We start from the raw sequence: 57,671 nt of genomic DNA, 5'->3' as shown, positions 1-57,671 counted from the left end.
GGATAGGAAGCACTGAACTTCTGGTCATCCTTGTGGTGGCCCTCATCGTACTTGGCCCCAAAAGCCTTGCCAACGTGTCGCGCACGCTGGGCAAGGCCATGGGCGAGTTCCGCCGCGTTTCCACAGACTTCCAGCGCACGCTGAATGCTGAGGCCGAGGAAGAGGAACAGCGTAAGCGCAAGCAGGAAGCCGCCAGAGCGGCGAAAGAAGCTGCTGCCGCCGCCAAGGAAGCCCGTGCCGCCGAAATGGCCGCCGCTGCCGCTGCGGCAACCGAGGCCCAGCCTGCCGCAACGGCACAGGCTGACAATATTCCTGCCTCAGAGGCGGTTATTGACGCCACGGCTACCCGGCCTACTGGCGATGCGGGACAGGACACAGCCACTGCATCGACAGCAACGGCTCAGCCAGAGGCCCCCAAGCCCACGGTTGCGGACGTTCCTGTTGTTGATGCTCCGATTGCCGATGCTTCGGTTGTCGAGGCGGCCCACACCGCAGAGACCAAGCCCGAGGCCCAGCCTGTCGCCCAGCCTGTTGCGGGCACGGCAGCATCCGCCGAAGGGGCAGCTCCGGTTGCACCGCCTGCTGGCAGCCCTCTGGCTGAAGCCCTTGCCAAAACAAAGGCAGAGGCAGAAGCAGCAGAAGCCAAGCTGGCCGCTGCCCCCTTGGGCGCGCCCCAAGCCGCCGCTACCCTTGACAATGGCGGCAAGGCATGAGTGCGGATAAACCCTTGAGCCCCGAGGTGGCCGCATCCCCGTCTGCCCCTGAGACCGCAGGGGAACATTCCGACCTCAACAAGACAAATGAAACCGCAGCGGAGCCGCCCATCCAGGGGGCGGCCCCTGCGGATACACCTGTAGACGAGGCAGAAGCGTCTGCCGCTCCTACACCCGAAGCCCCTGCTCCATCAGGCGCAGTAACTGCACCCGAACATGTGGCGGAACCTTTGGGAGAACCCACCGCAGCAACTGCGCCCGAAACTGCGCCGGAAGCAACGCCGGAAACACAGGCTGACGGGCAGCCTCCTCTCCCCCCGGTTCCCCCGGCTGGAGCGGTGCAAAGCCCTGCGGCAGAACCTGAAAATCTGCCCATCCAGAGCGAAAACACGCCTCCTGCCACGCCGGAAGACAAGGTGGAGGAAGAAGAGGCCGACGACAGGCCCATGGGCCTCATGGATCACCTCTCGGAGCTGCGTGGTCGTCTTGTGCGCTGCTGCCTCGCCGTCATGGTGGGCTTTATAGCCTGTTGGGCCGTGGTCGATCCCATTTTTGACGCCCTTGTGGCCCCCCTGCTGAGCGTCCTGCCTGATGGCTCGCACGCCATCTACACTACCCTGCCCGAAGGCTTTTTCACCCGCATGCACATTGCCTTTGTGGCTGGCGTGTTTGTGAGCAGCCCTGCGATTTTTTATCAGGTATGGGCCTTCATCGCTCCCGGCCTGTATGAAGAGGAAAAACGGAGCATCATACCCGTTGCCGTCATGTCGGCCTTCTTCTTCGTCAGCGGCGGAGCCTTCTGCTACTTTGTGGTCTTTCCCAACGCCTTTGCCTTTTTCATGAGCTACGCCACAGACTCCATTGTGGCCATGCCCAAGATCAGCGACTATCTGAGTTTTGTACTCAAGCTCATACTTGCCTTTGGCCTGGTGTTTGAAATGCCGCTGTTTGCCTTCTTTCTGGCGCGTATGGGCATTATCACGGCGGAGCTCATGCGCCGCGTGCGGCGCTACGCCATCTTGGGCATCTTTATTGTGGCGGCCATTCTTTCGCCGCCCGATGTGGTTTCGCAGTTGCTCATGGCCGCGCCCATGCTTGTTCTTTATGAAGTGAGCATCTTTGTGGCGGCTGGCTTTGGCAAAAAAACTGCGAAGGAAGAAGACGAGTCTGAAGAAAAGCCCGAAGGCGAAGACGGCGAAGCGGCCGATGCCAAGGCAAAACCGGGCAAGGATGAAAATACCTCGGAGAAGCCATGAGCGACACCGCCCCCAGAACCTCCACGCAAGAACGCAAAAGCGCTGAAACCGACATCCGGCTTGAACTGAACGTTGACGGTCAGGGCATTACGGACGTGAAAACAGGTTTTGGCCTGCTCGACCATATGTTGACGCTGACAGCTTTTTGGGCTGGTATGGATTTGCGGCTGGTGTGCGAAGGCGACATGGAAGTGGACGCCCACCACACCACAGAAGACGTAGGGCTGCTGCTCGGCAAGGCACTGCTTGAAGCCCTTGGCGACAGGGCGGGCATTGCCCGCGTGGGCTATGGGCGTGTTCCCATGGACGAGGCCCTGGCAGAAGCCACTGTTGATATCTCGGGCCGCCCCTGGCTTGAGTGGCGAGGCGGCGAATTGCTGCCCCCGGTTCTGGCCGGGGAAGAAAAAGACCTCTGGCGGGAATTTTACAAGGCATTTGCAAGCAGCGCGCGCTGCAATCTGCATGTGGAGTTCCGCTATGGCCAGAACGGCCATCATCTGCTGGAATCGGCGGCCAAGGGGCTGGGGCTTGCCCTGGCCCAGGCAGTGCGCCGAAACGGCACAACCATCAGAAGCACAAAGGGAGGTCTTGATTGATGCAATCCCGACTTCGTATGCTGTTGCTGCCCGCGCTCTGCCTCATGCTGATCGCCTGCGCCTGCAGCCGCCGTCCCACAAGCACGGCGGACGTTCCCCGCGTTATTTCGTCTTCATATGTCATATCGGTTGCGCCCTTTACCCAGCCGATCAACGCAAGCCAGCTCATCACCGGGCGTATCCCTGAAGATCAGGGCCGCATTGCCGATGAACAGCTGCCCTCGCTTGACCGTCGGCTCCGCAATGTGCTCACCGCCGATTCCAAACGTCAGTTCAAGTATATTGACGCCGTTGATCTGTCCAAGGATCTTACGCGCTTCCACAGTTCCGAGCAGCCGCAGGCCCTGCCGCTCTGGATTGCCTATGGCAAAAAGCAGGGCGCGCAATTGCTGCTGGTGCCACAGATTCTTGACTGGCACGAGCGCCAGGGTTCCACTGCCGGTGTTACCGAGCCAGCCCATGTGCGCGTTGAGTTTTTTCTCATCAACATTGCCAACGGCTCCATCATGTCGCGCTCTGTCTTTGAAGAAAGACAGGAAGGCCTTGTGGACAATCTGATGAACGTCGGCGCGTTCTTCAAGCGGCGCGGACAGTGGGTCACAGCCGAAGAACTGACCGAAGACGGTATGCGCAAAGCAGTAAAGGATATGGGTTTATGATTCTGTTTCCCGCCGTGGACATTCAGGACGGCAAGGCCGTGCGCCTCAAGCAGGGCCGCGCTCATGAAAGCACCGTCTTTGCCGAAGACCCCACAGACGCCGCCAAAGCCTGGGAAGCGCGAGGCGCTCAATGGCTACACGTGGTTGATCTGGACGGAGCCTTTGACGGCGCGGCCAAAAGCCGCGAGATCGTGCGCCGCATATGCACCGAGCTGTCGATTCCCGTGCAGCTTGGCGGCGGTATCCGCGACATGGCAACAGCCCAGGCCTATTTTGATGCGGGTGTTTCACGCCTGATTATCGGCACCCTGGCTCTGGAACAGCCCGAGCTTTTTGCCGAGATGTGCCGCGCCTTTCCTGGCCGCATTGGCGTTTCGCTGGATGCGGAAGGCGGCAAACTCAAGACACGTGGATGGGTTGCCGACACAGGCCTGACCGTTGACGGGGTTCTGCCCCGCCTGCTGGCCGATGGAGCTGCATTCATCATCTATACCGATATCGAACGCGACGGCATGCAGTGCGGCGTCAACGTGGCTGCGCTTGAGCATCTTTCGCGCCTTTCCACGGCGCCTGTCATCGCGGCGGGCGGCGTTGCAACGCTGGCGGATGTGCAGAAGCTCTACCCCCTCACCCGCACTACCAGCCTTGCTGGCGCTGTGAGCGGCAGGGCGCTGTACGAGGGCACCCTCAACCTTGAGGAAGCCAACGCCTGGATCGCCGCCCAATGAGCGGCACATAATTGCAGATTCAAGGCGGACCGCATGGCCCGCCTTTTTTTATGCTGAACTTTTGCTCGCTTACGCCTTCAAGGCGCAATCATAGGGCGGCTTGAAGGATCCTGCATCAGTGAGTATCGGGAATAGTCAGCGCATACTGCAACCTTGACTCCCCCATCTCGCGGCCTTATGATCTATCCATGTTATGCTTCAACTCTGCTTTTATGCCTCTTTTACGCCCATGCGTTTCAGGCTTTCCTGAAGAACGCTACTGGCGTTCGCTGCTCTAGCATCTCTCGCTACTTCCTCTGGTCATAGCCATTGTTGTCCTTCAATGCTGAAGGATTGTCTTTCTATTTTCCGCGAGAGATTTTTATGCTTAGATCAAAACCGTACCATTGGTGCTGCCTTCTTGCCTCCGTATTTCTGGAGGTGGGCGGAACACTTGTCATGAAGCTGGCGCAAGGCTGGGCTTTTCCTCACGCACAGATTTTGGGGCTGGTTGTCATGTGGCTGGCCATCGCCATGTCCTACTTTTTTTTGTCCAAGGCCGTTACGGGCATCCCCGTCGGCGTGACCTTTGCCTTCTGGGAAGGGTTGGGCCTGACCTGCATCACCCTGGGCAGCGTGCTTTTTCTGAACGAAGCCCTGACCTTGCGCCGCGCGTTGGGCCTGGCCTGCGTGCTGTCTGGCGCTTTGCTGGTCAATTACGGGACCGGGCACGGAACTCCCAAACCCACCCGCGAGGAATCCCCCACGGCCAGCGGCAAGGCTGAAGCCCGCAAGCCACGCGCAGAAGGGCCTGCCCTGAATAGCGGCCTTGCCGCAGGAGGGAACAGATGATGGATATTTCAAGCCTGTTCCAAAACGCCGCCCTGCCGCTGGTTTTGCTGGCCGCCGCGCTGGACGTGACCGCCAACATGCTGCTGGTGCGCTCAGACAGCTTCCGTCGCCGCGCCGTGGGCCTGCTGGCCCTTGCGCTGGTGGGGCTGGCTTTCTATTGCCTTTCACTGGCAGTTCATCATATGGATTTGGCCGTGGCTTACGCCATGTGGGGCGGTTTTGGCGTGCTTGGCACATCCGTAGGCGGATGGCTGTTGCTGCGCCAAAAGCTCTACCCCTGCGCATTTGCAGGCATTGCCCTGCTTGTCTGCGGCATGGTGCTGCTGCACACAAGCTGATGTAGGGCCGGATAGCTGCTTTCAGGAGAACGTATGAGCAAAGGTTTTTGGGACTACCTGTCGCACTGGCAGAAGGTCTTTCCCCGCCGCCGAGCCGTCAACTGGCGTGAAGGCTGGCTGCAAAACGGCTATTGCCGCGATTGCCGCTATTGCTGCGGCCCGCAGGATTCCAACGAGCTTTTTCCCATGGGCCTGCTGCCCGAGCAGTTGCGCCCCGGTCTTGCCAACGATTTTTATCTGCTCAACAAGGATACGGCCTTTATGGACGGGCGGGGTTGCCGCTCGTGCACAAATCAGGGTTGCCGCCTGCCCCGGCCAGAACGGCCTGTGGCCTGCGGGCTTTTTCCTTTTGTGCTGAACGCGGGAGAGATGTACCTTTATCAGATTTGCCCGGCGTCGCTCTTTACGCCGCAGGCGCGCATGGCGGAACTGGGACGCGAAGCGGCGGACTGGCTGGCAAAATTCAGCCAGCACGAACAGGAGCATATCGCCCTGAATCTTCCCGCAGAGGTGCTCACAGACCGTTACATCAAGCTGCACATCCGTGTGTACAACCCCACGGCCTGGATCTGAGGCGAGAGGGAGTGCTGCCAGCGAGTACTGGTTGCGGCTAGCAGACTACCATTCCGGCACAAAGGCGCGGCACCCGTAGTATTGGGGTATGCGCAGCACATCCTTGAGCGGCAGGGCAAGGTAGTGGGCCAGCAAGCTGCCCAGAATACCCGCATGCGAAACCATGAGCAGGGTTGCACCGGGGTAAAACCTCCTCCAGCGCGCCACAGCCGCCAGAGCGCGGCGCTGGGCCTGCATGAAGCTTTCGCCATGCGGGGGGCAAAAGTGCGCCATATCCTGCCCGCGCGCTGCATGCGCTCCGGGCCATGCGAGCTCAATTTCCGCCTTGGTCATTCCCTGCCAGAGGCCAAGATCAATCTCGCGCAGACCGGGTTCCACATGCAGGGGGGGCCGCCCCTGCGGCAATGCCTCCATCAGGATGCCGGCAGTCTCGCGGCAGCGGTCAAGATCCGAGCAGATGACCGCGCCAAGCGCGCCCTGCACTTCTGGCATGAACTGCCGCGCCAAGAGGCGTATCTGCTCCCGGCCCGCAGAGCTTAAGGGAATATTCCGCGCGCCGACCATGCGTCGCTCTGGATTGGGCGGCAACATGCCGTGCCGCACCAGCCAGATGCCGCTCATGCAACCTCACGCCGGGCGGTGCCGCGCGCAGCATTGCAATTACGCACAAGGGCGCGTTCCGCCACCAGGGCGGGTTCTTTGCCTATTTCGCGGGCAATGCGCTCTTCCAGCGCCTTGACGCGACCAAGCCGCCCCTGGATGGCCTCGCAGGCCGGAGCATCCTGGGCGTAAGCCTCCAGTTTGAGGCCAAAACGCCGCTGCACGGGCACAAAGTTGCCGCCGTAGCAATACTTGTCCGCCAGATAGACCAATTCGCGCTCTGTGACCGGCTCGTCCTCCGGCAGGGACAGATCACGGTGATCCTGCACCAGCCGCGCCATTTCCGGCAATTCCAGCCGCCGCAAAAATTCCCCAGCAGCAGCCTCATGCCTGGGCTGGCCTTTGCAGATATCATGCAGCAACCCGCCAGCCAGCGCCAGGCGGGGATCCACCCCGGCGTCATACCCTGCGGCCTCACGCGCATGGGCCAGAGCCTCGGCCAGGCAGCAGGCCACGGCCCCCACTGCCCGCGCGTGACGCAAGCCTTTTTCCGGCACATTGCACGTGTGCAGCAGGCATTCCGCCTCCACAGGCGAGAGGGTATGCCGCTCACGGGCCAGCACGCGCAGGCGCGCATAGTCGTCGGGGGTGTCCATATCTTCCAGAATCAGGGCGTCAGCCACAGGTACATGCCGCAAGGGCGCGCCTTCCAGCGCCCCGCGCAGCCCGTTGTGCCCCTGATGCGCCAGAATATGCGGGGCCAAAGTCATGGGAATCAAGGGAGGATGCCCCTCCTGGTCGTCAAATGTCGGCACAAGCACCGGCATGAGCGCGGCCTTGCCACTCACAGCCAGCGCTGCCGCCTGGTTGGCCTCTTCCTGCCCGATGGCGTCGAGCAAAGCCCTGATGGTCAGGGGCCGCACCAGCGGAACATCCACAGGCTGCACAAAAAACTGTCCCTCAAAACCGCCCTTCAACAGGGCCTCCACACCAGTCTGCACAGATGAAAACATGCCCCGCTGCGGGTCGGGATTCCGCACTGCGGTCAGCCCCTGCGCCAGTGCCTCGGCTTCCACAATTTCGGCATGAAAGCCGCTGACGATCACCACATTTTCCACACCAAGGGAACGGTACAGACTGACCAGCCCCCTCAGGGCCGAGCAGCGCCCGCCTTCGGGCAACGAGGGCAGGGAAAGCAGGGCCTTGGCTGCGCCCATGCGCGAGGCCATGCCTGCGGCAAGAATCAGAACGGCTGGTTTCATGTGCTTTCTTCTTCGCGTTTCTGCGCTGAAAACAATCAATGTATGGAGCAGATGCAATAAGCCCATTGCCGGGACATGCCATCAGGCGTTAAACACCCCGCCCCTTGGCGGGACGCACGATGCGCGGAGGTTGCCCGTTTTTGCGTTCAATGCGGCCACGCACAGGGCCAAGCCTGCGCAAAGGGCTGCCGCAGGCGCAAGGGGCTGGCAGCAGACAGGCCACATCACCGGTTCGATATCGCACCAAGGGCATGGCCTGACGTTGGAGCGTGGTAATGACGACCTCGCCCTCCTCGCCTTTGGCCAATACTTTACGCCCTGAAATATCTACTATTTCTATCAGAACGTCCAGTTCGCGCACATGAAATCCCTGATGCGCGGGGCATTCCACCGCGCAACCATAGGCGGTTTCAGTAAGGCCGTAGTGATCCAGAATCTCGCATTGCCACGCCCGGCGCAGAGCCTGCCCAAGCGCATCGTCCAGCGGCTCAGCGCTGGTGAGTATACCCACAAGCCCCTGCGGCCCCCGGTGGGGAAAGTGCTTCAGCAAAAGGGCGAGTTGCGCTGGCGCGGCCACAAGGCAATGGGGCTTTGCCTGCTCCAGCCACAGGGCAAGGGCTTTGCCCGGCTCCGCGCAAGAGTCTGTATCTGCCGCTGGAACCGCGTGAACTTCCGGCGGCGGGGCCAGCACATCCACACACGCCGCGCTCAAAGCCTGCCGCAGCAGGTCGGCCACGCCGTCAGGCCGCTCCGCACCGGGCAACAGCACTGCCAGCCGCTGCCCCGCGCCCACAAGCTGGCTCATGCCCACGGCAAAAAAATCGCGCGTGCGGGCCAGATCCGCATCAGTAAAGGCAAGCCGCTTGGGTTGCCCGGTGGTGCCTGACGTGTGCAGCGTGACCATACGCTGCACATCCCCCTGAGAAACGCACAAAAAATCACCCCAGTGGCGCAGGTCTTCCGCAGTGGTGAAGGGCAGGCGCTCCAGATCATCCACACTGGTTATATCCAGATCGCACTCCCGCAAATGCCTGGCATAAAACGCCCCACGCAAGGCCTGCCGCAAGGTGCTGCGCAGCAAGGCCGTTTGCGCAATCGCCAGCCTGCCGGGCAGCTCCCCGGAACTGCGCGCCCCACACTGACGGGCCAGCCAGAGATCAAGCGGGCAGGAGCCGAAACCTGTTATGGAAGGATGATTTACGTCATCTGTCACTAGGCGTCACCATACAGGCGCGTGCCGTCGCTGGCAGTGAGGTTGTGCAGGCAGAACGGAATCATGCGCCCGTCAGGCCGCACTACATGGATGCAGCAGCCGCGCACGCGGTCAAGGTCGAGGCTCAGGGCATCCTGAAAGGCCATGGCCGAAAGCGTGAAGCGCTGCTCTGCCCCGGCCTGAGCCAGAAACCGACTGAAGCCGTCCGCACTGGCATTGTTGCCTGCGTTGCCAGAGTCAGGGCCAGATGCGCCCCCACAGGCGCAGGCAGATTCCCCGCCGCTGTCGCCCTTCCAGTGCAGGGCCACAAACTGCTTGGCCTTACGCGCCCCGTCCTCAGCGGGCGGAGGCACTTCCGCGCCAGCGGCCCTCGGTGCTGGAGAGCAACACGACTGCCCCGCATCGGCCAGCCATTCCAGCGAAGGTGCGCCGTTTTTCTGCACCCGCCGGTACACTGCACTGAAGGAACACAGCTCGTTCTCACATCCGGGTGGGTGCAGGTGACTGGGGCTGACCATTTCCGGCGCCTGCCGGGCAAGCGCGCCCATCACTTCGGGCAGGGTCAGGCGCGGGGCTTCCTCCAAACTCCAGGGGTAGCGCCCAAAAAAGGCGGCTGGTTGCATGTGCAGACCCCGCACCGCGGGGCCAAGTTCCAGCGCCATGCGCAGCAGATCGCCCAGTTCACCATCGTTGACGCCGCGCACAAGGGTTGCCACCAGCACCACGCCAAGCCCGGCCTCTGCGCAGTTGCGCACGGCGCGGCGCTTGAAATCGAGGCATTCCCTACCCCGCAGGCTTGTAAAGCTGCTTTCGCGCACGCCGTCCCATTGCAGGTAGACGGAATCAAGCCCCGCCTCGCGCAGTTCATGGGCATAACCCTGCTCGCGCGACAAGCGCAGCCCGTTGGTATTGATCTGCACCAGCCCAAAGCCGCGTTGCCGCGCAAGCGTGATGATCTGTGGCAGGTCATGGCGCATTGTCGGTTCCCCGCCGGATATCTGCACATTGCAGGGGCCGGACGCGCCCTTGAGGGTATCCATCTGCGCGGCAATCACGCTCAGCGGCACGTCTCCCGCCTCTTCAAAACTTTGATTCGACATGGAACCAGCAGATGCATAGCACACAGGGCAGGCCATGTCGCAACGCATGGTCACCTCAAACAGGCCTGTGCAGGTATGCTGTGCGTGGGCAGGGCAAAGGCCGCAGTCAAAGGGGCAGCCATCGCGGATGGGCGTGTGCGGATTGGCCGGGTAGGAAGGGCTTTTGGGCCGCGACCATGCTGCAAAGGGCGGCGTGGCAACTGCACCGGGCTTGGCTTCCCGCCATACGGGGACACTGAACGTGCCGTGATCCGGGCAGGTTTTGCGCAGTACGACAGTGAGTGCATCCTTGACCGATCGCTCGTAAGTGGCCTCTACCCGGCGTAGGCACACGGGGCAAAGACTCTGAGTGCGGCGTAAGGTCATGCCTTTTCCGTCAGATCCAGCTCGTAACTCTGAACCAGTTCCATGATTTTTCCCCAGCATTCCGCCAGCAAGTCGCCGCAGGCCACAGGGTTTGGCTGCTCGCCCGCAGCGCCGGAAGTCGCGCCAAGCCCAGCCGCAATCTGCCCGCAACGCTGACCACCGTAAGCTTCCGTGCGGTCATAAAACCATGTGGCGTAATCATTGAGCAGAGGCGTGAGCATGGGATGCGGAATTTCATCTTCCGCTCCTTTACCCGCAACCAGAGCCAGGGCGCAGGCACCTCCCGTCAAAAGGCCGCAAGGGCCGTCCGATTGACCGATGCCATGGCACAGCCCCTGCGCGGCGCGCACCACGCCGGGATTCTGCCTGTCCTGAGCCTGCAACATGAGCAGGAGCAGTAACTGGCTGCAACAATAGCCCTGATGCACCAGGGGTAGCAATTCCATCATCATGGGATTCATAGCGTCTCCTTTCGGGCAATCCAAAGACCGTATCCATAGGCTCGCCAAGCTTTGTCGGGAGATGCGCCCCCGCACGCGCAACCATTGCTGCCGTGATTCGCCGCGGGCCGGGTTGCGTCATCACCGTACCAGATCATGCGGGCGGCCAGCTCCACCAGAGCGCGGCTGTTGTCCTCATAGTGCAGCAAGTGCAGGCCCGCCGCTTCCACAAGCCCGCGCCACACTGATTCAGGCCGCGCACCCGCAAGGCACGATGAACCCGGCGCAGTGTATTCCACCGGAAGGGCTTGAGCCGTCTCTGATTTCAGCGGGCTGGATTGGGGCGAGCTTGACTGCAATCCGCTTGCGTGACCGGAACAGGAACAACCGGAGCGGGAAGGACCTGTACCAGAGCAGCCAGAGCTAACAGGGCGTTCATAGCCTGGCCGCAGCATGAGGTCGCTGATCACCATCGCCCCGCCGGGGCGCAGGGCGCGGCAGGCGGCGCGCAAGGCCGCAAGGGGATTGCGCAACAAGGAAAGAACGCACTCGCACACTATGCCGTCGCAGGAATCCGCAGCCAGCGGCGGGCGCTCAAGGTCGGCCCGCACAATGCGACAATCATCACTATGTGGCGCGTTGACTGAGGGGCTTCCACCGCTGGGAAAGCCCGCTTCGGCGCATTTGTCCAGCCCCACGGCGCGGTAGCCCATCTGCGTAAGCAGGCGTAATGTCGCCCCTGCCCCGCTGCCAAGGTCAAGAACCAGCCCGCCGGGCGCAAGCAGGCCCCCAGAAGCGCACCACGCAAGGGCGCGGCGCGTCAGTTCCACGCCACCGGGACGCCATGCGTCACCAGCTGCGCGGCGAAAGTCCGGCCTTTCCCACAGTGCGTTCATTTATCTTCCAGCAGTGCTTCCACCTCAAGCATCTTGCCTTCGGCCAGAGACTTGGGCACCTGCGTCAGCCCGCACTTGGGGCAGCGCGGCAAAAACACGTCAAAGGCGCTGTTGAGATAAAAAACCGGAACCTTCACCTGCTCAAGGGCAACGTGGCAACGCCCGCACACCCACTGGCCGCCGTCCGGCCCGTAGTTTGGCCCCATGCTCATGACTGTTCACCTCTCTGCCCGCCATTTTGCGCACCCAACATGTTGGGGCGCTGCCCATCGGTGCAGCACTGGTGGCTGTTGATGACATCCGCAGCTTCCTGACCGCCGGAACCCGGCACCACCATACGGTGGCACCACGCATCGTGCAGGACAAAGGCCTCGCCCTGCGCTTCGTATTCCACCCAGAAAGTCACCTTTCTGGGCCGCCACGAACCAAGACGATGCCCGTCGTCCAGATTTTCAAACCAATGCCCGCTGGTCTCAGCCCCCACAACGGCCCCTTCCACGTCTGAAAGCAGAATATGCCGCTCTTCCAGCCGCGCCAGCACTTCCGCCGTCACCAGCACCCTGCCCTTTCCCTCCTGCTCAGGCGTGTCTGCAAGCAGGGTCTGCTGTCCAACGGCGCTGCCGTATTTCTCCAGCAGTTTGCGGCGCAAGGCAGCCCTGTTGGCGCGGCGCGCCGAAAGACCGGGGCCTTGAGCCGCGCCGGACTGCGCCCTGGCCGACGCTGGCAGCAGCAGATCAAGCAGATGCCAGCATTCCTTGCCGCTGGCCGCCATGCGGTCACGGCACATGATACACGAGGCAAGGCCGGGGTGCTCAAGCTGGGCGGCCCGGTGATCGCTCATGGCGCGGGCGGTTTCCGGCTGGGCGCACCACACAAGGCCACCGTAACCGCAACAGGCTGTGGAAGCGCCGGAAAGGCGCGGTTCTTCAATTTTTGCCCCACATTTGCCTGCCAGACTGCGCACAGCGGCAAGCCATGCCGCATCGTGCCGGGCGGTGCAGGGATCCTGAATGGAAAACACCGAGGGCAGGGAATTACCTGCCGAAGGAGCCTCAAACGGCAAGCCGTCCAGCACTTCCCACACGGAAACGGTCTGCGCTTCCGGCAGGGCTTCCCTCAAGGCCGTAAGGCAGGAAGAACAGGCCGCCATGATGCGCGGCTTGCCCAGACCCTCCCAGGCCTTGCGCAGTTTGTCCGTATGTTCCCTGAACAGGGCCGTTCTTCCGGCCCAGCGCGCCGGGATGCCGCAGCAGGAAAGCATGATGCCCACGCCGGATTTCAGACCATTGCCAAGCTTTTCGCGCAGCAGATCATAAAGCGCCGCCGTTTGTTCCACGCGCGCCGCAGCCAGCTGGCAGCCGGGAAAAAACAGCCACTGCTCGCTTGCATCCAGATTCGCGCCAGCGCTCTGGGATTCTGCGACTGGCAACAAGGGCGGCAGCACAAGGGCGCATTCCGGCCCGGAGGCGCTTTCCATATCCTCAAGTGCAAATTCGTGGGCCGTGGGCGGCATAAAGCCACGTTCCACCATGTCTTCCCGTGCGGAGAGGCACAGTTCAGCCATGGAAAAATTCTCCGGGCACAGTTCCTCGCACTGACCGCACAGGGCGCAGCCGTTGATGAGGGTATTGGCCGTGTGCAACCCCTTGACGATGGACGCGTTGTTATTGACCTGACGCGCGTAGAGGCGCGGATAGCCCTTGTATTTCTGCAAGTACACGCATTCGCGCACGCAGATCATGCACTGGCATTGCAGGCAACGCTCCGCCTCGCGCGCGGATTCCTCCGCCGAATAGAGAGGCTCGCCGCAAGCTGCCTGTGCGGCAGGTTCCACACGCGGCACTGGGCTTATGCCCGTCACATCGGTGTGCAGCGGCCCCTGAAATTTGTCCCGCGCGGCTGTGAGTGAAACGCCGCTGGTCACACGCTCCATGGTCTGCGCCGCATGCCGCCCCTGCCCCGCCTGACGCGAAGGTGAGGCGAAAGTGTGGCCTGTGGGGGTGCTGCTGCGCCAGCCAGCGCAGCAGATATTGTCCCGCCAGAGCAGGGTTTCCGCATCCACCTGCGCTTCGTCTGGTACAAGGTCGGGTGCAAGCTGCTGCAGGGCATCGGCGTCCACCAGCACGGCGTCGTACTCCGCAGCCAGCTTTTCCAGCAGCGCGGCATCAAGCGTTGCCTGCGTAAAACTGACCTTCTGGCGGCCAAGAGCTTCCATGTCTTCTGCCAAAAAATTCTTGGCAATGCCCGCCGTATTGTCTGCCGCCAGTGCAGGATACGCTTTGAGCAAAAATTCGCCCGGCGCTCCCGAGTGAAAGACTGTAACAGGATAGGCCTTGCGCGACAGATCCCAGGCTGCCGCAAGCCCGGCAAGCCCGGCCCCCATCACAGCCATACGGTATTTTTTTGGCGGCAAGGGCAGCATACGGCTCTGCGCGCCCACAGCAAGCATGCACGAGAGTTCAAGCCCATGCATGGCGAGGCTGCCGCCCAGATCCTGCCGCAGACAGGCGTTTTCACAGGGGTGATCGCAAATGCGGGCAATAATGCCGGGCAGGGGCAAATGCCGCTCAAGCACCTTGCGGGCCTCCCCCTGCTTGCCCTCAGCCATACGGGCCATGAAGGCGCGCACATCCAGATCAAAGGGACAGGCCACCCGGCAACGGGGCGGGCTTTCCTGTGTACAGTGCGACTCTATTTCGTGCAGACGTTGTTGATCCATCATGGCGATTGTTCTCGCTGGCTTGGTGCAGACAGGCGCTGCGGCAAGGGCAGGCGGCGTGGATTGCCGCCGAAAATACAAACAGGGCTTTCAGAGATACCCCCGAAAACCCCGCTGCAAAAACATTGCACACCGTGGCGCTCATGGCCCGGCGCGCGGAAGACCAAACGAATAAACATGGGGCTGGGATATGGGGAGAATCCCTTTCAATCAGGATTCTCCCCAGTGTCTCCAGATGTTTACCGCAATCTTACGCTACTTGGGCATGGCCGCCAACACCTTTTCGGGGCGGGCGGGCAAGTGGCGCACACGCGCGCCGCAAGCATTGTAGATGGCGTTGATGATGGCAGGATGCGGCGCGGTAAGGGGCATTTCGCCCACGCCGGAAGCGCCGAAGGGGCCAGCTTTGCGGGGGGTCTGCACATAGACGATTTCCATGTCGTCAGGAATCATCTTGATGGTGGGCACGCCCGCGCCAGCAAGGGTGCTGTGCTTCTTCAGGTCTTCGTAGTCTTCGGTCAGGGCAAGGCCAACGCCCTGCGCCAAGCCGCCGTAGATCTGACCGTCAACCACCAGCTTGTTGCACAGGGCGCCGATGTCGGCCACGCACACAAGCTTTTCAACCGTGGTCTTGCCGGTTGCGACCTCAACGGCCACTTCGGCAAGGAACAGACCGTACATGTAGCAGGCAAAGGGTTCGCCCTGGCCCTTGGCGTCGCAGTCCTTGGCCGGAGCAGACCACTTGCCGTCATAGTGCACGGGGCGGCCTTCGGCCTTCATTTCCTCATAGGTAAAGAAGCCGCCGCTGGGCTTGCGCATGCCTTCAATAAGCATTTCGCAGGCCACGCGGGTGGCGTTGCCCGTGACCACCTGAGAACGCGAACCGCCAGCAGGACCGGAATTGGGGGTCTTGCTGGTATCGTTCATGACCAGATGGATGTTTTCGGGCTTGATGTTCAGGGGGCGCAGGGCTTCATGGGCGGTGCCCAGGGTGCCGGAATCAGCGCCCTGACCATGGTCTTCCCACGAGTTGCCCACAGTTACGCTGCCGTCGGGGTTCAGTTCGGCCCAGGCTTCGGAGGTGTCCGGCCCGTCAAGGCCAGCGCCGTACACGCCAAGGGCAATACCCACGCCGCGCTTGACTTCGGCGGTGGACTTGGCTTTGACGTTCTTTTTGGCGGCCTCGTAGTAGGGACGCATTTTCTGGAACATTTCGGGCAGGCTCATGACTTCAGGCACCTGACCGGAGGGGTTGGTATCGCCCTCGCGGTAGCAGTTCAGCTCGCGGATGTCGAAGGGATCCATGCCCAGCTTTTCAGCCAGTTCGTCCATGAGCACTTCGGAGGGGAATTCGGATTCCGTCGAGCCGTAACCACGGAAAGCCGCACCCCAGCAGTGGTTGGTGGCAACGGTGCGGCCCTTGCCGCGAATGTTGGCGATGCCGTAACCAGCGCCGATATACTGCGCGCCGCGCAGGGTGAGCAGATCGCCAAATTCGGAATAAGGACCGTGGTCAACGCTCCAGTCCGTTTCCATGGCAAGAATCTTGCCCTGCTTGTTGGCGGCAAAGCGCACGGTCGTCCAGAAGGGCGAACGCTTGCCGGTGTAGTTCTGTTGCTGCTCGTAGTTGTAACGCAGGTGGCAGGGACGGCCCGTAGCCATAACAGCCACGCCCACAAGGGCTTCCATGGTGGGGCTGAACTTGTAGCCAAAGGTGCCGCCCGTGGTGTTCTGCACCAGCACGAGATCCTTGGGGAATTCCAGGCCGAGGCCGGGGGCGATCATCAGCGCGTGCAGATGGATGGCAACGGACTTGGAGTGGATGACCACCTGGCCCTTGTCGTTCACATAGCCGTAGCCCACATCGGGTTCGATGGGCAGGTGGGGCTGGCGCTGAGTGTAGTAATCGCCTTCCGCAACAACGTTTGCCGGATCATTGAAGAAAGGAGCGGTATCCGCGCCTTTTTCCTCAATCTGGTCATAGTAGATGTTGGGGGTGCCGGGGTGGATTTCGATGGCGTCCGGGGCCATGGCCTCCGGAGCGCTCATGTATTCGGGCAGCAGCTCCAGGTCAAACTTGACCTTTTCAGCCGCGGCGCGGGCGTTGCATTCGGAGTCAGCGCAGACGATGGCAAGCGCATCGCCGTACTGGAAGATTTTGGTATCGTTAAGGATGGGACGTTCCCAGCCGTCACCCTTGTTGGTGGGGAAGGTGATCAGGCCGGTGATGCGGTTCCTGCCCTTCACATCCTTGTGGGTCAGCACCTTGTACACGCCGGGCATTTTTTCGGCTTCAGAGGTGTCGATGCCCTTGATGTTGGCATGGGATACCTTGGCCTGGGCAATGGCGAGGTGCAGGGTGTTGGCGGGCAGGCGATGCGCTGCGTCCGCGCCGAATTCGGCGGTGCCGGTCACCTTGGCGACGGCAGAAGGACGGGGCATGGTGGAACCCCAGATGCGGCCATCGGCAGGCATCTTGAAGGTAACGTCGTCCAGCGTTTTATCGCCGCGCATGAGGGCGGCAGCGTCCATGACCGCGTCCACCAGAGGCTTATAGCCCGTACAGCGGCAGACGTTGTGATTTTTCTGGAACCAGTCGCGCACGTCTTCACGGCTGGGATTGGGATTGGAATCAAGCAGGGCCTTGGCCGAAACGATGAAGCCAGGAGTGCAGAAACCGCACTGGGCCGCGCCGTGGTAAATCCAGGAATGCTGGAGCGGATGCAGGTTGCTGGGGGTGCCCACGCCCTCAAGCGTGGTCACGGCGGCGTTTTCCGCCACGCGGCTCATTTTGACCACGCAGGCGCGTACAACTTTGCCGTCAAGAATCACCGTGCAGGCACCGCACTGCCCCTTGCCGCAGCCAACTTTGACACTGGTGAGCTGCAACTGATCGCGCAGCACGTCCACAAGCATATCGTCGGGGTTAGCCAGCAAGCGCCGGGGAATGCCGTTAATCACAAGGGTTTTTGTTTCCATGCGCGACTCCTTTTAATAATGAACAAAGGTATATGCCTGCGCGGTAAATCCGCGCCCGGGGTCAAATTGCCCGCCTCCTATTTCCCGAACGGACAGATCGGATAGCGGCATTCTTCACACTGGGAGCAAAAGCCCCCGTGCCCCAATGCCGCCACATCGGCAGCCGTCACCTCAATGCCGGCCAGCAGGCGCGGCACAACGAGATCAAAAATGCTGGCCTTGTGGTACATGACGCATCCGGGCAGCCCCAACACGGGCACCCGGCCTGCCGCCCCCTGGGCATAGGCCAGAAGGAACATGGCGCCCGGATACACCGGCGCGCCATAGCTGACCACCTCCGCTCCGGAAGCGCGGATGGCAGTTGGCGTACGGTCGTCAGGGTCAACAGACATACCGCCTGTTACCACAATAAAATCAGCACCTTGTTCGAGAAAATCCCTGATTGCTCCGGCAGTCATGGGCACTTCGTCGCTGGTAAGGGTCTGCCCCACCACCGTGCTGCCCAGAGCGGCAAACTTTTTGCGCAGCACAGGGCCAAAGGCATCCTGAATGCGCCCGTAAAACACTTCGCTGCCCGTTGTGACCACGCCAACTCTGGCGCGGCGCAGAGGCAGAACTTCAACGACCGGACCATCGACGAATGATTCAAGCTGCCGCAGTTTTTCATCCTCAATCATCAACGGCACCACGCGGGCTCCCGCTACCGAGCGCCCCTTGGTTACGTGCTGCATGGTGTGGATGGTTGCGACAGAAATTTCGCCAAGGCTGTTTATGCGGTTGAGAACAGGCACATCCACCCGCAGCAGTCCATCACAGGCGGCCTTGAGGTCGATGCGCCCTTCCTTGGGTTCCGTGCATGTCAGGTTGCCGCCGGAAACGGCAGAAATCACGCGCGCGGCGGCATCATTTTCGTGAACCATGCCGGGCAGTGATTCAAAAACATAAAGATGCTCTTTGCCGACCTGCAGCAGCACCTCAACGTCTTCTTCCCGCACGACATGGCCTTTGCGAAAAACAGGCCCTTTGCTTTCACCAGGAATAATCCTGGTGATGTCGTGACACAAAATACTGCCCACGGCGTCATGCACATGGATGGTTTTCATTGCCAGTTTGGACATGACCTCTCCCGAAGCTGACTTCTAGATTGTGCATAAAATACCACCCTTACAACAAATTGCAAAATAAAATTCCTTATTTATTAATTGTGCTTTTGCTAACCATCTGGCTTACCATGGTATCAACAGATAAATTCCTGTTTTTTGCAAAAAGCGTGACTATTGTCCCCCCAACGATTACTCAACCAAGGGCACAAGCGCGTGCGGCATTGACAGCCGCGCGTTTCTTTGCGAGAGGGAAAGGAAAAAGCCGCTGTATTTACCAAAAAATACGGCTGCCATTAAAAGGAAATGCCATGCAAACGCGTTCAGCTCATTGGCCGATGGCTCTGCCCGGCAAAAGCCGCCTGGGCCTTTCCGGTCTGGCGGTCCTTACGGCCCTGCTGCTCGGCGGGTGCGGCTTCGGCGGGGCTCCGGCCCAGCCCGAAACGCCCCCCGGCCCTGTCACTGGCTTCATGATCGTCTCCGCAGTGGGAGAAACCGCTACTGTTGACGACCCTGATTTTGGCAAGGGGGTGCGCGTGAGCCTGGACGAGCTTTTCACCTCGGCCAAGGGCGAGGACTGCAAACGCGGAACCGTACTTTCAGGCCAGCGTGAAGCGGAAGTTATTGTCATCTGCAAAGACGACAAAGGCCGCTGGATCATGGCCCCGCGAGTGTGGGGACAGGGTCTTTCGCAGTAGCAAGACTGAGACTCCGGCTTAATGACAGCAGGCCCTTTGGCAAAAAACGATCAAGGGTGCATTGCCTCTGGCTAAACCGGGCAAATGTGATTATTTATGGAAGCGCACGGCGAATACCACGCACGTGCGCTTTCCTAGTTGCAGTTGCAGCCTCGCAAGCCCTGTTGAACCGCCTTGCTCCGAGCAGCCACAGCGCCTCCATCTACTGGAGATACAAGGCATTACGAGGACATTGACTACGAAACCCTAGGGTCATACAGCCTGTTTGCGGAACCACCTCTGGGGGCCATGCAAGCCCGAATCCATTGCATCAAAACTGCCATGTCGCACAGAACTATTTTCACTTTTCTGCTGATCTTTTTCGCCCTGTCCAGCGCGGTCAAGGCCGAAAATGCACCCCAGCCCTACGCTGCCAACCTGTTTCAGGGCAATTTTTCGCAGAGCAAGGACGCCGCCAAGGACGCCAAGGATGCCTCCATCATCGCACCGGGCGACCGGGTGGTGCTGCGCCTGTGGGGCGGCGACCTCAAGGTGGACAGCACCCTGACTGTGGCCGCCGACGGGCATCTGGACGTACCCGAGGTGGGGGCCATACCCGTGGCTGGCCTTGGCTACGACAAGCTGGCCGAAGCCTTGCGCAGCAAACTCGCCGCCAATGGGCACGCTGATGCGCAAATTTACGCTGCGCCTCTGGATGCTCGGCCTGTGGCAGTTTTTGTCACAGGCGGCGTTGCCAGACCTGGCCGGTACACCGGCACCCCCGGCGACCCGTTGCTGAGCTTTCTGGACAAGGCCGGAGGCCTTGACCCCATGCGCGGCAGTTATCGTGACATCCGCCTGATGCGCGATGGCAAGGCTGTTGCCAGCCTCGACCTCTACCCCTTTGCCCGCAAGGGCGTGTTGCCCGCAGTGCGCGTGCAGGAAGGCGACACGCTTGTGGTGGGCGACAAAGGCCCCACCATCACGGCCATCGGCGCGGTGCGCACCTCTGCAAAATTTGAATTCCCCAAGGGCAAATCCACGGGCACGGCTCTGATTGAACTGGCCGAACCGCAGAACAGCGCCTCGCACATCGCCCTTTCCGGCACCCGCAACGGCGCGCCTTACAGCACCTATCTGCCGCTCAAGGAACTGCGCAACCTGATGCTTGAAGACGGCGATCAGGTACAGTTTATTGCAGATGCGCCCGGCAATACCATGATGGTTGAGGTGCAGGGCGCAGTGCGCGGGGCTTCGCGCTTTCCCGTGCGGCGCGGCGCCCGCCTGCAGGAAGTGAAGAACTTTATTGCCGTTGAGCCTGGCCGCGCCAACCTTCAGGCCATGTACATCAAACGCAAGAGCGTTGCCGCCAGGCAGAAAAAGGCCATTGCCGATTCCCTGCGCAGACTGGAGGAAACAGCCCTCACGGCTTCCTCTGCCAGCGCGGACGAAGCCGCCATCCGAGCCAAGGAGGCGGAGATGGTCTCCAAGTTCGTGGAACGGGCCAAGACCGTGGAACCGGAAGGCGTGGTTGTGCTTGACGGCGGGCCGGACAAAGCCGACCTCTCGCTGGAAGACGGCGATATTATTGTGATCCCCGCTAAGAGCGACGTTGTGCTGGTGAGCGGCGAGGTCATGATGCCGCAGGCCATGCTGTGGGGCAAAAAGAAGGATGTGGACGATTACATCAAGGGTGCTGGCGGCTATACCAACCGTGCCGACCACGACAAGGTTCTGGTGCTGCACCAGAACGGTTCCGTGTCGCAGAACGGCGATGATATTCTGCCCGGCGATCAGGTAATGGTGCTGCCCAAGGTGGAATCCAAAAACATGCAGGCAGTCAAGGACATCACCCAGGTTATCATGCAGGTGGTTGTTTCCGCCCGGTTGCTGCTGGGCATGCCGTCGTTGTAAGCTTTTGCGCTATTCAGCAGAAAGGGGGCTTTTGCCCCCTTTTTTATTTCATGCATAAAATCTTGCAAACGTGCGGTTGCGTCACAAGTACAATTTGCGGTATACTGAAATAAGGATTCATACTTCTTTCAGAGGAGCATATGGAACGCGCATTGGAAGCATCACCGCTGTTTTCGGGCATGACCGGGCACGAAGCCAGACTGTGTCTTGCATGCAGCGGCGCTTTTGAAGAGCAGCATGGCAAGGGCGCGCTGATTTTTGCAGAATCCGACCCGCCGGAGAGGCTGTATGTATTGCTTGAAGGTGCGGTGAACGTGTGCCGTGAATCCACCGAAGGCAGACGCGCCGTGATGGCACGCGTGGACGCCCCAGGTGACCTATTTGGCGAGGTACACGTTTTTCTGGGCCGCCCAAACTATGGTTGCAGCGTCTTGGCCGAAACGCCTGTGAGGATACTTGGCATTCCCGCCCGTTTTTTCTACGCCACTTGCGAAAAAGCCTGCTCAGTTCATTCACGCATGATCCGCAACATGCTCGGAATTTTTGCGCACAAGGCTTTTTTTCTTACACGCCGCATTTCACTGCTGTCATCCGGCAGCTTGCGGCGCAAGCTTGCAGCCCTGCTGCTGGAACACCGCCGCCCTGACGGCGCTGTTTCACTGGCAATGAACCGCGAACAAATGGCTGATTTTCTGGGTGTAACCCGCCCGTCACTTTCACGCGAGCTCGCCGCCATGCGCGACGAGGGCCTTCTGCAAATGGAGGGTAGAAGCATTCGCGTTCCTGACATCGCCTCACTGAATTTTTTATGCGAGTATTTCCCAGCCTGATTGAATTTATTATTTTTCATAATTAATTTCAGGCTATTGAACATTGCCTCTTTTCTCTCCCCCGCCCAAAATATTTTCATTTTCTTGAGCATCCGTAACATTTGTTACAGAACCATTGTCCCAGCCTTGATAGAACGGAATCGTCAACACAAGGAGGGCCTCATGGACCGCATTCTCAAAAACCTTGAATTCGCCGTAGCGCTGCCCCTGGCCGCGCAGGTAGAGTGCCAGCCTGGCCAGATCGCCAGCAAGACCCTTATCCAAAACGCCTCTGTCAGCATTACCCTGTTTGCCTTTGACGCCAACGAAGAAATCAGCGCCCACACCTCCACGGGTGATGCCATGGTTCTCGTGCTTGAAGGCGCGGCACAAGTAACCATCAGCGGCCAGTTGCATACGGTTCAGGCGGGTGAAGTGATTGTCATGCCCGCCGGTCAGCCGCACGCAGTACGCGCACAAGAGCGCTTCAAAATGCTGCTTACCGTTGTTTTTCCTACCCCCAAGACCCCCGCGTAGGCGGATCACCCCCCAGCCTCCGCTTTGCGGAGTATCAGGAGACATCCCATGAGTAACGCCATGTTCTGCTTTCAGTGCCAGGAAACCGTGGGCAACAAAGGCTGCACCCAAGTAGGCGTGTGCGGCAAAAAGCCCGAAACCGCCGCCCTTCAGGACGTGCTGGTATATGTGACCAAGGGCCTTGCGCAGGTTGCTACCAAACTGCGCGCCCAGGGCAAGACCGTGACCCACGAAATCGATCGCATGGTTGTGGGCAACCTTTTCTGCACCATTACCAACGCCAACTTTGACGACGACATGATCGCCGAGCGTGTGCGCAAGACCTGTGCCGCCAAAAAAACCCTGATGGCCGAGCTTGGCTCGCGCGACGGGCTGGCCGATGCTGCCCTGTGGGAATCGGACGACAAGGCCGCCATGCTTGCCAAGGCTGCCACTGTGGGCGTTCTTGCCACCAGTGACGACGATGTGCGCTCCCTGCGCTGGCTCGTGACCTTTGGGCTCAAGGGTATGGCCGCCTATGCCAAGCATGCCGATGTGCTGGGCAAGCATGATCCCGCCGTGGACAACTTCATTCAGGAAGCTCTGGCAAAGACTCTGGACGACAGCCTTTCCGTGGCCGATCTCGTGGCCCTGACCCTTGAAACCGGCAACAAGGGCGTGAGCGTTATGGCTCTGCTGGATGCCGCCAACACCGGCACCTACGGCAATCCCGAAATCACCAAGGTCAACATTGGCGTGGGCACCAACCCTGGCATCCTGATTTCCGGTCACGATCTGCGCGACCTGCAAATGCTGCTTGAGCAGACCGAAGGCACGGGCGTGGACGTGTACACCCACTCCGAAATGCTGCCCGCCCACTACTACCCCGCTTTCAAGAAGTTCAGCCACTTCAAGGGCAACTATGGCAATGCGTGGTGGAAGCAGAAGGAAGAATTTGACACCTTCAACGGCCCCATCCTGCTGACCACCAACTGCCTTGTGCCGCCCAAGGACAGCTACAAAGACCGCGTGTATACCACAGGCATTGTGGGCTTCCCCGGCTGCAAGCACATCCCCGGTGAAATCGGCGAGCACAAGGACTTTTCGGCCATTATCGCCCACGCCAAGACCTGCCCCGCACCCACGGAAATTGAGACCGGCGAGATTGTGGGCGGCTTTGCGCACAATCAGGTGCTGGCCCTGGCCGACAAGGTCGTTGACGCAGTGAAGTCTGGCGCCATCAAAAAGTTTGTGGTCATGGCTGGCTGCGATGGCCGCGCCAAGAGCCGCTCCTACTACACCGAGTTTGCTGAAGGCCTGCCCAAGGATACCGTCATCCTTACCGCTGGTTGCGCCAAATACCGCTACAACAAGCTTGACCTCGGTGATATCGGCGGCATCCCCCGCGTGCTGGACGCCGGTCAGTGCAACGACTCCTACTCCTTGGCCGTAGTCGCGCTGAAACTCAAGGAAGTGTTTGGTCTGGCCGACATCAACGATCTGCCCATTGTGTACAATATCGCCTGGTACGAACAGAAGGCTGTTATCGTGCTGCTGGCCCTGCTGGCCCTCGGCGTGAAGAATATCCACCTTGGACCCACGCTGCCCGCCTTCCTTTCGCCCAACGTGGCCAAGGTGCTGGTGGAACAGTTCAGCATCTGCGGCATCAGCACCCCGCAGGACGACCTTAAGGCTTTCTTCGGTTAATCCCCGTTTCAAAGGGGCGGCTGATTGCCCTGCCGCACCTCTCATTGATAAGGCGGCGCACCTTTAGTGGGGCGCCGCCTTTTGGCGTTTATACGGCTGGGCTATATGTGCAATAACTATTAATTGTGCCGCAGCAAATGCAGCAACCGGATTGACCACAGCATGGTGACGCACTACCTGGATGCCCCTGGTTGAGACATATGACGCTCGTCAACAAAAAGATCATGGAAATGCCGAGTTGGATTAGCTAAAGGGGGTGTGCAGTTCATACTACGCACAATTGCCTGATGTCCCGAGCTGTTTACCACCTCCATGCTGCAAGTAGCTGTGGTCAATAGAATGCCAGATCGTGAAACGGCAGCACATCGCCAAGCATTGCAAGTACAGCGGGAAGGGACAAGGATAAAACAAGCAGCGTCCCTGCAGCCCGCATGGCTAATACCACTGGATTGCACACGCTGGCCGCAGGGCAACAAAAAAGGGGAACCCGAAGGCTCCCCTTTTAATCGTAAGGCTAGGTACTCTTAGAAGGAGTACACGAAACGGACGTTCACGTTCCAGGGATCACGTTCCTGGTCGCTACGGCCGTTCATCTTGCTGGTGCCCCACACGCCCTTGGACTGGTCAAGCCAGGTGGCGATGTAGGCGGCGTCAAGAGACACGACAAAGTTGTCATACATCTTGTAATCGTTGGACAGACCGAATTCCAACGCGGTGTCGTTGGTGGTCATGTACAAGGGGTTCATGCCAGCGGACTGGGCGTTGGCACCCTGATCGGTGATCTTGGTGTAAGCACTGTTGTGACCAGTCAGGTAACGGGTCATGGTGGTGCTGTTGGTGCCGCCGATGAGGTTCAAGCGGAAGGTGTGCTTCAGGTTTTCGATGAAGCTCATATCCTTCAAGCGGGCGCCGATACCCCAGGTGCCGGACATGTCGTAGCCAAGGATGGCTTCGCGGGCGATCATGGGTCCGCCGTTGAAGGCGAAGTCAGAGAAGCCGTTGTTGTTGTTGTTCACGCTGATGGAAGGCATGCGTTCGGAACCGTTGGCCGGATTGCCGTCGTCGCCGGAAGCGTACCAGCCGTACAAGCCGGGGATGGCCCAGTCAAGCTTGTATTCGAACAGCAAAGAACCCAGCCAGCCAGCGCGGTTGGCGCGGCTGTCATCATAGGAGACGGAACCGTAGTTGAAATCCCACGCGATGCGGAAGGGATCAAACGCGGTCACTTCGCCGGTCAGGCCAGCCCACACGGCGTTGCCGTAGCTGCCCATGGCCTTGGTGCTGGTGGTGCCGTCCTTATGCAGGGCGCCGCCAACGGGCATCATGCCAGCAACAGGGTACTTGCCGCTGGTGGGGATCGAGTTGTTGAAGTACTTGTTGTAACCTTCGCTACGGAAGGTGTTGGGACCGATGGCGCTGTACATGGCCCAAGGGGTCACTTTCACGCCGTCAAAGGTCAGGGGCACCAGCAGGGCAAACACGTCCATGTTGTCCATGTAGTTGGTGCGGTTGCCGCTGTGGTCAGCGGTATTGACGTAGTTGTCGTTGTAAGGACGGGCCCACAGGGCGGTCACGCCAACGGTTTCGTTGAACTGGTAAGAGGCGGTGATGCCGGCCACGTCATCGTTGAAGACGTTGCTGCCGGTGGTGAAGCTGGGCAGAGCCATGCCCTGAATGCCCATGCGGAACTTCAGGTCGGTCTGGGGGACCATCCAGTCGATGTAGGCGTTCTTCACTTCGACAACGTTGTTGCCGTCAGCGCCAAGGGAGCCACCCTGGTCGGAACGGCCCCAGGTCTGGTCGCCAAGTTCAAAGAACACGGTGCCGGACAGGGCTTCAGAAGCCACTGCGTCCAACTGCAGGCGAACGCGCTGACGAGCTTCAAATTCGTCTTCGTTCTTGTACTGCTTGGAGGCACCGTTGAAGCCTGCCTTGCCGTTACCGCCGGTGAAACCGCCGTTCTGGCCGTAGTCGAAGCTCATGATCCACTGGCCCTTGGCCTTGAAGTCGATGGCGCTGGCGCCCGTGGCAACGCCGAACACAAGGCCGGCCGCCAACAGAAGAGTAGCGATCTTTTTCATGGTTATCCTTCCTTTCTTTTGCCCCGCTTGGGACTATGGTTTCTTACAAACGCCTATGGAGCGGTTTCCCGCTTCGGTGTGAATATATGGAAGGCCTAAACACTTTGCAAGCCCTATCGTGCAAAAATTTTTACCAAAAAAGAGCAAATTTAGCCTAATATTGTATATTTATTTATATTTAAGCAGGTTAAACAAGATCTAGATATAAAAAAAATTTCTGGCACACACCTGTCACAGTGTCATTTTTTTGCAGAACGCGGCTAAATTTCCGCGCTGCTGGCTTACAATCTGTCAGAAGGTCGTCGGTTAAAAAATTTTTCACCCCCCTTTTCTCTGCCGCCGCAGATGCAAATCTGGACTTTCATGGCGGCCACAGTCTCCATGATGCAGAACGGCCATGCGCATCTTCCAAAAGCGCATGGCCGTAAACAGCGGTAAACAGATCAAGCGTATTGGTGAACCACGCTGTTAGCTGGCGGCATCCACGGGGAACCACAAGGGTTTCAAAAAGTGCAGGCGGCAGGTTTCACCTTCCTGCGGACCGCGGGCATAGCGCCCCTTCTGCACACGCACGCTCTGCTCGCCCACGCGTACCTGATAGTCAAGCTGCTCACCCAGAAATGTACGCCGTTCCACAATGCCGGGTACGCCGCCTTCGTCCACAAAATCAATTTCGTTGGGGCGGCTTGCAACAACGCCGCGCCCTGCCTGCACAATGGCGGCATCAGGAACGCACCCCGCCGGAAAGTCGGCACTCACGCCATCAAGCTGCATATGTGTTGCCGTTACCGCCATCTCCGTAAAGTTTGACAAGCCTATGAAGCTGAACACAAAACGGTTGGCGGGGCGGGTGTAGACCTCCAGGGGCGATGCCACCTGCTGCACCACGCCGTTCTTCATCACCAGGATGCGGTCAGAAAGCGCCATGGCCTCAGACTGATCGTGAGTCACATACAGGATGGAGAAACCGTAAATCTTTTGCAGTTCCTTGATCTCAAAGCGCATTTCTTCCCGCAGGTGCGGATCGAGGCTTGAAAGCGGCTCGTCCAGCAACATGACTGAAGGATTGATGGCCAGCGCCCGGGCAAGAGCCACGCGCTGCTTGCCCCCGCCGGAAAGATCCGCAGGGCTTTTTTGTGCAACTTCCAGCAGGTTGGTATGCCGCAAGGCATCCGTGGTGCGCTTGTGCAGTTCCGCTGAACCGATCTTCTTGATGTGCAGCGGAAAAGCCACGTTTTCATACACGCTCATGTGCGGCCACACGGCAAAGGCCTGAAACACCATGCCGAAATCGCGTTTTTCAGGCGGCAGATAGTATTTTTTGGCGCCGGACGAAAGCAGCTTGCCGTTCACGCTGATTTCGCCCTCGTCCAGATCCTCAAAGCCCGCCACCATGCGCAGGGTCGTGGTTTTGCCGCAGCCAGACGGCCCAAGCATGGAAAAGCATTCGCCATCGCCGATTTCAAGGTTCAGGGATGAAACAGCCTTAACCTTGCCAAAATACTTGCTAACATTGTTGAGTGTAATGGACATAATCAGGCCTGCCTGGACTTGGCGAAGTGGTTGATAATGCTCTGCCCCGTCACGATAAGAATGAGGGCAATGCCGGCCAGAGCCGCCGATGTCACGGTTTCGCCGTCTTCATTGAGGGTGTAGATGGCCACGCCGATGGTGCGGCTGGTTGTGCCGTAAAGCATGACCGAAACCGTCAGTTCACGTAGCGCAGGCAAAAAGATAAGAAAGAAAGCCGCAACCATGCCGGGCCGCACCAAGGGCAGCACCACATCGCGCAGGGCCTGCCACATGCTTGCGCCGCAGGCGCGGGCCGCCTCCACCAGCGAATCGTGCACCTGTTCCAGCGCCGCCGAGTTGGCCTTGAGCGAAAAAGCCATGTACCGCGCAATGTAGGCGATAAGGATAATCCAGATGGTGTTGTACAGATTCACGCCAAAGCGTCCGCTCCAGGCCAGTATCACGCCAAGGGCGATGACCGAGCCGGGCACGGAAAAAGGCAGCATGCCCAGAAATTCCAGAAAGCCCTTGCCCCGCACCTGCATCTTTACAATGACGTAAGAAATCATGACGCCCGCAAACATGGTGATGGTGGCGGCAGCCAGCCCAAGGCCGATGCTGTTCTTGATGGCCTGCTGGGTCTGATCCCACTCAAAAAGCACATACTTGTAGTTGTCGAGCGACAGATTCTCCCAGGTGATGGGCACGCCGTAGGTTTTAAGCCCGCCCACAAGAAAGATGGTCACAGTAGGCAGCACAATGGTGATGGCGATGTACAGCAGGCAGAATACAAACAGAGGGGTACGCAGACCGCGCAGCTTGAGTTCCATGGGCCGGAAGCTCTTGCCCCCGATGATCTGGTATTTACCGGAACCCAGCACCTTGCGTTGCAGCCAGATAATCAGGCCCGCCGTAACAACCAGCACCGAGGCCAGCACAGTGCCGGTGCGGATGGAGGCAAAACTGCCCGCGCTCTCATGGATGCGCTCGTAAATCAGCGTGGGGATGTTGTAGATGCCCACCTCAATGCCAAGCACAGCCACGGTGCCAAAGTGCGCCATGGAATACAGCATGATGAGCAGCGCGCCCGAGAGGATGCTGGGCAGCACCAGGGGCAGGGTTATCTTGCGGGTAATGGTGAACAGGCCCGCGCCAGATATCCTGGCCGATTCCTCCAGCGTGGGGTCCATGCGCTCTAGCGCGCCGCATACCTGAATGAACACAAAGGGGAAAAGATACATGGTTTCAATGGAAATGATGCCCGCATAAGAAAAGATGTTAAACAGGGCATCTTCCGCACCGGTGACATCGCGCCAGAGTCTGTTGATATAGCCAGCGCGGGGCGAGAGCAGCATCTTCCAGGCCAACGCGCCGATGAACGAGGGCAGCATGAAGGGCACAAGGAACATGCTCTTCATAAAGCCCTTGTAAGGAATATCCGTACGCGTCACCAGCCATGCAAAGAACGTCCCCACGGTGGTGGCGCAGAGGGTTACGCCGCTGGCGATAAACAGCGAGTTCATCAGGGCCTGATAGGTTTCGCCCTCGCTGAGGGTTTTTACCAGATCCGCCGCGTTGAACTGCCCGTTTACAAAAAAGGCGTTGAAAAAGATGAGCGCCACCGGCACCACGACCACGATAACCAGAATAGCAATGGAGAGCAGCAAAATCACCTCTGCCACGCCCCACGAACGCTGTTGTCTGACTGCTTGCATACCTGACCGCCAAATTTGGAGTAATCCTGCGCCCGTTATCCTGCCAGCCGAAGGGCCTGACACTCTGCGCGGCGCGCTGCTGCAAAATCCAGCCTAGCTGAACCAGTGCGCCCCACGAAGGTTGATGACGCATTCGTCCCCTTCGTGCAGCAAGAGGTCGCGGGCCAGAGCCTCGTGGGTATCCACCGCCGTGCGCACCTGCTGGCCGCACACGTCAAGCTGATAATCGGTAAACGCGCCCAAAAAGCTGGCGCGGCGCACCGTTGCCCGCAACCCCTGTCCCTGACGGCCCAGTTGTACATCTGACGGACGGAATCCCACCCGCACCTCGCCAGCAAGACCAGCCTGCGGCGCAAGAGGAAAAACATGCCCGTCAATAGTCGCGACCCCGCCGTCTACGGTTGCCAGCAAAAAATTGCTCATGCCCAGGAAGGAGAAAACAAATTCGTCTGCCGGGGTAGCAAAGAGCTCTTCCGGCGTGCCTATCTGGCGGATAGCCCCCTGCTCGTCCAGCAGGGCCATGCGGTCAGAGATGGCAAGCGCGATTTCCTGATCATGGGTCACATACAGGATGGTTACACCAAGATTTTTTTGCAGTGCCTTGATTTCAAAGCGCATTTCTTCACGCAGGTTGGCATCAAGGTTGTTCAGTGGCTCGTCCAGCAGCAAGAGGCTGGGCTGGGCCACCAGGGCGCGGGCCAGGGCCACCCGCTGCTGCTGTCCGCCCGAAAGCTGGGAGGGAAGGCGATCTTCCATGCCGGTGAGGTTCACATCATCAATGCTCTTTTGCACCAGAGCCGCAGCCTCCGCGGCATCACGACGGGCGATCTTGAGGGGATAGCCCACGTTCTGGCGCACCGTCATGTGCGGCCACACGGCATAGTCCTGAAACACCACGCCAAGGCTACGCTGCTCGGGCGGCAGGGCCGTGCCGCTCTCGGCATCAGCCACCACTTCGCCGCCAATACTCATGCGCCCGGCATCCAGCGTTTCAAAGCCTGCCATGATACGCAGCAGCACAGTTTTGCCGCAGCCGGAAGGCCCGATGAGGGTGAAGCACTCGCCGTCCCGCACCGCAAGAGATAAATCCTTAAGAACCGTGTGGTCGCCAAAGGATTTTGATATGTTTTCAAGAAGTATTTCTGCCATGAAAATTCCCGCTTGCGCTGTGCGCGCTGTCGGGCAGCGCCTGCCAGTTTCTCCCCGGCAAACACGCCCGTGGCTGATTCAGACCTCCCGCGCGGCGTAACCGCGCGGGAGCAGGACGCGAAATTGTAACGTTTCCGCCACTATTTCGACATCATAATGTCTGTAAATTTCTTAACAGTGGCTTCCTTTTCGCTCAAAATATGCTGGTAATCAATTTTTATGCCGCGTTCAAAGGCCTTTTCACTGGTGGGCAGGCCAAATTCCGCCGGAGGCACAATACCCTTGCGCACGGGCAGGGTTCCCTGCTCGGCCAGAATCTTCTGCCCTTCTTCTGAAAGCAGAAAGTCCACAAACTTCTTGGCCGCTTCCAGATTGGGGGTACCCTTGAATATGGCTGCGGGGCTGGGGATTACCAGCATCTCAGGCGGATAGACCAGAGCAAGGTCTGCGCCCTTCTTGATTTTTTCGTTCACAATGTAGTCCACGCCGATGCAGGCCAGAAGGTCGCCGGAAGCAGTGTCGTCAATGACCTGACCGGAGCCCTTGCCCATACGCGCGCCGTTTTTATGAACATTCTCTATGTATTCCCAGCCAAATTTGTCCACCAGCAGCTGAATGCTCATGTAGGACGTGCCGGAAAGCGCCGGGTTGGCAATGCCAAAGGCCTTTTTGAACTCGGGCTTCATCATGTCGCTCCACTGAGTGGGAGCTTCCTTCACGTGGCGCTTGTTGTAGGCGATGCCAAGCGTACCCAGACGAATTGCCGTAAACGAGCCGTCAAAATCGGGAAAAGGATTGATGACGTTCTTCAGCTCGGGGGAATCGTATTTTTCCAAGATGCCCTCGGACTTCATGTTAAAGAAGTCCGGCACTTCGCTTGTCCAGATAATGTCGGCCATGATCTTGCCCGACTGACGCTCTGTGGCGATTTTCGCCATAAGCTTGCCCGCGCCAGCAGACTGATAGTCCATAGCAATATCAGGATATTTTTTAACAAAAGCCTCTTTGAGCGAACCGATAATAGATTCCTTCATGGAGGTGTAGACCACCAGTTTTTCGACTGCAAAAGCCGAAAATGCCGAGCCCGCCCAAAAGACGGCAGCAAAAAAGAGGATGCTGATTCGTTTCATCTGTCATTCGCTCCTTTTGAATGTTCTCTGAAAACCGGGCACGTTCCGGCTGACTGTTCCATGCTGCCGGAATTTTTCTCAAAGGTAGCCAATGCAGGCGATGAAGACAATGCGTTTTTATCCTGATGGCTCTTCTGTCAGTCCAGTATCGGGCAAGCCCCCCGCAAGACGGTTCCGAAACATTTCCATGCGTGTTAGCGTTCTCTATCCGCCGTCGCAGCAAGCGCCCGGCATGGGCCTGCCAGCGCAGGCCCCCACACAAACCAGGAGATTGTCATGACCACGGTTTTCGGAACACTGGACCATGTGCTTCTGATGGCCCCCGGCCCCAGCCCGGTTGCGGCCAACGTGCTTGAGGCCATGAGCCTGCCCACTCTCGGGCATCTTGACCCTGACTGCATCAAGGTTATGGACGCCCTGCAAGAGCAGCTTCGCGCTGTATGCAAAACAAGCAATGCCGTGACGTTTCCCATCTCGGGCACGGGCTCCGCAGGTATGGAAGCCTGCTTTGTCAACCTGGTGGAACACGGCGACAACGTGCTTATTGTCAACAACGGCCTGTTCTGCTCGCGTATGGTTGAAGTGGCCTCGCGCCTTGGCGCGCTGGTAGACACTGTGGAATGCCCATGGGGCGCGCCCATCTCTGTGGACGCGGTAAAGAAACAGCTGGCGCAGAAAAATTACAAGATTCTTGCCGTGGTGCATGCCGAAACATCCACCGGCGTGAACAATCCTGTGGCCGAACTCGGCGCGCTGGTCAAAAACAGCGATACGCTCTTTCTGGTGGACAGCGTAGCCGGCTTGGGCGGCGTGGATGTGCGCGTGGACGAATGGGGCATCGACGCTTTTTACAGCGGTTCTCAAAAATGCCTTTCCACCCCTCCCGGTCTCGCGCCTGCCTCGTTTTCCGAGGCAGCCATGGAGGCCATGGCGCGCCGCAAAACCAAGATACCCAACTGGTATCTGGATGTGCCGCTTATCCGCAAATACTGGGAAGGCACACCCCGTACCTATCACCATACGGCGCCCATCAATATGTACTATGGTCTGCATCAGGCCCTGGACAACCTGTTGGCCGAAGGCCTTGAGGCCTCTTTTGCGCGGCATCAGGCCATGCACGAAAGGCTCAAACTGGGCATGGGCAAGCTTGGTTTCAAGCCCTATGTGACCGAGGGGGCCGCGCCCCAGGTCAACCTCTTTGTGCCGCCCGAAGGCGTGGACGCCAATGCCCTGCGCGCCAGCCTGCGCAAGGATCACAAGATTGAAGTGGCTGGCGGCCTTGGCGCCCTTGCTGGCAAGGTGCTGCGCGTTGGCGTCATGGGCGAAGGCGCGCGCGAAGAACCCATTGACCGTCTTGTGGCGGCGGTAGCCGCCTGCCTGTAGTACGTTAACTTCCCTGCCCCCCGGCCCATGCCTGTGCCCCTTATTGCGCCCAGGTTGCCAGCCGGGGGGCAAAACGCGCGCAGCGTCCTCCGTCTCCCGAAGCCGCAGGCTCCGCCTTGGCGACAACCCCGCCCTTCCGGACAGCGTTTGACTTTTTCCCGAGCAGCACCCTATATTGAGTACGTTGGCTTCCTTTAACGCAGGATGCAAAGGTCGCTCTGGGTTCCGGTTTGTTCATAACCGCAGCCATACCACCATGGAGACATTCACAACCTTTGGCTGCGCTCCCACGCCAGGAAGACCGGGGAAACCGTCACATGAAGACACTTCGCCTCCGCCTTTCCCTGCTGATGCTTCTGCTCTGCTGCCTTTTTACGGCTCTGACACCAACGCAGACAGCCGCTGATGCCACAACCGCGCACAAACCATCGGCAGCCGCATCAGCCTCTTCACCGTCCTCTCCATTCAACGATCAGGCAGGCTTGCCGGTGTACCCGCCGGAAGAAGAGCACTCCTTTGCAGCCCGCATTGACCGGAGCATAAACTGCTCAATTCAGAAGCGCCCCTTTAAGGTTGTTGGCGGCCTCATTGCCTCTTCCCTGGGCATCATCATTTTTCTGCTCTACTGCCTGGGCTGCAAGTGCAGCCGCATCTGCCGCATGGAAGCCCAGATGAACAAGGATGAACTGACCGGGCTGCCCAACATGGAAAAATTCAAGGTGCTGTGCGACAGCCTCATAACCACCCAGGTCACCTCTGACTACATGCTGCTTTCCGGTGATATCTGCCAGTTCAAGACAATCAACGACCAGTTCGGTTTTGGCATGGGCGACAGCCTGTTGCAGGCCTATGCGGCAATTTTGCAGCGTAATATCCTGCCAGAAGAGTGCTGCGCCAGAATATCCTCTGATCTCTTTGTTCTGCTCTTGCGGTTTGATACATGGGAGCAACTTTCGGGCAGAGTCCGCGAAATGGACAAGGAACTGGACGAGTGGCGGCGAAGTCAGGCGCTGCCCTACACGGTGCGTACCGTCTACGGGGCCTACCGCGTACCCAAGGAGCAGGAAAGGGACATGCAGCTGATGCTGGATCTGGCCAACTATGCGCGGCTGGAAGCCAAGCGCTCGTCCGGCATTCCCATGGTGCTCTACAATGAGCATATGCGGCAGGAGGCCCTGCTGAGCCATGAACTGAACGGCAAGCTGGAAGACGCCCTGACCAACGGTGAAATGCAGGTGTGGTATCAGGCCAAGGTAGACATGCGCACGGGGGTCATTACCGGCAGCGAGGCGCTGGTGCGGTGGAATCATCCCTCACGGGGAATGCTGCTGCCGGGCAGTTTTATCCCCATGTTTGAACGCAACGGCCTTGTGGCGTCCATTGATTTTTTTGTATTTGAGCAGGTCTGCCGCAACCTGCGCAGCTGGAAAACGCGCAACCTTCCGCTGCATACGGTTTCCTGCAATTTTTCGCGGCTGCATTTTGACCGCCCCCAATTTACCCAGCGGCTTGCGGATATTGCCGACCGCTATTCCGTGCCGCGCCACCTGCTGGAAGTGGAAATCACCGAAAGCGCCATCATGAACAACCCTGAAGCTGTCTGGCTACAGATAATTCAACTGAAGGAAATGGGCTTCAAAACGGCCATCGACGATTTTGGCGCGGGCTATTCGTCTCTCGGTATTGTGCAGATGCTTGACGCGGACTGCCTCAAGATAGACCGCAGCTTCATCCAGCGCGACCTGCCGGGGCAGCGGGCGCAGATCGTACTTGGCAATATCATTCGCCTGGCTTCGGATCTTGGCATGAATGTCATCAGTGAAGGTGTGGAGACAGCAGAGCAGTCTGCCATTATCATGAAGCTGGGCTGCTACACGGCACAGGGCTTTTTTTACGCCAAACCTGAGCCTTCGCACGAATTTGAAGCAAGGCTCGCCATGCAGGGCCTGTAAGCCGGGCCAGTGTTTCAGGCTCGCATCATACCGCCCGATGCAGCAATGCCGCCCCTGCTGCCCTGATGCTAGGCCTGATGCTAGGCCTGATGCTAGGCCTGATGCTAGGGCCTGATGTCATGGCATGATGTCAGCCTTCTGCCCGGCTTTTCATGCTTGCGCTGATCAGATCCATAAATCTGCGCGTCTGTACATCCGCGTCATACGAGCGCAGCACAGTCTGCCGCGCATTACGCCGCATATGCCCCAGCTGCGGAGCCCGCGCCAGCACATCGGCCAGTTTTTGCGCCATGTTTTCATGATCCCAGAAGTCGCACAAAAAGCCGTTTACGCCGTCCTGCACCACTTCGCGCACAGGCGGCGTGTCCGATGCCACGACCAGTGAGCCGCAGGCCATGGCCTCAAGCAAACCGGTGGAAAACACATGCGGCGCCGCCAGATACACATGCGCGGTGGAATGTTGCAGCATGGCCCGGTATTCCTTGAGCGAACGCGCGCCAAGCAGGTGCACACGCGCCCGGAAGCTCTGATCAATGCCCAGAATATCCACCGCACGGCGCATGGCCTTGCCTGTCTCGGTGCATTCAGCTGGCGTATCTGAGCCGCCACTCTGCTTGCGCCCGGTCTGGGCAATATCAAGCCAGGCCAGCACCACCAGGCAGTTGGGGCGTAATTCGAGCAGGCGCGGCAGACACTTGCGGAACTGGTCAAACCCGCGCGCCGGGTCGTGCATGGGGCCGCAGAAGGTCACCAGCTCATTGCTTGCGCATCCCCAGGAATCAGCCACGCAATCGCCTGCGGCATCGCCATCCTTTTTTTCCTCGTTGGGCATAAAAAAGCGCGTATTGATGCCGCTGGGCACAACCTTTATGTCGCGTTGCAGCGCGGGGGGATACTGGGCGCGCTGCCAGAGGGAGGAGGTGACGGCAAGCTGGCATTCGCCCAGCGCGTTGTACTCCCACAGATTGCACACCCGCAGGGGGGCAAAATCCGCCGGGGGGCGGGGGTTGCCACGCGTAAAAAAGCAGTGGCTCTCGCCATTGTTGTAAAACCAATCGCCCTGAGCCACATAAAAAGCCTTGGGGAAGATGTCGCGCACGTAAAAACTGCCGCCCATGCTTGCCGCAGCGCAGATGATATCTGGGACAAAACCGTTTCTCCGCAACGACAGCAGGGCGTTGCCCGCCCGCGCGCCACGCCGCAGGCGCGTCACGATTTCCTTTTCCGCCGGGTCATCGCTTTCATAGGGCGCGGGGGGCGCCAAACGCAGCCGTCGCACACCGGGAATGGCAAGTTTTTGTCCGGTTTCTGCAAGAAACAGCACGGTATTGTTCTGGGATGCGCCAAAGGCCTGGGCAAGGGAACGGAAGCGGCCAGGAAAAACAGAATTCAAAAAAAGAATGCGCATTGTTAACCCCTGTACCAATTAGGCGCTGCTTGGCTGCGGATCGCCAAGCAAATGCTCCAGAAAAACCATACCCTGCTCTGTTTCCAGAAATGCCCGCAAAGAGCCCACAACCGAGGCGTCATACTTGGGCGGAGTTTCAGACAGGATATTCAGGGCATCTTCCGTACTGTGCGCCTCACGGTAGGAGCGTGGCCGCATAAGTGCGCAGAAGGTATTGGCAACCGCCAGAATACGGGCGTTCAGGCAGATGCTCCCATCGTTGAGGGCCAAGGGGTAGCCGCTGCCGTCCAGGCGTTCGTACATCTGGGTGATGGCCTCCAGCACAGGCAGGCCAAAATCAATGTCTGCCAGGGCCTCGCGGGCAAATTCCACATGCTGTTGCAGCAATGCCCGTTCCTGCGCCGAGAGCGCGCCTGTCTTGGTGAGCAGATCCTTGGGCAACTGGATCATACCCACATGCGAGAGGTTGGCTGCCGTTCGCAGGGTGGCAAGGGTCTCCGCATCGTTGCGGCCAAGTCCACAGGCCAGAGAAACCGCCAACTGCGCCGTAAAGGCGGACTGCCCGCGCAGATAGGTATCCACGGCCTCGATGGCTTTGACGAAAGCGTTGACAGTCTGGGCGACCATCTGTTGCGAACGCTGTTGCGCCACAGCAATATCCGTCATGTCGCTGTATACGGAGACCATGCCCGAGAGCCGCCCGTTTTCATCCCGAAATGGAGTGCAGGAGGTCAAATAATAGCGCAGCTTGCCATCCACCAGCAGGGCTTCGGCAAAGCTGAAGGGTTCGCCCGCCCTGTGCACGGCCAGCGTATGGGTTACAAGGCTGCGCGCAAGCTCCATATCCAGCTCGGAATATTTCAGCCCGCGCAGCTCCGTGGATTTTTCCCTGCCGCATAAACGAGCAAAGCTCTGGTTGGCGTAGTGGATGACGCCGTTCAGGTCATTGAGCACGATACCTGCCGACAGGGCGGAATTTACGCCGTCCATGATCTGCTTTTGCTGGTTGACCACCAGATAGAGCTTGCGCATCTGCTCTGCCACGGCGCGCTCGTTACGGCTCACAAGGCTCCACCACAGGGCGGCCAGCAAACCGCCTGCAAGCGCCGCCATGATCAGTGAAGCCACAACGACGTTCTGCTTTATGCCGGAAAATCTTTCATCAATGCGGCTCACGGGCAAGGTTTGCTCCACAAGCCAAGGCAGGTTGGGCACGGGCAGGGCAAGCCCGTATATCTCGCGCTCGCCTTCCGGCAGGCCGGGATCAACACGTGTGCCAAGCGGCAGTTTTTCATCATGCAGCGACCAGCCGGGCAAATCTGACACGCCCGATACTTCGGTAGGTGCAATGCGTTGCAGCTTTTCACCAAAGGATTGAAGAATAAATGTATTGTACTGGCTGCCATTGCCCGCTTCGCCCGTGGCTGCGGCAGTTACAGGCAAGACGCTGTAGGTGGCCAGCAGCAGGGAAACCACCCTGCCCCCGGTTGAATCCACATACAGGGGCGCAAAAATGGGAAAGGCCATATCCATGACAAGTCTGCCATTTTCGCGCCGCACAGGCATAAGAACGGGCTGTTTGCTGTTCAGGGCCTGCTGCAAATAGGGCCTCTGCTCCTCATCGGGCGGCTGTACGCCCTCAGGGGCGAGGTACATCTGCATGTCTGTATTAACCAGGCTCGCGCCGCTGAAGCTGTTTTTCTCCATGAAGTCTCTGAGATAGTTGACCATCAACGGAAGGCGCGGGGCAATTTTTTTCAGAGGGTCACTGTTGCTGGCAGTGCCCGCCGGGGGCACCGTATCCGCTTCGTCCCCATTCTGGTTTTGCCGGGCCATCTGCAACATATCCGTGGCGGACACGCCCGCACTTGCAACCTCTGCGGCGAACAGCCGCAGCATATCCTGCGTGACAAAAATATTTACCTGACCGGCAAGGGTGCCAGACCACACGGTGAGCAGGGCCACCTTGCCCGAGGCCTGCGAGTTCATGTCCTGGCCCATCTCGCGCAGCAGGTGGGCGCGGGAATCATGCAGATACCAGCGTGCAAAAATAAAAATCAGGCAGAGCGCCAGCACAAACAGTGCCGACATGGTCAGCGCCGCCTTGCGGTTGCGCTGGGCTACGCCTGGGAGAGTTAGTTCTTGGGGTGCCATATATTTTCCTTCATCTAGCGGCGCGTCTCAATAAATCTGTGCAGGAGCATTAACCCTTGAAATGCTGGTTTACGGCAGGCCAAAGCCTGGTCTGCCCGCATTTTTTGCTCTAACGTTCGCGCAGGGCGTTCTGTTTGGCCTTGAGAATGGGCTTGAGCAGATAATCCAGCACTGTTTTTTTGCCGATCATAATGTCTGCCGTCACCACCATGCCCGGCATGATGGGAAGAGATTCGTTGTGGTAGACGATGGCGTTTTTCTGGGTGCGGATCTTTACAAGATAAAAATGCTCGCCCTTTTTGTCTTCAATAGTATCGGCGCTGATAGATTCAAGCTTGCCTTCAATCCCGCCGTAAATGGAGAAATCATAGGCTGAAACCTTGACCATGACATGCTGCCCAGGGTGCAGAAAGGCCACATCCTGCGGCTTGACCTTGGCCTCCACCACCAGGGTGTCGTCAAGCGGCACAAGGTCCATGATGGGTTCTCCGGGTTTGACCACGCCGCCCACGGTGGAAATGTATATCTGCTTGACCGTGCTGCGCACAGGAGCGCGCAGTTCTGTGCGGGTTACGCGGTCGCGCCCTGCCGAAAGATTTTCGCGCAGTGAATTGAGTTCCTGCCTGCGCTTGTTGATCTCGTCAGTAACCGCCGCAATCTGCTCGGCCCTGCGGGATGCTATGCGCTGCTTGGACTCGTCCGCCGCGGCCTTGGCCTTGGGGATTGTGGCGGCAAGAGAATCTATCTGGCCCTGCAGTTCCACAACCTTTTGCTGCATGCCGAGGTATTCCAGCTTGGAAAAGTTGTTGCGCTGCACAAGGGCGTAGGCCGTATTCTTTTGCTCGATGGAAAGCTCGAGGCTGCGGTCAAGCTGCACCTTGCGGGCCGTCAGCTCTTCCACATCATGCAGGCGCTGCACATACTGGGACTGCAAAACATCAATTTCCGCATTGAGCTGATCGCGGCGGCTGTGCCAGGCATTTTCCTGATCCTGAACGATCTGGTGGATGCGCCCCAGCATGCCCGCCTCGACCCTGCGCCCAATGACTTTTTCTGCCCACATGTCAAAATTTTCTGGAAAAACAGGCTTGTCGCCCTTGATCTCAGCTTCAAGGCGGATGATGGCGAGGCTGTTTTCCATGGCCTTGTTTACGGCGTCACGGTAGGCGCTTTCGGCCATTTCATTGTCCAGTTGCGCCAGCACCGCCCCCTTGTCCACAATCTGCCCTTCATGCACAAGCACTGCGCGCAGGATGCCGCCCTCGAGGTTCTGGATGGTCTGGGTGCGTTGCGAACCAACAACCGAACCTTCCGCATGGGTCACTTCATCCACGCTGGCAACAGCCGCCCAGATGATCAGACATAGAAAAAACGCTGCCACGCTGATGGACAGAGCGCGCACGCCGAACTTGGGCCGCCTGGCGAGGGCTGCGTCCACTTCGTTGGCAAAAAGGATATCATCGGGCGTCAGGCCGCGCAGGGGCGCGTCCATGGCTGCGAACAGGCCGGGATTGCCCTGCTGCTGAGCGCCCGACATGCCGCCAGCTCCCTGCTGACCGCTCTTGCCCAAAATTCTGTCTACAGTTTCATGCAACGACTGCCGCAGGCTTTTATCCGGGCACTGTTCATGCTCCCCGCCCATCAGCAACTGACGCAAAAAAAGCTCAAGATTGCTCGGTTCTTTCTTTTTGGCAGCGGCAACATCCAGCCCCATGGGTTGCATGTCTCCGGCATTCTGACCCAGATCGGCCATCAGCGCTTCCAGATCGGGCAATCTTCCAGTACCGGCATCTGGCCCAGACCCACTGGGGGTGGCTGCGCCAGAATCAGCGGCAGGTTCCAGCACGTTCTCGCTGCCGGGCATGGCTGGCAGCGGCGCGTCAACATTGGGCCGTGAAAAATGCGAGCCAAAGGGCATACCCGGCATGCCGCCCGGATGGGGAAAGGCCGAAGGTTCCACGCCAGGGGACAAGAGCACCTCGGGCTTTGACGTGCCGCATTGCGCCCCTGCTTTCTGTTCTGGCCGATTTTCAGCCCCGGTCATATCCATAGTTTTCTGTGGCAACTGCATGCCCTTCTCCAAAAACCGCTGGGCGGTCATTTCAAAACAAAAAGCCAAGGCTCTTCAGCAAAGTTAAAAACTTCAGACCGTTGCGGCATCAGCAGTTTTTTCCTGCGGGGCGGCCTGCTGCACATTGGCCACGTTCTTTTTCGAGCGGTCGCGCAGGCTCTGCAACACGGCATCGCGGGGGCCGTCCAGCTTGACCTGCCCGTCTTCCATAACAATGAGCCGATCCACTATGCGCAGCATGGAGAGCCGGTGGGTCACAAGCACAAGGGTGCGCCCGCCAATGACCGATTGCAGCCTTTTTTGCAGCAGCAGTTCTGAATCCGTGTCCATATTGCTGGTGGGTTCGTCCAGAATGAGTACCTCAGGGTCGCGCACCAGAGCGCGCGCCAGAGCCACAGCCTGACGCTGCCCGCCAGAAAGCGCCTTGCCCTGCTCGCCCACCTGAGCGGCAAAGCCAGCGGGATTGTTGCGCAAAAAGTCTGTGACACCAGCCAGGGAGGCGGCGCGCAGGATGAGGTGATCGTTGATGGTGGGATCCCCCAAGGCGATGTTGTCGCGAATGCTGCCGTAAAACAGCACCACATCCTGCGGCAGCACGCCCACGCGGCCACGCAGTTCCATGCTGGGAATCTGCCTGATGTCCACATCGCCAAACTTCACCGCCCCTTCCTTGGGCTGATAGAGGCCGATAAGGAGCTTTGACAGTGTGCTTTTGCCCGATCCCATGGGCCCGATAATGCCCACGCGTTCACCCGGCTCAATGCGCAGTGAAACATGCTCCAGAGCCAGACGTTCCTGCCGGGGATAGGCAAAAGAAACACCCTCCAGAGTGAATGAAGGGCGCAGCATGCCAAAATCCATGCAGGTTTTTTCCGCCTGATTTTCAGAAGGCAACATCATCAGCATGTCCAGCGCCTTGAGGGCCACATGCGAATTCTGCATACGGGTAAGTAGCGAGGCCATCTGGAGCAGCGGAGCCATGGTGCGCCCCACCAGAATATTGCAACCGATAAGCGCTCCCATGGTCATGAGGCCGTCGGATATGCGGTACACGCCCCACACCACCATAGCCACAGTAACCAGCTGGGTGATGAGCATGGAAGATGTGACTGCAAGGTTGTTATACTTGCGGGATTCGCTGTTGGAGCGGGCCGAAAGGCCCACCACCGATTCCCACAGTTTCTGCATGCGGCTTTCAGCCATGCAGGACTTGAGCGTTTCCAGCCCGCTTACTATTTCCACCAACAGGGCGTTTTTCTGCATGTTCTGCTTGTAGCTGGCCTCGGCGCTCATGCGCGAACGGTGCTGGAGCAGCAGGCCGATGCCGATCATGATGGGCATGGCCCCAATGGACAGCAGCACCATAGGGCCGCCAATGAAGGCCGTAAGCAGCAGAAAAATAACCAGAAAAGGCAGGTCGATGCAGGCAAGCAGACTTGAGGAACTGAAAAATTCGCGCAGCTGCTCAAATTCGCGCAGGTTGTTGACCAGCGCGCCCGTGGATTCGGGCTTGGCGTCCAGCCGCATGGAAAGCACCTTTTCCACCAGCGAACTGGAAAGCACGATATCCGCATTGCGGCCAGCCACATCCACAAAATGCGTGCGCAGGGCCGAAAGCAGAAAATTGAACAGATAGATGATGCAGATGCCGCTGGCCAGCACCCACAATGTTTCTATGGCATTGTTGGGAACCACGCGGTCATAGACATTCATGACAAACAGCGGGCTGCCCACGGCAATGAGATTGATGACCACGCTGGCCAGGGCCACGTGTCTGTAGATGGGTGCGTAATACCGCAGTACATCCCAGAACCAGCGCTTGCCGCGAGCAATGCTGAGGCGTTCGGAACGGTCATCCGGCGCTGCTTCCACTGCAGCAAAGAGCGCATAGCCGGAGTATTCGTCCGTCAAGGCCTCTACTGGCACCAATTGCGTGCTTTCACTGGTTTCGGGAAAAATTACCTCGGCCATGTCGCCGTCAAGGGCGGTGAGCACGCACGAACGGTCATGGGAGAGCAACAGAATGCACGGCAACACAAGGCCTGGAATATCTGCGATATCAGGACGATAAGCGATACGCCCGGCCAGCCCCGCCTTGCGGGCCGCCCGCAGACAGGCCTGAGGCGTTACCTTGCTGCCCGAAAGCCCGGCCATGAGCACATGTGGCGACACTGCCCGCCCGCGCAGGCGCATCAAAACCGAAAGGCTGCGCAACAAGCCGGGCATAAAATCCACGTCTGAAGGCCGCAACGGCCCCATGGTCGGCGCTGTGCGCGGTACCTGGGCTGAATTGCGCCCTGCTGCGCCGGAGGCTTGCTCCGGTGCCGTGTCTGCTGTTTTTTGCGGAGCCCGACTGTCGCCGGATTCCTGTTCAGTTGGTGTGGGCCGTGCCTTTTCCTCTGAATCCGCGGAAATTGTATCCATGCATATTCCATTGATGCTGATGGGGATAAATCGGCATCATCCTTTCGTTATCATCGCGCAGAGCGGCAAAGCCCCTCCCTTGAGGGAATTCACTCTACAGACCAGAGTCGCAAGGCGCGCCGCATGGGTCAGCCATTGATCCCGGCCTGGTAAAGAAGGATTTGCGCCCTTAAAAAAAGCGCCGCATGCCCCGGCTTAACCGGGGCATGCGGAAAGGATTGTCAGTTGAACCAGCCAGGAGCGAACTCCTCGCGAGGATCTTCCGGTTCTTTGGGCGCGCTCTGTCCAAGCGGTCCGGTGTTGATGGACATTTCTGGCAGCATATTGCCCGTGAGCGCCGACAGCCTGTACGCGCCCACAAGAATATTGCCCCGGGCGGTTTCCGCCTGGGTTGCAGAATTGTACAGCTCACTTTCTGTATCCAGCACGTCCAGAATACTGCGCTTGCCAATCTGGAACTGTTCGATATAGGCGGTGCGCGTGTACTTGTTGTACTCTATGGCTTTGGAATAGTGGTTGTACTGTTCCTGGGCAGCAAGATAGTTGACCCAGGTGCTGTCCACATCCAGCTTGAGATCATCAATAAAGTTGTACATCACCTGACGCGACTGGCGCATGCGGGCTGAGGCGGCGCGGCGTTCAGCCACGTCTGCCCCGCTGTTGAAGATATTCCAGCGCACTACGCCCATGACGTCAAAACTGTACACCCAGCGGTCACTTGTGCCGCCAAGATTGGTATAGTTGGGGCCAGCCTCAAGATTGAGGGCGGGAGAAAAGGCCGAATCCGCAAGTTCGCGCTCGGCGCGCGAGGCACGGATATCCTGCAAATAGGCGGCGAGTTTGGGGTTGCTTTTTTTGGCCTTTTCCAGAACCGCCTGCGATGCGGTGTAAAGCTGGGGCGGCATGGTCACGGTCTGCAAGCGGCTGGCCGCTGGCAAGCCTGTAAGCCGGGTATAGGTTTCCTCGGCCACAAGCAGGGAGGCCTTGGCTTCAGAAAGGCTTGAAAGCGCCCGCTGCAAGCGCGACTGCGCCTGGGTTACGTCTGCGGCAGTGTCCGCGCCAAGGCTGGCGCGATCCTGGGCCTGCCCCACAAGAGATTTGTGGTGGGCCACATTTTCTTCGGAAAGTTCGTAGATTTTTCTGCGGCGCAGCAAATCAATATGGGCGATAATCGCATCAAGAGAAAGCGATGTCGCCGTATCGAATACACGGTATTTTTGGGATTCGAGGGTGGACTTGGCAGTGCGGACGCGCGAACGGGTGGCAAAACCATCCCATATGGGCTGCACAAGCTGGGCGCTATAGCCCACCTTGCCCCACATCTGCGAATCAAGGTTCTGGCTGCGGGTGCTTGAATCACTCAAGACGCTGCCGCCAGCCTGCCCTGTAACGTCAACGCGAGGGCCAAAGCCAGCCTGAGCGCGCCTGACCTCATGATCCAGCACCTCGCGGTTTTCGATCATGCCCCGCAGATTGTGATGATTACGCAGCACTCCATAGATGGAGTCCTCGACCGAAAGAGGCTTCCCCGCTGGCGGGGGTGGGGGATAACCGGTTTCAGCCGCAGTGGCCGCCGATGCCAAAAGCAGGGAAAAAAGTGCTCCCCAGATAATCTGTTTCACTGTTGACTCCTCAGCTTGAAAAATGCACCGTCCGCATTCTCCCGCTTGTGGGCATATCGACCAGTATGGACCACATTACACAGATGGCAGAGTCCCTTCCCCACCCATATAACGACATGCCTTGTATTAGCTGTAACCACTTAGTCCCAGTCCTGCAAGATATTTAGATACCGTTCAAATGACCGGAAACTGCAAAAGGCAACTACCCGGGCTATATTTATGCACAAAAACTTTGCATAATAGATATTTAATTGCTTTTCAAATCCAACAAGCCACACAGCAGCCATGCTGTTCCTCGACGGTGACGGTTCAACGTCAGACGCATGCCGCTTCGCAAAACAAGCGCCAGACCCAAAAGGTCTGGCGCTTGTGGTCGACGCAGCTCGACCTGTATCTAGGCAATAATTCAGGGTAGATACGTGAAAGACATCATCCAATCCGGCGAGTGCCTCTGGCACCCATCCCGTCTGTCTGCCGCGTTGTAAAAACGGGCAAGCCCTGGAGTCGATGCCGCTTAGAACGTATAGTTAAGCTCTGCAAAGTAGGCCTTGGGATGCGCACAGGCGGGGCACATCTCGGGAGCGTGGTCGCCCTCCACAAGACAGCCGCAGTTCAGGCAACGCCATATGGTGGGCTTGGTACGCATGAACATGCGCCCTTCCTTGATATCCTTGGCAAGCGTAAGAAAACGCTTTTCATGGTAGGCCTCGGCAACGGCAATCTGGCGCATGACGGCAGCGACCTCGGAAAAGCCTTCTTTGTCAGCCGTAGCGGCAAATTCAGGATACATGACGGTGTGCTCGTGGTTTTCGCCACTGGCGGCTGCGATAAGGTTGGCTTCGCTATCAGCTATGACCCCGGCAGGGTACGCCGCCGTGATTTCAACATCTCCGCCTTCAAGAAATTTGAACAGGCGCTTGGCGTGTTCTTTTTCCTGCAAGGCAGTTTCTACAAAAATTTCCTGCACCAGCACAAAACCGTCATTCTTGGCCCGCCCGGCAAAATAGTCATAGCGGTTACGCGCCTGAGATTCACCAGCAAAGGCTGTAAGAATATTTTTTTCCGTCTGGCTGCCTTTCAGCGATTTCATAGCGTCTTCTCCTTGGAATGATTGGTGGCTGCGCGCCTATTGGCGCAACTGCAAAAAAGGGCACGAGCAAAAGTGCCCCTCTTGTTGAACCACTTTAATTAGGAATCATTCCTATGTCAAGCAGAAGTCGACTCGGCCTCGGCAAGCTGTGCTTCGAGAGCCGCAATCTGGGACTCGAGCGACTGGATTTTACTTTCCACCGCAGTGCTGCTGCCGCTGCCAGCATGGCTGGCCAGGCTGGAAAGCTGGCTCTTTAAGGCCGCAATCTGCTTCTTGATATTCTCGACAGCATTGGAAGAACTGTCATTACCACCACCGCCACCACCGCCTGCGCCACCGGCCTTGGTCGAACCTCCGCCACCAGCTTCGCCGGTTTCACCATCGGCAGTTTCGGCAGACGTATCACCCTTGTTTTCCGCAGATTGCGAAGTCGTAGCCGTGGACGAGCCCTTGTCGTACATGTGGATTTTTTCAGAAAAAAGCTTCTTGGCTTCATCAGAAATATCAACGGTGTCGCCAGAATCGGACGAATCGCTGCGCGTGCGGATGGTATTCGACCCCAGACCAACCTTGTAAACGGCCTCAGCGCTGCTGGAACCCAACAGATTGCCAATCCCTGTGGTACTCATATGACGCCCCCCGCAGTAATCTTAGCTGCGAAATGCCGCATCATTTTTAATAGTGGCTCCCCCATAGAAACCCTGGGTGCGGCTGCCCAACGGGTTTGCACCCGGCAAAACCTGCCGGATGCACCTTTCCGCAGGTAGTAGAGCAACAACCATGCCGCGGCAGTCTTTACAGCCTTGGCCTCCTATGGCAGCGTTGCCGCATGCCTGCCCGCAAAGTCTCTGCCGCCCCCTTGCACGATCTGCCCGACACGGTAGAATTTACCCTGGCCGATGGCACGCGCCTGACGGCTTCGGTGCGCCTTTCACCTCGTGCACGCAGGGCAAAACTGTCACTCACGCCTCGGGGCGACCTTGTGCTGACTATCCCGCTGACCATGGGGCCAGCACAGCTTCACTCAAGCCTGCCGCTCTTTTTGCCCTGGCTGGAGCGCGCCCGCACAACCCTGCTGCGCAGGGTGCCCGCCCCCCAGTTACCTTCCAGCATCACCCTGCCGCTCACGGGCGAAACTTTTGCCGTCACGCCCAGTGGCGACATGGCAGCAGGCCGCAAAGCCGCCACGGCGCAAACCGCCAAGACCGCTACAGTGCAGGTTGCCAACGGCGCACGGCGCTTGTTACTGGTGGAAAATGCGGATCAGGTGCGCCTGTACGGCGCCGTAGATGACATATCTTTATGCGCGCAGGCCCTGCGTCAGTGGTGCCGCAAAAAAGCAGCCCGCCTGCTGCCGCTGTATCTGCAACAGCTTGCGACCACGGAAGGATTTGCCCTTGCGGGTGTGAGCGTGCGGGATCAGAGCGGACGCTGGGGCAGTTGCTCCCGTCTGCGCCGGGGATACACCCCTCAGCCCGCAACGCAGCGGTCAAAACTGCCACAGGGGATTTTTGGTCGCCCCAGATCACTGGAACAGCTTACCACGCGCATCCGCAACTTTTTTTCCACCCCGCCCCTGCCCGCCACACATGACGCCGCTCCCTCCTTTGCCCAAGGCGACACAGCCCTTGCGCCTGCATGTCCGGAGGGACGCATCAGCCTCAACTGGCGCGCCCTGCTTCTGCCTGCCCCGCTGCTGGAGCACTTGTGCTGGCATGAGCTGTGCCACTTGCGCCATATGGATCATTCCCCGGCTTACAGGGAGGAGCTCGCCCGCTTTTCGCCCCAATGGCCCGCGCATGAAAAGGCGCTTAATGCCGCATGGCGGGGCTTGCCCTGGTGGGCGCTTCCCGGCGACGACGCCTCCCCCAGTCGCTGATATCCTCACGTCTCGCCCTTGCCCCGCGCGCAAGCATGCGCAATCCTGCCTACAGACTGACCATCTTACCCGCTCTTCTCGCAAGATATTGCACCCAGCCGCCACTGCGCAATCGTTGCAGCATATAAAGAATATTCAGAGATTACTGCAAGATCATGCTAGATCATTGCACAAATCCTCACTGAAAATGCACAATTTTCAGTGAACCTCGGCCAAACACAAATGGACAAAGTTTATACTTTGAGCGAAAAAAGACAAACAGATAGATAGGCATGCAGTCCGCACAACACACCTTCATTATGCGCAGGCATCCCCGGCTGCGCACACCCTCTACTTGCCGCTGTAATGCTAAGGAGCGCGCCAATGCCCATAGATAAGCATGAATGGCCTGTACTGATTGTTTCTGGTGAATTTGATGCGGCAACAGATGAAGGTTGCAGGCTGCGTGACCTGAAAAAGCAGCTTGTGGAAAGCAAGGGATGCTCTGTTCTCATATCCTTGCGATATGAAGACGCAATAAATATTTTTGCATCCCGCGCAGACCTTGGAACTGTTATCATAGACTGGGACATCCAGTGCGAAGACCCCGGCGAGCAGGCAACGGCAGCGGAGTTGCTTGAGGGCATCCGCCAGCGCAACAAAACCATCCCGGTCGTGCTGCTTACTGACCATTCCGAACTGGAGAATCTGCCCACGGATGTTCTTTCCAAGGTGGACGACTGCATCTGGAAGATAACAGATACCGTGGATTTTCTGGCCGGGCGCATCGAAGTGCTGGTCAGCGATTACCTGCAAACGGTGTATCCGGCCTTTTTCGGTGGCATGGCCCGCTACGCCAATGAATACAAATACGCATGGCACACGCCTGGGCATATGGGCGGCGAGGGATTTCTCAAAAGCCCCGCAGGCGTGGCCATGCACAAGTTTTTTGGCGAAAACGTCTTCCGCGCCGACCTTTCCATTTCTGTGCCCGAGCTTGGCTCCCTGCTTGACCACAACGGCCCGGTTGGCGATGCGGAAGAAAATTCCGCCAGAGTCTTTGGGGCGGACATAACTTTTTATGTGCTCAACGGCACCTCCAACGTCAACCAGATCATCTGGCGCAGTCAGGTGCTGCGCGACGACATAGCCTTTGTTGACCGCAACTGTCACAAATCGCTCAACTACGCCATGGTCATTACCGAGGCCTACCCCGTGTATATGACGCCGCGGCGCAACCGGCGCGGCATCATCGGGCCGTGCAGGCTTTCCGAATTTTCAGAAAAAAGCATCCACAAAAAAATCGCAGCCAACAAACTGATTCCTGACGAGCTGAAAAGCAGCCGGGTCAAGATGTCCGCCCTCACCAATTCCACCTATGACGGGCTGTGCTACAACGTAACCAACATCAAGAAGCAGCTCCGCAAGAGCGTGGACAACCTGCACTTTGACGAAGCATGGTACGCCTACGCCCGATTCAGCCCCATGTATGAGAACCACTATGGCATGACGGATGCCGACAATGTGGCCGATCATCCGCCCATTTTCTGCTCGCAATCCACCCACAAGCTGCTCACGGCCTTTTCACAGGCCTCCATGCTGCACGTAAAGCACGGCACGCATGTGCGGATCAACCGCGATGAACTCAACGAATCCTACATGATGCACGGCTCCACTTCGCCGCAATACAACATGATCGCGTCGCTTGATGTGGCTACCAAGATGATGGACGATGACGGCGAGGTGCTGCTGCATGACACCATTGCCGAGGCCGTTCGCATCCGCCGCAAGATCACCCTCATGGAGCGGGAAATGACCGCCAGGGGCGACTGGTTTTTCAGCATGTGGCAGCCCAGAAGGGTTCCTTACCAGAAAGGCATGCATGACTTTCTGGAAGTGCCCGCCGAATATCTGGCAGAGAACCAGCGCCCCTGGGTGTTGGACAGCGCCAACAACTGGCACGGCTTTGACGATATTGAGCCGGATTACGTCATGCTTGACCCCATCAAGCTGACCTTCATCACGCCCGGCCTTGCGGAAGACGGCACAATGGCGGATACGGGCATTCCGGCTGCCATTGTCACCAACTACCTGATCCGGCACCGCGTTGTGTGCGAAAAAACCGACTATTATTCCTTTTTGCTGCTCAACTCCATCGGCACCACCAAGGCCAAGGAAGGGGCGCTCATCTCGGGCCTGCTCAAATTCAAGCAACTCTATGACGCCAATGCCCCGCTGAGCGTTGCCTTGCCTGATCTATACGCCGCCTTTCCTGAGACATACAAGGGCGTTGGCCTCAGAGACCACAGCAACGCCATTCACCGCCACTTCCGCGAACACAAGCTGCTGGACAAGATGCAGGCAGCCTTTCAGGGCATACCTGATCAGGTCATGCGACCTGCGGAAGCCTACCATGAAGTGGTGCGCCACAATGTGGAATATGTGGAACTGGCCGACCTGCGCGGGCGCGTTCCGGCTGTCATGATTGTGCCCTATCCGCCAGGCATTCCCGTCATGATGGGCGGCGAGGTGATGAACGAGGTTGCGGAACCCATATTTGCCTATCTTGAGGCGCGCCAGAACTTTGAAAATGCCTTTCCCGGTTATGAAAGCGACATCCACGGCGTAGAGCGCATAGAACGCGACGGCAAAAAATACTTCAGCGTATTGTGCATAAAAAAATAGCCATGCCCGATGATTTTTACCCCGAAACGCCGGGGAGCGCTTTTTAACCGCAGCAAAAGGACGGCAGCCATGACCACGCCCGGCACGAAAAAACTTGGCCTTTTCGCCTGCATCACGGTGGTGGCGGGCAATATGATGGGGTCTGGCATTGCTCTTTTGCCCGCAAACCTTGCGGGCATCGGCAGCATTTCAGTCATCGGCTGGCTTGTGGCCATTCTGGGAGCCATGGGTCTGGCCTATGTATTTGCCCGGCTGGGCATGGAAGACCCGCAGGAGGGCGGCCCCATTGCCTATGCCAGCGAAATAGGGCCGGAGCTGGGCTATCAGACGGGCCTGCTCTATTATCACGCCAACTGGATAGGCAATCTGGCCGTAGCCATAACTGGCGTGGATTATCTTTCGGTATTCTTTCCCGCGCTGGAGCATCCCCTGTGGGCTGGCTTCGCATCGCTGGCCCTCATCTGGATATTCACAGGCGTGAATATTCTCGGCGCGGCCTGGATAGGCAGGCTTGTTTCCATCGGGGTCGTCCTGCTGCTGATCCCCGTATTCATCACGGGCACCGTGGGCTGGCTGTATTTTGACCCTGCGGTGTTTTCCGCCAACTGGCTTGCCGGAGGCAAACCAGCGGGCAGCTCAGTCATGAGCGCCGTCGTGCTTTGCATCTGGAGCTTCATAGGGATTGAAAGCGCCTCGGTGAACACAGCCGTGGTGGACAACCCCAAGCGCAACATTCCGCTTTCCACCCTCATTGGCACGGCTCTGGCCGGGTTTGTGTACATACTTTCCTGCACGGCCATATCGGGCATGTTTCCCGCAAAGCAGATGGCAGAATCCGGGGCGCCCTTTTCGCTGGCCATGGGCCATATCTGCGCAGGGCTGCCTCTGGCCCATCTGGTGCCGGACATGGTTTCGGCAGTGACCGCCTTTGCCTGCCTGGCCTCACTGGGATCATGGATAATGCTTGTTTCCAACGCTGGCTGCCGTGCCGCGCAGGACGGCACCCTGCCGCCCATCTTTGGCAGAAAAAACGCCAAGGGCCAGCCCGTGGCGGGGCTGATTCTTTCAGCCTGCATGATGAGCGCCATGCTGCTTCTAATGATGATTGTCAGCCGCTCCGGCGACACGCAGGATCTGTTCAACAGCATTACCAGCGTGGCAGTGCTGCTGACGCTCCCGGCCTATTACTACTCTGCTCTGGCGCTGCTCAAACGGTATGGCCTGCGCAACCGGGCCGCATGGCTCAAGGTTGCGGCATCACTCGGCGCTTGCATGTTCTGCCTCATCGCCTTTTCCGGCGCGGAAAAAAACGCCCTGTCCGGCGCTGTCATTGTCATGCTGGGCGCGTTCATTTTCTATGTGGGTAAACCACGCCCCGCCCGTCAGGGATAAGGCACAAAAAACGGCCTTCTCCGGTTCAGGGGAAGGCCGTTTTTGTTCATATCCGACAATATGGCTAGGCGAAGGGATGAATTCCGAAACGGTTCCGTCATGCCTCAGGGCTTGAGCATGTGCATGGAATCGGCCCTTCCCGCCACAACCAGAGAATCACCCTTGTGCAGAATTGTTGTGGCGGGCGGCACAAAAACAAAGGCGTTTTTTCCCGCCGGACGAATCCCCATGACCATGACATTGAACTGCTGCATCAGGTTCAATTCAATAAGGGTTTTCCCGTCCCACGCATCCACGCGCAGCTCCTGAATGGCAATGCCGCCGTACTTGGGGATAAGGTCGAGCATGCCGGGGTGGGTCAACTGGTGGGCCGCCATGACGGCAGCCTCTGTTTCCGGCACCATGGCGCGGGTAACGTGCAGGCGTTGCAGAATTTTTTTGTGTTCTTCGTTGGAGGCTTTGACCCATATCTTGGGGCCGTTCAGCTCCTGCACGTTGAGGGTTATGCTCAGCGACTGTTCCACGCTTTCCCCAACGCTGATCACCACCCAGTCCAGATCCTGCACGTGCAGCGACCGCAGTACGGCAATATTGGTGGCATCGGCCTTGTATACGGTATCCAGCGCTTCTTCCGCCCTTTGCACCCTGACCTCGGACATATCAATGCCAAGCACTGTATGCCCCAGCGATACCAGGGTGGAGGCCATGCGCAGGCCAAACTTGCCAAGGCCGATAACGCCGATTTCCAGTTTCTTTTCCGCCATAATTACCTCTCTGACCGCCAGGCCACGACCGGGCAAGTTCGCCTACCCGATGGGAAGCTGGGCCTCTGCCACGCTGTAGGCCTTTTTTGACCGCAGGCTCTGCACCGCCATGAGCAGGCTCAAAATGCCCACCCGGCCCGCAAACATGCTGAAAATTATGATTCCCTTGCCCGCAGAGCTCAAATCCTGCGTCAGATTGACGGAAAGTCCCACGGTGCCGAGTGCCGAAACTTCTTCAAACAGCAGGCGCAAAAAGGGCGCGGCCTGAGTGCCTGCTCCGGCAATAACGTCGCCTTCCGTTATGGCAAGCAGAAAGACAGAAATTCCCACGAGCATGGAGTAGGCAAAAAACAGGGTCAGCGCCCGGCTGACGTTCTCTGCCGACACGCCGCGCCCTTCCAGCACAATCTGGCTGTCGCCCCGGAACTGTGCGGCAATGTAGCCCGCAAGCACGCGAAAGGTCACAACCTTGATGCCGCCTGCGCACGAACCGGGGCCACCGCCGATGAACATCAGGGCTATCAACACCAGCAGGGTGGCATCGCCCAGCACGGCGAGGTCAATGGAACTGAAGCCTGCGGTACGCGCCACCACCGAGTGAAAAAACATGGTGATGGCAAGGTCGGCGCATCCATCTACAGTCCTTGGTACGCTTCCCCGCCAGAACTCAATGGCGAACATGACCACCCAGCCAAGAACAATAATAAAAAGACTTGTTTTGACCACTAGGCGGCTAAAACGGCTGAGGCGGCGCACAGGCGCGCCCATGCGCCCTCCCGTGCAGATGCCCAGAAATTCTCGCAGTACGCCAAAACCTATGCCGCCCAGCACCACACTGGCCGCAATAACGGCATTGACGGCCACGTCGTCCCGAAAAAGAGCCAGATTGGTTGTGCTCAGGGCAAAGCCAGCATTGCAGAAGGCCGAAACAGCATGAAACACGGCACTGAACGGGTAGAAAAAAACAGGGTCGTGCAGCCAGAGCAGAAATGCGGCCACAGCCTCAATGCCAAAAACCAGCCCGAGCACCTGCCGCAAAAATGCGGCAAGGCTGAAATCACCCCACAGCAAGGCCTGACTCACAGCTTCGCGGCTGTTGAAGGGCACGTTATTGCGCCACAGCAGAAAGATGATGCTTGTGTAGGTCATGACCCCCAGCCCGCCGGTCTGGATAAGGCATAGCAGCACCCCCTTGCCGAAAGGGCTGAGCACCTCGCTTATGTCCAGCGGCGAAAGACCGGTAACGCAGACAGCCGAGGTTGCAAGAAAACAGGCGTCTATGGGGCTGATGCTCTGGCCCTTGGCCCAACTCGCAGGCAGGCCGAGCAGTACTGACCCTGCAACGATAACCGCAAGGAATGACAACACCGGCCAGGTGAAGGGACTCAAAAAACGTTTTCTTGCCATAGCTCGTCTATGCCAGCCGCAACTGGTAAATGCAAGGCATGGCAGGGCGGGCTTTACAGCAGATGGCATACGGAGTATTCATGTAACCAGTGCTAGGGGAGCCGCGGATCGCAAGATCTGGCGGCTGAGAGTGGGATAAACCCAGACCCTATGAACCTGACGCAGTTCGCACTGCCGTAGGGAAGCCGCGGCCACGACGCTGTTCCGCTGCTTGTGGCTTTTTTTTGCGCCCTGCGTCGCAACCCGCGAGGCACAACCATGTCTGCATCTTTTCGTTCGCAGAATTCCGCTCTGAGCGGCCTGCTGGACAAACACCTCACCACTCTGGCCGAGGAAGAACAACTCGCCCCCGAATCCATTGTTGAAGCCATCGAGGCGGGCACAATGGTGCTGCTGGGCAACCCCGTGCATCCCAACCTCAAGCCCATTCTTGTGGGCCAGCCCTCGCGCATCAAGGTGAACGCCAACATCGGCACTTCGCCCCTGTGCAACTGCCCCGCTACGGAAGAACGCAAAATCAAGGCCGCCCTTGATGCCGGAGCCGACACCGTGATGGATCTTTCCATCGCGGGCGACCTTGACGCCCTGCGCCTTGGCATGCTCAAGGCCTGCCCCCTGCCGCTTGGCACCGTGCCGCTCTATGCCGTGGGCCAGCAGATTCTGGACGCGGAGCTGGATATCGCCACCATGCAGCCCGATGCCCTGTTTGCCGAAATCGCCAAGCAGGCGGAGCAGGGTGTGGACTTCATCACCGTGCACTGCGGCCTTTCCAAGCGCGGCGCTGAAATGGCCGTCAAGAACAACCGCGTGCTGGGCATTGTTTCGCGCGGCGGCTCCATGCTCGCCCGCTGGATGCTTGAGAACAACCGCGAAAATCCGCTGCTGGAATACTACGACCGCCTGCTGGACATCTGCCGCCCCTACAACGTCACCCTTTCGCTGGGCGACGGCCTGCGCCCCGGCGCGGGCGTGGACGCTGGCGATGCCGCCCAGTGGGAAGAAGTCATCAATCTGGGCCAGCTTGCAAAATACGCCCTTGAACGCGGCGTGCAATGCATGATCGAAGGCCCCGGCCACGTGCCGCTCAATCAGGTGCGTACCCAGATTCAGGGCATCAAACGCCTGACCAACAATGCCCCCCTGTATGTGCTCGGCCCCCTGTGCTGCGACAGCGCCCCCGGCTATGACCACATTGCCGGAGCCATCGGCGGCGCCATGGGTGTTGAGGCTGGCGTGGACTTTCTGTGCTACCTCACCCCTGCCGAACACCTCACCCTGCCTGACGAGGCGGACGTGCGCGCTGGTGTCATGGCCTCACGCGTGGCCGCCCATGTGGGCGAAGTGGCCCTTGGCCGCCCCGCCGCCGTTGCCCGCGAGGCTGCCATGAACGCAGCCCGCAAGGCTCTGGACTGGGAAGCCATGTCCAAGGCCGCTCTTGACCCGCAGATGCTCGAAAAACGCCGCGAAGACCACAAGACAGAAGAAGTCTGCGCCATGTGCGGCAAATTCTGCTCCGTCAAGATGCTGCGCGGGCTTTAAGCAATTAAGACCTGAAATGCTCGCTTACGACGGGCAAAAGCCTGTCTGCCCGCATTTTGCGGCAAGTATTTTTCAAAAAATCCTTGCCGAGCAGTTTCTCTGAATTACTGAAGGAGGCCCCCGCAAGGGAGCCTCCTTTTTTTGCCTCAGTGTGTTGCACGTGGTGACATGCCATAAACCTTGATGGCGGCTCCGCACTCACCAGGAACACCTCCTCCCCTCAAAGTTCTCGACGCGCTGTGCAGCGTATATTCCGCATACCGGCTCCGGCTTCTCCCGCTTATCAAATTTGCGTGAAAAAATGTTTGTGCGCTCAAAGAGCTTTACTATCTGCCTGAAAGCTTTTATAAACATCTTATGTGAAAAAAATAACAAAATTTCAATCAACCCGCCCCCGCGGCGGATACGTGCCATAGCACTCTGGAGGATCATATGTGGGATCAAGCTGCCGATTACAAAAATGTGCGGGAAATTCGCGTTAAGACAACAACCTATCTGGGGGTTGGGGCCATTGATAAAATAGACGACATCCTCGCCCAACTTAAGAGCGAGGGCATCACGTCCATACTCTGCGTTTGCGGCGGGCGCTCATACAAAATCACCGGCGCTTGGGACAAAGTTGAAGCCGCAGCTCAAAAGCACGGCGTCACACTGGCGCTCTACAACCGCGTTACCCCCAACCCCACCACTGACAGCGTGGACGAGGCCGCAGCCTTGGGCCGTTCAGTCAATGCGGGCGCAGTGCTGGCCATTGGCGGCGGCAGCCCCATCGACTGCGGCAAGAGCGCCGCCATCCTGCTGGCAAATCCCGGCAAGACTGGCGATGATCTGTACTGCTACCGCTTTACGCCGCAAGCGGCCCTGCCTATCATTGCCATCAACCTCACCCACGGCACCGGCAGCGAAGTGAACCGCTTTGCCGTGGCAACTGTGACCAAGCTTAACTACAAGCCCGCCATTGCATACGATTGCATTTACCCCCGCTTTGCCATTGACGACCCCGCGCTCATGACCGGGCTTTCGCCCGACCAGACGCGTTATGTGTCCATTGACGCCGTCAACCACGTGGTGGAAGCCGCCACCACCACTGTCACCAACCCCTTTGCCATTTCGCTGGCGGCAGAGACCATCCGGCTGGTGCACCAGTGGCTGCCCGTAGCACTTGCCGACCCCGGCGACCTCAAGGCCCGTTACCAGCTGTGCTACGCCGCCATGCAGGCGGGCGTGGCTTTTGATAACGGCCTGCTGCACTTCACGCACGCGCTGGAACACCCCCTGAGCGCCGTCAGCCCCGACCTCTCGCATGGGCTTGGCCTTGCCGTTCTGCTGCCCGCCGTCATTCTGGAATGCTACCCCGCCCGGCCCGATGTGCTGGCGCACATTCTTGCGCCCCTGGCTCCCGGCCTCAAGGGCCTGCCGGAAGAAGCCCCGCAGGCCGCCAAGGCTGTGGAACAGTGGCTTGCCAGCGTGGGTGTGCCGCAAAAGCTTGAAGACCTCGGCGTGACCGCTGCTGATATGGACAAATTCTGCGACCTGGTGGAACAGACGCCCTCGCTGGGTCTGCTGATTTCCGTTGCGCCAGTGGAAGGCACGAGGGAACGCGTGGCGCGCATCTACAACAATTCTCTCAAGCACATGGCTTAAGACAGATCGCCATTGCCAACGCACGGTGCGTTGCAATTGGAAGAGGTCAGCGCGTGAGTGCTGGCCTCTTTTTTGGATGCCTGCGAGGCGCACGTTTTTGCTGCGTGGCGTGGAGTTGTGAGTGGTTGCTGCCCTTCGGGCGCAGGGTTACGCCCGCCAGCGAAGTTTGGGACGCCTGTGCGGCGCGCAGCAAGGTGGGGCCGGTTATGGGGCTGCGCCCCCTTCGCGGCCCCCCTTGCATCCCCTCCGAAGCACCCCATAAAAGGGCTTTCCAAATTCCTTAGCATGACGAGGGCAACGCGGCCATAGCTGCGGGAGCTTCCCTCACTCGCGCCGCTCGCTCAGGTGATCTCCCTCCGCGCCGCGTTAATGCCAGAGGACGCTTTCGATTTGAATGTAAGTCCGTTTCAGCCCAATACCCCCAGTATAATTGCTAGTTTCTGGATTGTATTTGCATTCTTCTCCGTAGCTCTGAATATTCTGACATCCCCACGCGCTGACAAATTCTGGCAACAAACAACTATCTGCACCACATCGACAAGTTACTAATGACAATTTCCGTTCAGCCATGACCAGACGGGAAGTTTGCGAGTCAAAAAATATATTCACCATCAGGAGATGGTCGTGGAGTCACCTTCCTTAAACTCGCCGGAGCGGATGCGGAGGCGATGGCTGGTGTTGGGCGAATTTGCAAAATAC

Annotated in this window: 44 protein-coding genes and 1 riboswitch (1 of these 45 running past the window's edge); of the genes, 20 read left to right on the top strand and 24 right to left on the bottom strand. The window is 58.7% G+C overall.

Annotated features, from left to right (window positions below; all coding sequences use genetic code 11):
- From tatB to RDK48_RS12135, 8 genes are all read left to right on the top strand, one after another.
- On the top strand, nt 1-713 hold the 3' portion of the coding sequence (gene tatB, locus RDK48_RS12170; RefSeq protein ID WP_298992437.1) for a Sec-independent protein translocase protein TatB. 7 nt of this gene lie to the left of the window's left edge; only the last 713 of its 720 coding nucleotides appear in the window; its start codon lies off the left edge, out of view; its stop codon occupies nt 711-713.
- Nucleotides 710-1,969, top strand: a complete 1,260-nt coding sequence (gene tatC, locus RDK48_RS12165; RefSeq protein ID WP_298992434.1) for a twin-arginine translocase subunit TatC — start codon at nt 710-712, stop codon at nt 1,967-1,969. The genes tatB and tatC overlap by 4 nt, the downstream gene beginning before the upstream one ends.
- On the top strand, nt 1,966-2,565 hold the full coding sequence (locus tag RDK48_RS12160; RefSeq protein WP_298992431.1) for an imidazoleglycerol-phosphate dehydratase: 600 nt from the start codon (nt 1,966-1,968) through the stop codon (nt 2,563-2,565). The genes tatC and RDK48_RS12160 overlap by 4 nt, the downstream gene beginning before the upstream one ends.
- The gene (locus RDK48_RS12155; RefSeq protein ID WP_298992428.1) at nt 2,565-3,224 is read left to right on the top strand and encodes a hypothetical protein; all 660 of its coding nucleotides are present in this window, start codon (nt 2,565-2,567) and stop codon (nt 3,222-3,224) included. The genes RDK48_RS12160 and RDK48_RS12155 overlap by 1 nt, the downstream gene beginning before the upstream one ends.
- Entirely contained in the window at nt 3,221-3,952 is a 732-nt protein-coding gene (gene hisA, locus RDK48_RS12150; protein ID WP_298992425.1) for a 1-(5-phosphoribosyl)-5-[(5-phosphoribosylamino)methylideneamino]imidazole-4-carboxamide isomerase, read from the top strand. The genes RDK48_RS12155 and hisA overlap by 4 nt, the downstream gene beginning before the upstream one ends.
- Nucleotides 3,953-4,315: 363 nt before the next feature.
- Nucleotides 4,316-4,783 (top strand): multidrug efflux SMR transporter, encoded by a 468-nt coding sequence (locus tag RDK48_RS12145; RefSeq protein WP_298992418.1) that lies wholly within the window; start codon nt 4,316-4,318, stop codon nt 4,781-4,783.
- Complete coding sequence (locus tag RDK48_RS12140; RefSeq protein ID WP_298992537.1) at nt 4,783-5,121, top strand: SMR family transporter; 339 nt, start codon at nt 4,783-4,785, stop codon at nt 5,119-5,121. Before RDK48_RS12145 ends, RDK48_RS12140 begins: the two co-directional genes overlap by 1 nt.
- Before the next feature lie 33 nt (nt 5,122-5,154).
- A complete protein-coding gene (locus RDK48_RS12135; RefSeq protein WP_298992415.1) occupies nt 5,155-5,694 on the top strand; it encodes a hypothetical protein in 540 nt (179 codons plus the stop codon).
- 45 nt (nt 5,695-5,739) lie between these two features.
- On the opposite strand, the gene RDK48_RS12130 is transcribed toward RDK48_RS12135, so the two are convergent.
- The 10 genes from RDK48_RS12130 to RDK48_RS12085 form a co-directional block, all read right to left on the bottom strand.
- Entirely contained in the window at nt 5,740-6,315 is a 576-nt protein-coding gene (locus RDK48_RS12130) for a histidine phosphatase family protein (protein WP_298992412.1), read from the bottom strand.
- Nucleotides 6,312-7,556: a DVU_1551 family NTP transferase gene (locus RDK48_RS12125; protein WP_298992409.1), complete on the bottom strand. Its 1,245-nt coding sequence runs from the start codon at nt 7,554-7,556 to the stop codon at nt 6,312-6,314. The genes RDK48_RS12130 and RDK48_RS12125 overlap by 4 nt, the downstream gene beginning before the upstream one ends.
- 88 nt (nt 7,557-7,644) lie before the next feature.
- Nucleotides 7,645-8,769 (bottom strand): DVU_1553 family AMP-dependent CoA ligase, encoded by a 1,125-nt coding sequence (locus tag RDK48_RS12120; RefSeq protein WP_298992407.1) that lies wholly within the window; start codon nt 8,767-8,769, stop codon nt 7,645-7,647.
- Nucleotides 8,769-10,235: a radical SAM (seleno)protein TrsS gene (gene trsS / locus RDK48_RS12115; RefSeq protein WP_298992404.1), complete on the bottom strand. Its 1,467-nt coding sequence runs from the start codon at nt 10,233-10,235 to the stop codon at nt 8,769-8,771. The genes RDK48_RS12120 and trsS overlap by 1 nt, the downstream gene beginning before the upstream one ends.
- On the bottom strand, nt 10,232-10,696 hold the full coding sequence (locus tag RDK48_RS12110; RefSeq protein ID WP_022659532.1) for a DVU_1555 family C-GCAxxG-C-C protein: 465 nt from the start codon (nt 10,694-10,696) through the stop codon (nt 10,232-10,234). The genes trsS and RDK48_RS12110 overlap by 4 nt, the downstream gene beginning before the upstream one ends.
- A complete protein-coding gene (gene trsM, locus RDK48_RS12105) occupies nt 10,693-11,571 on the bottom strand; it encodes a DVU_1556 family methyltransferase (protein WP_298992399.1) in 879 nt (292 codons plus the stop codon). Before trsM ends, RDK48_RS12110 begins: the two co-directional genes overlap by 4 nt.
- Nucleotides 11,568-11,783, bottom strand: coding sequence for a DVU_1557 family redox protein (locus RDK48_RS12100; protein ID WP_022659530.1), 216 nt, complete (start codon nt 11,781-11,783; stop codon nt 11,568-11,570). The genes trsM and RDK48_RS12100 overlap by 4 nt, the downstream gene beginning before the upstream one ends.
- Complete coding sequence (locus RDK48_RS12095) at nt 11,780-14,293, bottom strand: pyridine nucleotide-disulfide oxidoreductase/dicluster-binding protein (protein ID WP_298992393.1); 2,514 nt, start codon at nt 14,291-14,293, stop codon at nt 11,780-11,782. Before RDK48_RS12095 ends, RDK48_RS12100 begins: the two co-directional genes overlap by 4 nt.
- A gap of 252 nt (nt 14,294-14,545) precedes the next feature.
- Nucleotides 14,546-17,269 (bottom strand): molybdopterin-dependent aldehyde oxidoreductase, encoded by a 2,724-nt coding sequence (locus RDK48_RS12090; RefSeq protein ID WP_298992390.1) that lies wholly within the window; start codon nt 17,267-17,269, stop codon nt 14,546-14,548.
- A gap of 77 nt (nt 17,270-17,346) precedes the next feature.
- A complete protein-coding gene (locus RDK48_RS12085; protein WP_366125075.1) occupies nt 17,347-18,372 on the bottom strand; it encodes a molybdopterin-binding protein in 1,026 nt (341 codons plus the stop codon).
- 308 nt (nt 18,373-18,680) lie between these two features.
- Here RDK48_RS12085 and RDK48_RS12080 point away from each other — a divergent pair, with 308 nt between their 5' ends.
- From RDK48_RS12080 to hcp, 5 genes are all read left to right on the top strand, one after another.
- A complete protein-coding gene (locus RDK48_RS12080; protein WP_081640553.1) occupies nt 18,681-19,067 on the top strand; it encodes a DVU3141 family protein in 387 nt (128 codons plus the stop codon).
- Nucleotides 19,068-19,388: 321 nt separating this feature from the next.
- Nucleotides 19,389-20,960, top strand: a complete 1,572-nt coding sequence (locus RDK48_RS12075) for a polysaccharide biosynthesis/export family protein (protein WP_298992372.1) — start codon at nt 19,389-19,391, stop codon at nt 20,958-20,960.
- Between the two features lie 140 nt (nt 20,961-21,100).
- Nucleotides 21,101-21,790 carry a Crp/Fnr family transcriptional regulator gene (locus tag RDK48_RS12070; protein ID WP_298992368.1) on the top strand — a complete coding sequence of 230 codons (690 nt, stop codon included), beginning with the start codon at nt 21,101-21,103 and terminating at the stop codon, nt 21,788-21,790.
- 162 nt (nt 21,791-21,952) lie between these two features.
- Nucleotides 21,953-22,306, top strand: coding sequence for a cupin domain-containing protein (locus tag RDK48_RS12065; RefSeq protein ID WP_298992365.1), 354 nt, complete (start codon nt 21,953-21,955; stop codon nt 22,304-22,306).
- 60 nt (nt 22,307-22,366) lie between these two features.
- The gene (gene hcp, locus RDK48_RS12060; protein ID WP_298992533.1) at nt 22,367-23,992 is read left to right on the top strand and encodes a hydroxylamine reductase; all 1,626 of its coding nucleotides are present in this window, start codon (nt 22,367-22,369) and stop codon (nt 23,990-23,992) included.
- A 524-nt stretch (nt 23,993-24,516) separates the two neighbouring features.
- Here hcp and RDK48_RS12055 read toward each other — a convergent pair.
- From RDK48_RS12055 to RDK48_RS12035, 5 genes are all read right to left on the bottom strand, one after another.
- On the bottom strand, nt 24,517-26,073 hold the full coding sequence (locus RDK48_RS12055; RefSeq protein WP_298992360.1) for an outer membrane homotrimeric porin: 1,557 nt from the start codon (nt 26,071-26,073) through the stop codon (nt 24,517-24,519).
- A gap of 468 nt (nt 26,074-26,541) precedes the next feature.
- On the bottom strand, nt 26,542-27,606 hold the full coding sequence (locus RDK48_RS12050; protein WP_298992355.1) for an ABC transporter ATP-binding protein: 1,065 nt from the start codon (nt 27,604-27,606) through the stop codon (nt 26,542-26,544).
- Between the two features lie 2 nt (nt 27,607-27,608).
- Nucleotides 27,609-29,300, bottom strand: coding sequence for an iron ABC transporter permease (locus RDK48_RS12045; RefSeq protein ID WP_240824836.1), 1,692 nt, complete (start codon nt 29,298-29,300; stop codon nt 27,609-27,611).
- A gap of 93 nt (nt 29,301-29,393) precedes the next feature.
- Complete coding sequence (locus tag RDK48_RS12040; RefSeq protein WP_298992348.1) at nt 29,394-30,449, bottom strand: ABC transporter ATP-binding protein; 1,056 nt, start codon at nt 30,447-30,449, stop codon at nt 29,394-29,396.
- 140 nt (nt 30,450-30,589) lie between these two features.
- The gene (locus tag RDK48_RS12035) at nt 30,590-31,579 is read right to left on the bottom strand and encodes an ABC transporter substrate-binding protein (protein WP_298992344.1); all 990 of its coding nucleotides are present in this window, start codon (nt 31,577-31,579) and stop codon (nt 30,590-30,592) included.
- Nucleotides 31,580-31,855: 276 nt separating this feature from the next.
- On the opposite strand from RDK48_RS12035, the gene RDK48_RS12030 reads away from it, so the two are divergent.
- Complete coding sequence (locus RDK48_RS12030; RefSeq protein WP_298992341.1) at nt 31,856-32,962, top strand: alanine--glyoxylate aminotransferase family protein; 1,107 nt, start codon at nt 31,856-31,858, stop codon at nt 32,960-32,962.
- A gap of 317 nt (nt 32,963-33,279) precedes the next feature.
- Nucleotides 33,280-34,914, top strand: coding sequence for a bifunctional diguanylate cyclase/phosphodiesterase (locus tag RDK48_RS12025; RefSeq protein ID WP_298992339.1), 1,635 nt, complete (start codon nt 33,280-33,282; stop codon nt 34,912-34,914).
- A 130-nt stretch (nt 34,915-35,044) separates the two neighbouring features.
- On the opposite strand, the gene RDK48_RS12020 is transcribed toward RDK48_RS12025, so the two are convergent.
- From RDK48_RS12020 to RDK48_RS11990, 7 genes are all read right to left on the bottom strand, one after another.
- On the bottom strand, nt 35,045-36,322 hold the full coding sequence (locus tag RDK48_RS12020) for a glycosyltransferase (protein ID WP_298992334.1): 1,278 nt from the start codon (nt 36,320-36,322) through the stop codon (nt 35,045-35,047).
- Nucleotides 36,323-36,340: 18 nt separating this feature from the next.
- Nucleotides 36,341-38,476, bottom strand: a complete 2,136-nt coding sequence (locus RDK48_RS12015; protein ID WP_298992332.1) for an HD domain-containing phosphohydrolase — start codon at nt 38,474-38,476, stop codon at nt 36,341-36,343.
- Between the two features lie 109 nt (nt 38,477-38,585).
- Nucleotides 38,586-40,547, bottom strand: coding sequence for an HlyD family type I secretion periplasmic adaptor subunit (locus RDK48_RS12010; RefSeq protein ID WP_298992329.1), 1,962 nt, complete (start codon nt 40,545-40,547; stop codon nt 38,586-38,588).
- 72 nt (nt 40,548-40,619) lie between these two features.
- On the bottom strand, nt 40,620-42,971 hold the full coding sequence (locus tag RDK48_RS12005) for a type I secretion system permease/ATPase (protein WP_298992326.1): 2,352 nt from the start codon (nt 42,969-42,971) through the stop codon (nt 40,620-40,622).
- 221 nt (nt 42,972-43,192) lie between these two features.
- Nucleotides 43,193-44,593 carry a TolC family protein gene (locus RDK48_RS12000; RefSeq protein ID WP_298992323.1) on the bottom strand — a complete coding sequence of 467 codons (1,401 nt, stop codon included), beginning with the start codon at nt 44,591-44,593 and terminating at the stop codon, nt 43,193-43,195.
- Between the two features lie 514 nt (nt 44,594-45,107).
- Complete coding sequence (rbr, locus tag RDK48_RS11995; protein ID WP_240826070.1) at nt 45,108-45,683, bottom strand: rubrerythrin; 576 nt, start codon at nt 45,681-45,683, stop codon at nt 45,108-45,110.
- Nucleotides 45,684-45,799: 116 nt separating this feature from the next.
- On the bottom strand, nt 45,800-46,312 hold the full coding sequence (locus tag RDK48_RS11990; RefSeq protein ID WP_298992315.1) for a FlxA-like family protein: 513 nt from the start codon (nt 46,310-46,312) through the stop codon (nt 45,800-45,802).
- A 200-nt stretch (nt 46,313-46,512) separates the two neighbouring features.
- Here RDK48_RS11990 and RDK48_RS11985 point away from each other — a divergent pair, with 200 nt between their 5' ends.
- The 3 genes from RDK48_RS11985 (at nt 46,513) to RDK48_RS11975 (ending at nt 51,618) form a co-directional block, all read left to right on the top strand.
- The gene (locus RDK48_RS11985; protein WP_298992312.1) at nt 46,513-47,562 is read left to right on the top strand and encodes a M48 family metallopeptidase; all 1,050 of its coding nucleotides are present in this window, start codon (nt 46,513-46,515) and stop codon (nt 47,560-47,562) included.
- Between the two features lie 363 nt (nt 47,563-47,925).
- The gene (locus RDK48_RS11980; RefSeq protein ID WP_298992309.1) at nt 47,926-50,226 is read left to right on the top strand and encodes an Orn/Lys/Arg decarboxylase N-terminal domain-containing protein; all 2,301 of its coding nucleotides are present in this window, start codon (nt 47,926-47,928) and stop codon (nt 50,224-50,226) included.
- Nucleotides 50,227-50,295: 69 nt separating this feature from the next.
- Nucleotides 50,296-51,618 carry an amino acid permease gene (locus RDK48_RS11975; protein WP_298992306.1) on the top strand — a complete coding sequence of 441 codons (1,323 nt, stop codon included), beginning with the start codon at nt 50,296-50,298 and terminating at the stop codon, nt 51,616-51,618.
- A gap of 104 nt (nt 51,619-51,722) precedes the next feature.
- On the opposite strand, the gene RDK48_RS11970 is transcribed toward RDK48_RS11975, so the two are convergent.
- Nucleotides 51,723-52,382 carry a TrkA family potassium uptake protein gene (locus RDK48_RS11970; RefSeq protein WP_298992301.1) on the bottom strand — a complete coding sequence of 220 codons (660 nt, stop codon included), beginning with the start codon at nt 52,380-52,382 and terminating at the stop codon, nt 51,723-51,725.
- Between the two features lie 42 nt (nt 52,383-52,424).
- Complete coding sequence (locus tag RDK48_RS11965; RefSeq protein WP_366125074.1) at nt 52,425-53,858, bottom strand: potassium transporter TrkG; 1,434 nt, start codon at nt 53,856-53,858, stop codon at nt 52,425-52,427.
- A 15-nt stretch (nt 53,859-53,873) separates the two neighbouring features.
- Nucleotides 53,874-53,989: riboswitch (TPP riboswitch) on the top strand.
- 58 nt (nt 53,990-54,047) lie between these two features.
- Here RDK48_RS11965 and thiC point away from each other — a divergent pair.
- A complete protein-coding gene (gene thiC, locus RDK48_RS11960) occupies nt 54,048-55,328 on the top strand; it encodes a phosphomethylpyrimidine synthase ThiC (RefSeq protein WP_298992294.1) in 1,281 nt (426 codons plus the stop codon).
- Nucleotides 55,329-55,760: 432 nt separating this feature from the next.
- Entirely contained in the window at nt 55,761-56,972 is a 1,212-nt protein-coding gene (locus RDK48_RS11955; RefSeq protein ID WP_298992292.1) for an iron-containing alcohol dehydrogenase, read from the top strand.
- Nucleotides 56,973-57,671: the final 699 nt, after the last annotated feature.

The organism is uncultured Desulfovibrio sp., assembly GCF_902477725.1.
Lineage (GTDB): Bacteria > Desulfobacterota > Desulfovibrionia > Desulfovibrionales > Desulfovibrionaceae > Desulfovibrio.
This window is presented reverse-complemented; position numbering and strand designations above follow the sequence as displayed.

Coding starts and splice junctions, on each gene's coding strand:
- hcp (WP_298992533.1), top strand. CDS start 22,367: ATGTTCTGCTTTCAGTGCCAGGAAACCGTGGGCAACAAAGGCTGCACC.
- RDK48_RS12160 (WP_298992431.1), top strand. CDS start 1,966: ATGAGCGACACCGCCCCCAGAACCTCCACGCAAGAACGCAAAAGCGCT.
- RDK48_RS12130 (WP_298992412.1), bottom strand. CDS start 6,315: ATGAGCGGCATCTGGCTGGTGCGGCACGGCATGTTGCCGCCCAATCCA.
- RDK48_RS12035 (WP_298992344.1), bottom strand. CDS start 31,579: ATGAAACGAATCAGCATCCTCTTTTTTGCTGCCGTCTTTTGGGCGGGC.
- RDK48_RS12135 (WP_298992415.1), top strand. CDS start 5,155: ATGAGCAAAGGTTTTTGGGACTACCTGTCGCACTGGCAGAAGGTCTTT.
- RDK48_RS12145 (WP_298992418.1), top strand. CDS start 4,316: ATGCTTAGATCAAAACCGTACCATTGGTGCTGCCTTCTTGCCTCCGTA.
- thiC (WP_298992294.1), top strand. CDS start 54,048: ATGTCTGCATCTTTTCGTTCGCAGAATTCCGCTCTGAGCGGCCTGCTG.
- RDK48_RS12005 (WP_298992326.1), bottom strand. CDS start 42,971: ATGGATACAATTTCCGCGGATTCAGAGGAAAAGGCACGGCCCACACCA.
- RDK48_RS11990 (WP_298992315.1), bottom strand. CDS start 46,312: ATGAGTACCACAGGGATTGGCAATCTGTTGGGTTCCAGCAGCGCTGAG.
- RDK48_RS12080 (WP_081640553.1), top strand. CDS start 18,681: ATGCAAACGCGTTCAGCTCATTGGCCGATGGCTCTGCCCGGCAAAAGC.
- RDK48_RS12085 (WP_366125075.1), bottom strand. CDS start 18,372: ATGAAAACCATCCATGTGCATGACGCCGTGGGCAGTATTTTGTGTCAC.
- RDK48_RS12070 (WP_298992368.1), top strand. CDS start 21,101: ATGGAACGCGCATTGGAAGCATCACCGCTGTTTTCGGGCATGACCGGG.
- RDK48_RS12050 (WP_298992355.1), bottom strand. CDS start 27,606: ATGTCCATTACACTCAACAATGTTAGCAAGTATTTTGGCAAGGTTAAG.
- RDK48_RS12100 (WP_022659530.1), bottom strand. CDS start 11,783: ATGAGCATGGGGCCAAACTACGGGCCGGACGGCGGCCAGTGGGTGTGC.
- RDK48_RS12140 (WP_298992537.1), top strand. CDS start 4,783: ATGGATATTTCAAGCCTGTTCCAAAACGCCGCCCTGCCGCTGGTTTTG.
- rbr (WP_240826070.1), bottom strand. CDS start 45,683: ATGAAATCGCTGAAAGGCAGCCAGACGGAAAAAAATATTCTTACAGCC.
- RDK48_RS12030 (WP_298992341.1), top strand. CDS start 31,856: ATGACCACGGTTTTCGGAACACTGGACCATGTGCTTCTGATGGCCCCC.
- RDK48_RS12010 (WP_298992329.1), bottom strand. CDS start 40,547: ATGCAGTTGCCACAGAAAACTATGGATATGACCGGGGCTGAAAATCGG.
- RDK48_RS12075 (WP_298992372.1), top strand. CDS start 19,389: ATGTCGCACAGAACTATTTTCACTTTTCTGCTGATCTTTTTCGCCCTG.
- RDK48_RS12155 (WP_298992428.1), top strand. CDS start 2,565: ATGCAATCCCGACTTCGTATGCTGTTGCTGCCCGCGCTCTGCCTCATG.
- hisA (WP_298992425.1), top strand. CDS start 3,221: ATGATTCTGTTTCCCGCCGTGGACATTCAGGACGGCAAGGCCGTGCGC.
- RDK48_RS12055 (WP_298992360.1), bottom strand. CDS start 26,073: ATGAAAAAGATCGCTACTCTTCTGTTGGCGGCCGGCCTTGTGTTCGGC.
- RDK48_RS11970 (WP_298992301.1), bottom strand. CDS start 52,382: ATGGCGGAAAAGAAACTGGAAATCGGCGTTATCGGCCTTGGCAAGTTT.
- RDK48_RS11965 (WP_366125074.1), bottom strand. CDS start 53,858: ATGCCATCTGCTGTAAAGCCCGCCCTGCCATGCCTTGCATTTACCAGT.
- RDK48_RS12045 (WP_240824836.1), bottom strand. CDS start 29,300: ATGCAAGCAGTCAGACAACAGCGTTCGTGGGGCGTGGCAGAGGTGATT.
- RDK48_RS12110 (WP_022659532.1), bottom strand. CDS start 10,696: ATGAATCCCATGATGATGGAATTGCTACCCCTGGTGCATCAGGGCTAT.
- RDK48_RS11980 (WP_298992309.1), top strand. CDS start 47,926: ATGCCCATAGATAAGCATGAATGGCCTGTACTGATTGTTTCTGGTGAA.
- RDK48_RS11975 (WP_298992306.1), top strand. CDS start 50,296: ATGACCACGCCCGGCACGAAAAAACTTGGCCTTTTCGCCTGCATCACG.
- RDK48_RS12040 (WP_298992348.1), bottom strand. CDS start 30,449: ATGGCAGAAATACTTCTTGAAAACATATCAAAATCCTTTGGCGACCAC.
- RDK48_RS12090 (WP_298992390.1), bottom strand. CDS start 17,269: ATGGAAACAAAAACCCTTGTGATTAACGGCATTCCCCGGCGCTTGCTG.
- tatC (WP_298992434.1), top strand. CDS start 710: ATGAGTGCGGATAAACCCTTGAGCCCCGAGGTGGCCGCATCCCCGTCT.
- RDK48_RS12020 (WP_298992334.1), bottom strand. CDS start 36,322: ATGCGCATTCTTTTTTTGAATTCTGTTTTTCCTGGCCGCTTCCGTTCC.
- RDK48_RS12125 (WP_298992409.1), bottom strand. CDS start 7,556: ATGAAACCAGCCGTTCTGATTCTTGCCGCAGGCATGGCCTCGCGCATG.
- trsS (WP_298992404.1), bottom strand. CDS start 10,235: ATGACCTTACGCCGCACTCAGAGTCTTTGCCCCGTGTGCCTACGCCGG.
- trsM (WP_298992399.1), bottom strand. CDS start 11,571: ATGAACGCACTGTGGGAAAGGCCGGACTTTCGCCGCGCAGCTGGTGAC.
- RDK48_RS12065 (WP_298992365.1), top strand. CDS start 21,953: ATGGACCGCATTCTCAAAAACCTTGAATTCGCCGTAGCGCTGCCCCTG.
- RDK48_RS12095 (WP_298992393.1), bottom strand. CDS start 14,293: ATGATGGATCAACAACGTCTGCACGAAATAGAGTCGCACTGTACACAG.
- RDK48_RS12025 (WP_298992339.1), top strand. CDS start 33,280: ATGAAGACACTTCGCCTCCGCCTTTCCCTGCTGATGCTTCTGCTCTGC.
- RDK48_RS11955 (WP_298992292.1), top strand. CDS start 55,761: ATGTGGGATCAAGCTGCCGATTACAAAAATGTGCGGGAAATTCGCGTT.
- RDK48_RS12015 (WP_298992332.1), bottom strand. CDS start 38,476: ATGGCACCCCAAGAACTAACTCTCCCAGGCGTAGCCCAGCGCAACCGC.
- RDK48_RS11985 (WP_298992312.1), top strand. CDS start 46,513: ATGCCTGCCCGCAAAGTCTCTGCCGCCCCCTTGCACGATCTGCCCGAC.